Raw genomic sequence first — 57,671 nt, forward strand, 5'->3', positions numbered from 1 at the left:
GCCGCCCGGCGATCGTGCCGTCGATGATCTCGTCCCCGATCTCGATCGACAGTCCGCCGATCGTGCCCGGGTCGATCTCGATGTTCAGGTGTACTTCGTGCCCGTACGCGGCGGCGAGTACCGCGGCGAGCCGCGTCCGCTGCCGCGCCGACAGCTCGGTCGGCGTCCGCACCAGTGCGACGAGCCGCTGCCGGCGCTGGGCGACGAGCTTGCCGTACTCGGCGAGCCCGCCCTCCAGGCTACGTCCTCTCGGACGGAGCACCAGCTCGGTGATCAGCGTCAGCGTCGCCGGCGTGACCTTGCCCTCCAGCAGCGCTGTGACCACGCCGAGCTTGCGGTCGTCCGGCAGGCCCGGACCGGCGAGGGCGCCGCGCAGCGCGACCTCCCGCTCGACGACCCGGGAGAACCGGAACAGCTCGTCCTCCAGGTCGTCGATCCTCCGGTCGGCCTCGGCGCGGGCGGCCTCGGCGGTGACCGCGAGGGTCTCCACCGCGTCCGACAGCTCCGACGGCTTCGACCAGCGCAGCCGGACGACATCGGCGACCAGCCCGAGAGCGGCCGGCGACACCTTGCCCTCCAGCAGGATCTGGACGAGCTGCGCCTTGTCGGCACCGTCGCGCGCCGGGTCGGACACCGCCCGCCGCAGGCCGTGCTCGCGGTCGATCAGGTGCAGCACCGCGAACAGGTCGCCGCCGAGCGCGGCCAGGTCGGCGGAGGAGATGACGGCCTCCAGCCGCTCCTTGGCCTCGGCCAGCGACGCCCTGCTCACCGCTCCGGTGATGGTCATGATGTGATCTGCTCCTGCGTGCGAGCCCGGCTCTCCAGCTCCTCGAGGAACCGGTCGACGACCCGGCTCTGCCGCGCGCTGTCCTCAAGGGACTCGCCCACGACGCGTCCGGCGAGGTCGACCGACATGGCGCCGATCTCGGCGCGCAGCGACTGCAGCGCCTGCTGCCGCTCGGCCTCGATCTGCTTCTTGGCGTCCTCGACGATCTTGCGTGCCTCCGCCTGGGCCTTCTCCTTGGCCTCGGCGATGATCTGCGCGCCCTGCTCCTCGGCCTTGCGTCGCTCGTTGGACGCCTCGACCGCGGCCGCCTTCTGCTGGGACTTGTACTGATCGAGGACCTGCTGGGCCTCTTTCTGCGCCTGCTCCGCCCGCTCGAGACCGCCCTCGATCGCCTGGGTCCGCTCCTCCAGCGTCTTCTGCAGACGCGGGACGAGGATGCGACCCAGAACGACCATGACGACGAGGAACGAGAAGATGCCGACGACCAGCTCGTACGGGTGCGGGACGAGAGGGTTGTTCTCCTCCGCCGCAAGGACGGAAGCTGCTGTGATCATTTTTGCAGCCCTTCCTCAGTTGGAACCCGTGGTCAGATGCCCTGGAAGATGAAGGGCGCGACCAGGCCGATGAGGGCGAGCGCCTCGGTGAGGACAAATCCCAGCAGCATGTTGGTGCGGATCACGCCGGTCAGTTCGGGCTGGCGCGCGATGGCGTTCACGCCCTGACCGAAGATGATGCCGATGCCGATACCGGGGCCGATGGCCGCGAGGCCGTACCCGATCGAGGTGACGTTACCGTCGAGGGCGGCGAGCACTTCTCCCGTCATGGGGTTTCATTCCTTTTCTGTCGGCCGGCGGACGCTCCGCCGGTCTGGGCGAACGAGGTCGTTCAGTAGGGGCCCGGCGCCGGGGCGGCGCCCACCCCGGGCTTAGTGGTCGGCTTCCAGGCCGCTCTGGATGTACATCGCGGCGAGCATGGCGAACAGGAACGCCTGCAGGAACTGGATCAGCAGCTCGAGCGCGGTCAGCAGGATCGTGACGATCACGCCCACGATGCCGACGCCGAAGCCGAGCGCGGTGGGCTTCTCGAACAGGAACCAGAAGCCGACGAGGCTGAAGAAGGCCAGGATCGTGTGGCCGGCGAACATGTTGGCGAAGAGCCGCACCGCGTGGGTGAAGGGGGCCAGGATGAACGTCGAGAGGTACTCGATCGGCACCAGCAGGAAGTAGACCGGCAGCGGCAGGCCCTTGGGGATCATGTTCGTGAAGTACTTCACGGGGCCCTGGTGCTTGAAGCCCAGGTACACCTTGACGACGTAGACGAACACCGCCAGGACGATCGGGAACGCGATGTGCGACGCGACCGGGAACTGGATGATCGGGATGACCGCGAAGATGTTCCAGAACCAGATCAGGAAGAACAGCGACATCAGCATCGGCATCCACCGGTCGGTGTTCTTGCCGAGGAACGGGCGGGCGATCTCGTCCCGCACGAACATGTAGCCGATCTCGCCGATGTTCTGCATGCCGCGCGGCACGAGCTTCGGCTTGGCGAACGCCGTCCAGAAGAACCCGCAGGTCACCAGGGCGCCGACGACCGCGAAGACGACGGGCTTGGTGAGCCACTCGGGGCCGCCGGCGAACAGGGGCGGAAAGTCGAACAGCTCAGGGCCCGGGGCTTTGAACTCATCTCCCCCGGAGGCGAGAACCGTCAGCGCGTTCACGCGGCGTTCCCTTCATCAATGTGGTGATGTTTCACGAAGGCTTCCTCGGCGGCTTCCTCGGCGGCGGGGCCGCTCAGGAGGAGTGGCGACCGTACTTCACGTAGACCAGGTAGACGGCGAGCCCGGCACCGATGACCAGGCCGATGGGGGTCAGCCAGGTCTGGTGCGTCCATGTGGACAGCAGCCACCCGATGCCGCCCCAGATGATCATCCCGGAGAGAAGGTAGCTGGGCACGGACCAGGCGACGTCGGCGAATTCTCGCTGGCCGTCTTCCGGCCGGCGTTTCTGCTCGCTCATCGCGCTCCGGACGATAGCAGGCCACCCATGCGGTGGTCATATTGGAGTAGTCCGTTGGGGCAGGCACCGTCCGCGGGGCCCGCATCACGGGCTCCGGTCGGGGACGTTCTCGGGCTCGTCAATGTAGGGCCTCCGCTGCAGGACGACGCGGAATTCGGCGGCGATCCAGAGCAGCGCGAGGCCGATGACCGTCCAGCCGAAGACCGTGGTGTTCCAGATGGAGACGCTGCCCATCACCGTGACCAGCACCATCACCGCGAGGATCTTCACCGCGTAGCTGGCCAGCGCGGCCAGCATCATGGTCTGCGCGGAGTACTTGGCGGCCCACGAGACCACCAGCGCGCTGATCGAGAAGAAGGCGATCACCACGACGGAGGCCAGTGCCGCCGCCAGGGCGCCCTTGGCGCCGGCGGCCAGCAGGCCGATCACGACGGCGCCCGCCCCGGCGACCGAGGTCGGGATCACGGCGCCGCGCAGCATCCGGGCGTCGGAGGTGTGCATGAAGGCTCCGGCTGGTCACGGTCAGTGGTCGTCTGTTGTTCGTGAAAGGTATCACAAGCGTCCGGTATGTCCACAATTACCCTAGAGGTAATGCGGTTCGGGGAACCGGGAGGCTACCTCCGGTCACGCTCGCACCTGGACTTTAGCCCAGCTCAGGGGTTGCTTTCGCCGCATCGCGACACTACGTGAAGGAGCCGCGTCGCCCTCGGCGGACGGCTCAGACCCGCATCGAGGGGCGCTGCGCGGGGTGGTCGCCGGTGCCCGGGTCGGCGGCGGGTTTCCCGCGGCGCGGCTTGCGGAGTATCAGCACGACGCCGGCCGTCGCGACCAGCAGCGTGATCCCGAGGGTGATCCACGCCGCGTCGAAGAGCGCCAGCCCGACCAGGCCGGAGGCCAGCAGCCCGACCCAGAAGTACATGATCAGCACGGCGCGGCGGGTGGAGTGGCCGAGTTGCAGCAGCCGGTGGTGCAGGTGCTGCTTGTCCGGCGAGAACGGCGACCGGCCCTGGCTGGTGCGCCGCAGCACCGCGAGCAGCATGTCCATGAACGGGACCGCGGCCACCGCCGGGATCAGCAGCACCGGGACGAAGAACGGGAACAGCCCGTTGGCGAGGATGGCCGGGTCGAACTGCCCGGTCAGCATGATCGTGGACGCGCTGAGCAGCAGCCCGATCAGCATCGAGCCGGTGTCGCCCATGAAGATCTTCGCGGGGCTGAAGTTGTGCGGCAGGAAGCCCGCGCACATCCCGAACAGGACGGCGGCGATGAGCGTCGCGCCGGTCAGCGTGGTCAGGCCGTTCGTCCGCGACAGCAGGTAGGCGTAGGAGAACAGCGCGAGCGCGGCGATCCCGACGACGCCCGCGGCGAGGCCGTCCAGGCCGTCGATGAAGTTCACCGCGTTGATCGTGGCGACCACGACGAGGACGGTCAGCGGCACCCCGTAGGCGGGCGGCAGCGACAGCGACTCGCCGGTCGGCAGCGGGATCACGTAGATCTGGATGCCCTGCATGATGAAGATCCCGGCGGCCGCGACCTGCCCGGCGAACTTGGTGAGCGCGTCCACCTCCCAGCGGTCGTCGGCGATGCCGATCAGCACGATCAGCCCGCCCGACAGCAGCAGCGCCTTCGCGACGCTGATGTCGCCGTCGTCCAGGACCTTGCGCATCTCCGGCAGCCCCGTCGCGACCACCAGCGCCGCCACCATCCCGCCGAACATCGCGAGGCCGCCCAGCCGGGGCGTCGGGATCACGTGGACGTCGCGGTCGCGCGGGACGGCCTGCGCCCCGAACCAGACGGCGAACCGCCGCACCGACGGGGTCAGCAGATAGGCGACGAGGGCGGCGACGAGCATCGTGAGCAGGTACTCCCGCACTCCGCTGCGCCTCCCCTCGCCGATCGCCGTTGGCGTGTTACCCCGTCCGGCGCGCGTTACCGCTCGGGCGTCTTCCCGTTGGACGGCCGGCCGGGACGATCTGTTCGCGTCGCGACCGACCAACTGTAGACCCACCCGGCCACCGTCCGCTCCCGATCAGGCCGTCCGGTTCATGCGGGGGGACGGCCCCCGCGCATCCCCGGAACGGAGGGAGCCCGGTACGCGCACATGATCCCGGCACCGACGATCAGCAGCGCAAGGCCGGCGAGGCACCGGTCGCCCAGCGAGAACGCCCATACCCCGCGGGCCGCGACCTCGTCCCCCGCGTCCGCGACGATCAGCAGCAGGCCGGCCGCGGCCAGGCCGACGCCGGCCCGCCGCCGCGGGACGGGGCGCCGCACGATCAGCGCCACGGCGCCGAGGGCCATCGCCAGGGCGGCGGTGCCCGGCCAGCCGCCCGTCCAGCGCGGCGGGACGTAGCGCGGCGGAGCGACCGCGACCGCGTGCTTGGGCAGCCGCACCCGGATCTTCATGCCCTCGTGCGGGGCGAGCATCGTCTGTATGAAGTCCACGGCGTAGGGGCCGTCGCGGTCGCGCAGGCACCGGGTCGTCGCGCCCGGGGCGCCCGCGCGGCAGGTCACGTGCCGCAGCGGGACCGGCGCCTCCACCCGCACCGCCGCGTTCCCGATCGGGACGCGCCAGGACGTCCCGATCGCGTCCCACACCAGCTCGTCGTGGCCGGCGCGCGGGGTGAACGCCCGCCCCACCTCGTACTCGATCACGTACGCCTGGCGCCCGCGGACCTCGCGGTGCCGGTCGCCGACGCTGATCCGCACGTCGTGCAGGAACCGCGTCATCCGGGCCCGGGACGGCGCGCCGGTGGACGAGCTGGTGCGCACGTTCCGCACGTCGTAGACCCGGTCGCCGACGCGGAACGGCACGTGCCGGACGATCCCGTGCTCGCCGGTCTGGTCGAAGTCGTAGGTGATCGTCTCCCGGACGTACAGCACGCCGTCCGCGCCGAGGGTCAGCACGACGTCGTAGGTCGCGATGCTCTCGCCCACGGCCGGGCCGGCCGGCGGGACGGCCCCGGAGACGCCGGGGGCGGGCTCGGCGGCGCGGGCGGGGGCGGGGGCGGGGGCGGGCAGCATGAGCACGAGGGTCAGCAGCAGGAGGCCCGCGAAGATCGCGGGCCCCCGGACACGGCCACGCACGTCAGGCATGGTTCCACTAGTTGCCATGATCGTGTCGGCGTAACGTCCCCGATGCCGCGCGAACCGCTTCCCGGACCATTGGACGCGTCCGGCCCCCGATCGGTTCGCCGGACCACGAACATCGTCCGGCCCTGGTCAGCCTGTAAGCCCGCCATAAAGGTGACCATGCGGACACTGCTAAGTTATCGGCTGCTAACCCCCCGAAACACGAGCCTGGAGGGACCTATGCGGCGACTCGCTGCAGTAGCCCTGGCCGCCGGCACCGTGATGGCCGGCATGGCCGTCGCGGGCGCCCCCGCCGAGGCGGCGGCCGCCACGAGCTGGAAGCCCTACAACTCCTACAGCTACATCAACGCGTGGGGCACCTACACCCGCAGCGGCGGGAAGACCTACGTGAAGGGCTACCTGCAGGACACCAAGAAGAACGGCTGGACCGCCTGCGTGCGGTTCCTGTTCACCGAGGGCAGTAAGCAGTACTGGTCTCGCTTCAAGATCGTCGGCGTGACGTCCGGCGGCACGAAGTACAACTACGACGGCAAGGCCACCGTCAAGATCAGCGTGAGCTCCAGCTACAGCAGCCACCTGTGGGTGCAGGAGTGCGGCCGGAGCAAGAAGACCGGCAAGTACTACTACGGCAAGGGCAAGAAGCTCTTCTGAGCCCGTAGTCTCGCCTGTCGTCACAGGCCCCGTCCGGCCCGGCGGGGCCTTCGCGCTGTCTCCGCCTTCGTGCTGTCTCCGCCCTCGTGCTGTCTCCGCCCTCGTGCGTGCGGAACCGGCGCAGCACCGAGTGCGCCGGCGGCTGGAGCCGGCCACGCGAGCGGGGCCGGGCGTTCTCTCGGGAGCGGCGCCCGGCCTCCGCCGCGCCTCAGCCCTCCTGGTCGTTCTTGGTCAGGGACGGCTTGGCGGCGGGCTCGGCGGCTTCTGCGGGGGCCTCAGCGGGCGCTTCCTGCGCTTCCTCGGGCTCGCCCTTGGTGAGGGAGGGCTTGGCCGGCTCGGGGTCGGAGACGGCCTCTGCGGGCTCGTCCGGTTGGTCCTCGTCGGCGAGTTCGTCCTCGTCGGTGAGGAGGACCCCCACCACGGCGCGGATCTTGTCCAGCGAGATGGCGCCGACGCGCAGGACGCGCGGGACGGGCCCCGTCAGGTCCAGGATGGTGGACGGGTCGGCGTGCCCCGACACGCCGCCGTCCAGGTAGACCGAGACGGCGTCGCCGAGCATCTTCTCGGCCTCGTCGGCGTTCCGCGCCGCCGGCTGCCCGCTCAGGTTCGCGCTGCTCACCGCCAGCGGACCGGTCTCCTTGAGGACCTCCACCGCCAGCTCGTGCATCGGCATCCGGACGGCGACGGTCCCCTTGGTCTCGCCGAGGTCCCACATCAGGTTCGGGTTCGCGCGGCACACCAGCGTCAGCGCGCCCGGCCAGAACTCGTCGATGAGGTCCTGCCCGTAGGTGCCGAGGTCGTCCACCAGCGCCGTCGCGGCCCGCACCGACCCGACCAGGACCGGCGGGGGCATCTCCCGGCCCCGCCCCTTCGCCTCCAGCAGCGCCGTCACGGCGGGCGCCACGAACGCGTCCGCGCCCACCCCGTACACGGTGTCCGTCGGCAGGACGATCAGCTCGCCGCGCCGCACGGCCGACACGGCCTCGGCGATCCCGCGAGTACGCTCCATCGGCTCAGAGCAGTCATAACGTCGGCTCACGGTCGCCCGTCTTCCCATCTGCGCGGCGCTCATCGGAACAGCACCGACCAGGATAGCGGCGTATCACTCTGGGGGGACGCCCCCAGACCCCCGCATGACGTCAGTCGGCCGCCAGGCGGGCGGTCACGAACCGGTCGCGGTTGGTCAGGTCGCGGCGGTTGCGGACGTCGCGCCAGCCGTTCTCCTCGGCGAAGATCCAGTAGACGCCGTTGCCCTGCAGGTCGCTGTGCTCGACGGCCACGTAGCCGCCGGGACGCAGGAGGCGCCGGGCGGTGCGCTCGACGACGCGGATCGCGTCCAGGCCGTCCTCGCCGCCGCCCCACAGCGCGTCGGCCGGGTCGTGGTCGCGGACGTCCGGCGGGACGTACTCCCACTCGCTCATCGGGATGTACGGCGGGTTGCTGACGACCAGGTCGACGGTGCCGTTCAGTTCGGGGAGGGCGGTGGCGAAGTCGTCCAGGTGCAGGCGGACGCGGCCCCGCTCGTCCAGTTCCTCGATGTTGCGGGTCGCGTGCACGAAGGCCGTCGGGTCCTTCTCGACGGCGTGGACGCGGGCGCGGGGGGCTTCCAGGGCGATGGAGAGGGAGATCGCGGCGGAGCCGGTGCCGAGGTCGACGACGAGGGGGTCGCGGACGTCCATGTCCCGCAGGGTCTCCAGCGCCCAGCCGGCCATCACCTCGGTCTCGGGACGCGGCACGAAGACGCCGGGACCGACCTTCAGCTCCAGGTACCGGAAGTACGCGCGGCCGGTGATGTGCTGCAGGGGCTCCCCCGCCTCGCGCCGGGCGACGTACTCCCAGAAGCGGGCGTCGAACGCGCTGTCGGGGACGCTGTGCAGCTCCGAGCGGCGCACCTGGTGCACGGCCGCCGCCAGCTCCTCGGCGTCGGCGCGGGGCGAGGCGGCGCCCGCGTCGGCGAGGCGGGCGGTGGCCCTGGCGATCTCGTCGAGCAGCAGGTTCATGGTCCTGCCCTCCGCGGGGGGACGACCCCTCGCGCTCCCCGGGTTCGCTGCGCTCATGATCCTTGGGCTTCGGCCAGGCGGCGTTCCATGTCGGCGTCGACGAGCGCCTGGGTGACGTTGTGGAGGTCCCCGTCCAGCACCTGGTCGAGGTTGTAGGCCTTGTATCCGACGCGGTGGTCGGAGATCCGGTTCTCCGGATAGTTGTAGGTGCGCACCCGCTCGGAGCGGTCCACGGTGCGGACCTGGCTCTTGCGCTCGGCGGACGCGGCCGCGTCCGCCTCCTCCTGCGCCATCGCCAGCAGCCGCGACCGCAGGATGCGCAGCGCCTGCTCCTTGTTCTGCAGCTGGCTCTTCTCGTTCTGGCAGGAGACGACGACACCGGTCGGCTGGTGGGTGATGCGGACCGCGGAGTCGGTCGTGTTGACGCTCTGCCCGCCCGGCCCCGACGAGCGGTACACGTCGATGCGCAGGTCGTTCGGGTCGATCTGGACGTCGACGTCCTCGGCCTCGGGCGTGACGAGCACGCCGACCGCGCTGGTGTGGATGCGTCCCTGCGACTCGGTCGCGGGCACCCGCTGCACGCGGTGCACGCCGCCCTCGAACTTCAGCCGCGTCCAGACGCCCTCTCCCGTGCCGCCCTTGGCCTTCACGGCGACGGTGACGTCCTTGTACCCGCCGAGGTCGGACGGGTGCGCGTCGATGACCTCGGTCTTCCAGCCGATGCGCTCGGCGTACCGCAGGTACATGCGCAGCAGGTCGCCGGCGAACAGCGCGGACTCCTCGCCGCCCTCCCCCGCCTTCACCTGGAGGATGACGTCCTTGGAGTCGCTCGGGTCGCGCGGGACGAGCAGGCGGCGGAGCCGCTCCTCGAGTTCCCCGCGGCGCGCGGCGAGGTCGTCGGCCTCGGCGGCGAACGCCGCGTCCTCACGGGCCAGATCGCGGGCCGCGGCCAGGTCGCCCTCGGTGGAGGCCAGCTCGCGGTGCGTCTCGACGATGGGCCGCAGCTCCGCGTAGCGCTTGCCGAGCTTGCGCGCGAGGGCCTGGTCGGCATGGACGGACGGGTCGGCGAGCCGTTCCTCGATGCCCGCGTACTCACTGATCAGATCGTCGAGATTCACGCTGTTCCTGACCCGTCCCGGCCCGGAGACGGCCTCCGGTTCGCCGACTTCGAAAGGCCCGGGGACTGTGTTCTTCTCATCCGGCCTGTCCGTGGAGCCCCGGCGACGCCGGGCCTCCGAGGATGAAAGTGTTCAGCGTCCCCGGGCCGTTCCTGCTCTGTGTGCGGCGCTCGTCCTACTTGCCGGCCTTCTTCTTGCCGAAGCGCTGCTCGAAGCGCGCCACCCGGCCACCGGTGTCGAGGATCTTCTGCTTGCCCGTGTAGAACGGGTGGCAGTTCGAGCAGACGTCCGCGTGGATCACACCGTTCTCGGCGGTGCTGCGGGTCTCGAACGTGTTGCCGCACGTACACGTCACGGTCGTGACGACGTAGTTCGGGTGGATGTCGGGCTTCATGGGTTCTCCTCGCCTCAGGCGGTCGCCGGGCGCCCTCCGCATCGCATGGCGATGCCATGGGAGATGTGGGGGCGTGAACCGGTACCGCAGCGGTTGCACCTCAAGTGTGCCAGATACCTGAACGTGGCGAGGTCACCGGGCATTCCCGATCTTGGACGGCGGCGCCCGCCGTCACCCGCCGGCGCGCCCCAGGTAGGCCAGCACGGCCATCACCCTGCGGTGCCCGCCCTGCGCGGGCTGCAAATCCAGCTTCATGAAGATGTTCGAGATGTGCTTCTCCACGGCGCCCTCGGTGACCACGAGGTCCGCCGCGATCGCGCCGTTCGAGCGTCCCTGCGCCATCAGCCCGAGCACCTCGCGCTCGCGCGGCGTCAGCGACTCCAGCGGGTCGCCGCCGCGGCGCCGGCCGAGCAGCTGGCCGATCACCTCCGGGTCGATGACGGTCCCGCCGGCCGCGATGCGGCGGACCGCGTCGATGAACTCGGCCACGTCCGCCACCCGCTCCTTCAGCAGGTAGCCGACGCCCTCGGCGCCACCGCCGATCAGATCCGTCGCGTACCGCTCCTCGACGTACTGCGACAGGACGAGGATCGGCGTGCCCGGCCTGCGCTCCCTGACCGCGAGCGCCGCGCGGAGCCCCTCGTCGGTGAACGACGGCGGCATCCGGACGTCCACGATGGCGAGGTCGGGGGCGTGCTCCTCGACGATGCCGAGCAGCCCCGGCCCGTCCCCCACGGTGGCCGCCGTCTCGATCCCGGCGTCGCCGAGCAGCCGGACGAGCCCTTCGCGCAACAGCACCGAATCCTCGGCGATCACAACCCGCATCCCGCCATTATGCGGCGGGCAGGGGGACGTGCTCACCAGGTGCAGGGGAGGTCCGCGCGGACGATGGTGGGGCCGCCGGGCGGGCTGTCCACGATGAGCATGCCGTCGATCGTCGCGGCCCGGTCGGCGAGGCCGGAGAGGCCGCCGCCGGGCCGGGCGGCCGCGCCGCCCACCCCGTTGTCGATCACCTCGACGACCACCCAGCGGTCCTCGCGGGCCACCCGGACGGACACCTCGGTCGCGCGGGCGTACTTCGCGACGTTCGCCAGCGACTCGGCCACGATGAAGTAGGCGATGCTCTCCACCGCCGCCGGCGGGCGCTCCGGCAGGTCGACGTCCACCTCGACGGGCACGGGGGCGCGTCCGGCGAGGCCCGACAGCGCCGGGTCCAGCCCGCGGTCGGTGAGGATCGCCGGGTAGATCCCGCGGGCCAGGTCGCGCAGCTCGGAGATCGCCTCCTTCGTGCCGGCGTGGGCCTGCTCGATCAGCGCCCGCGCGCCCTCCGGGTCCGCGTCGAGCTTGGCGCGGGCGCGTCCGATGTCCATCGCCACGGCCAGCAGCCGCTGCTGCGCGCCGTCGTGCAGGTCGCGCTCGATGCGGCGCCGCTCGAACTCGGCGGCGTCGACTCCGCGGGCGCGGCTGGCCCGCAGGTGCTCGGTGCGCCTGCGCAGCTCGACGTTCTCGGCCTGCGCGGGGCTCGGGCCGAGCAGCAGCGCGGCGAGCACGGTGTGGCCGATCGCCATCGCCCGCGTCACGTACATCGCGATGGCGAGGAACACCGCGCCGAGGGCCATCACCGGGACGGCCTCCAGCGGGTCGCCCGCCCAGTACGAGACGAACCAGAAGTTGATCTCGGCGCCGCCGTTCACCGCGACGACCACCGGCAGGAACAGCGTCATGACCGTCGCCCCCCAGACCGCCGCCGAGACGACGAACTCGACCAGCGTCACCGGGAACAGGACGGCGAGGTAGGCGAGGTCCTTCCAGGTGGCCGCGTCCGCCGCCATGGTCCTGAGCCTGGCCAGCGGGTTGCTGCTCTCGGGCGGCCGCTTGTAGGGGCTCGGGATGCGGACGCCGAACGCCGCCCGGACGAGCTGCCGCTCCAGCGTCGCCCCGAACCGCCACGCGATCATCAGCAGCGCCAGCAGCGGCACCCCCACCCAGACGATCAGCAGCGCGACGGACAGCGGCAGGCCGATGGCGAGCGTGCCGAGCCAGCCGAGCCCGAAGGCCAGGCTGACGGCCAGGTACAGCGCGGAACGCCAGGTCACCGACGACCGCGCCATCGCGAGCGGCGCCCACGAGCCGGTCAGGACGGACGGCGCGTCCCCGCCGCCGCGCGTCGCCGCGGCCCACCGCGTCGCGGCCCGTCCCACGGCGCCGCCACTGCCGGATTCTCTGGTCAGCTCGCCCACATCGTCCTCCGTGCCCCATTCCAACCTACGGGTCCAAGCGTGCCGGGCGGAGGACGCGGCCACCATGACGCGGGCCGCCGGATCGCAGGTGGGGCTAACCCCACCATCCGGCCGGCCGCCGCCACAGCGAACGCCCCCGCCCGGTCGTCCGGGCGGGGGCGTCAGTGCCGTGCTTCAGTGAGCCGTGCTTCAGTGAGCCGTGCGTCAGCGGTCGTCGGAGACCGTGGTCTTCTGCACCTGGAGCAGGAACTCGGCGTTGGACTTGGTCTCCTTCATCTTCTCGATGAGGAGCTCCAGCGCCTGCTGGGTGTCCAGTGCGTGCAGCACCCGGCGCAGCTGCCAGACGACCCGCAGCTCCTCCGGAGCCATGAGGATCTCCTCCTTGCGGGTGGACGACTGGTCGACGTCCACCGCCGGGAAGATCCGCTTGTCGGCCAGGCTCCGGTTGAGCTTCAGCTCCATGTTGCCGGTGCCCTTGAACTCCTCGAAGATGACCTCGTCCATGCGGGACCCGGTCTCCACCAGCGCGGTGGCGAGGATCGTCAGCGAGCCGCCGTTCTCGATGTTGCGCGCGGCGCCGAAGAACCGCTTCGGCGGGTACAGCGCGGTCGAGTCGACACCACCGGACAGGATGCGCCCGGACGCCGGCGCCGCCAGGTTGTAGGCCCGGCCCAGGCGGGTGATCGAGTCGAGCAGCACGACGACGTCGTGGCCCAGCTCGACGAGCCGCTTGGCCCGCTCGATCGCCAGCTCGGCGACCGTGGTGTGGTCCTCGGCGGGACGGTCGAAGGTCGAGTGGATGACCTCGCCCTTCACCGTCCGCTGCATGTCGGTGACCTCTTCCGGACGCTCGTCCACGAGGACGACCATCAGGTGGCACTCCGGGTTGTTCTTGGTGATCGCGTTGGCGATCGCCTGGAGCACCATCGTCTTGCCGGCCTTCGGCGGCGACACGATCAGGCCGCGCTGGCCCTTGCCGATCGGCGACACGAGGTCGATGATCCGCGTGGTCAGGATGCCGGGGTCGGACTCCAGCCGCAGCCGCTCCTGCGGGTACAGCGGGGTCAGCTTGCTGAAATCGACGCGGCCCTTGGCCTGCTCCGGCTCCATCCCGTTGACGGTGTCGAGGCGGACCAGCGCGTTGAACTTCTCGCGCCGCTCGCCCTCGCGGGCCTGCCGGACGGCGCCGGTGATGACGTCGCCCTTGCGGAGGCCGTTCTTGCGGACCTGCGCCAGCGACACGTACACATCGTTCGGGCCGGGCAGGTAGCCGGTCGTCCGGACGAAGGCGTAGTTGTCGAGGATGTCGAGGATGCCCGCGACCGGGATGAGGACGTCGTCCTCGGTGACCACCGGCTCCTCGTAGCGCTCGCGCCCGCCGCGGCCCCGGTTGCGCTCGCGGAACCGGCGCCCGCGCCGGCCCCGGCCGCTGCCGTCGTCATCGTCGTGCTGGCCGCCGCCGCCCTGGTTCTGGCCGCCGCGCTGCCGGCCGCCGCCGCCCTGGTCGCCCCGGTCGCCGCGGTCGCCCCGGTCGCCGCGCTCACCGCGGTCGCCCCGGTCGCGGCCCTCGCCGCGCTCCCGGCCGCCGCGCTGCCGCTGGCGTCCGCCGCCCTCACGGCCCTCGCGGCCGTCGCGGCCCTGCTCCCGGCCGCCGTCGCGGCCGCCCTGGGACTCGCCGTCCTCGCCGTTCTGGTCACGGCCCTGGTCACGGCCCTGGTCGCGGCCCTGCCGCTCGCCGCGTCCCTCGCCGGCCCCCCGGTCCTGCCTGTCGCCGCGCTGACGGCCGCCCTGCCGGTCCGCCCGCTCGGCCCTCTCCGGCCGGTCGGTCTGCTCCGCCTTCTCGGCCTGCTTGTCGGCCGGCTTCTCGGCGGTCTTCTCGGCCGCGCCCTGCTCGGCGGCCGGCGCGGCGGCCGCGCCGGCGGTGACCTGGTCGTCGGCGGCCTCGCGCTTGGCGGCCGTGGTGCGGGTCCGCCGGGGGCGCTCGGTCTTCGGCGGGGCAGCGGCTCCCTGCTCGCCCCCCGCCGAGCCCTGCTCCTGGCCGCCGCCCTGCTTCTCCTGGATGGCGGCGATGAGCTGGCTCTTGCGCATCCCGGTCACGCCGGTGATGCCGAGGCTGGACGCGAGCGCCTTGAGTTCGGGCAGCACCATGGCCGAGAGGCCGGTGCCCGCCCGGCGGCGCCGGGGGGTGGCGGGCTCCGCGCCGGCCTGCGCGGCGTCGGCGGGTCCCGTGCTGGGTGCGTCCGTAAGGAGTTCGCTGGATTCGCTCACTAAGGGTCCTTCCCAGGGAGCGGGCGTTGGCCGGCGTTCGGCCAGTCGACCCGGTGGTGCGGCCCGGCGGGGGCGCCGGGACGGGCTCCGCTGATCACGATGGAACCGGGATCTGCGTGTTCTGGGCACAGCCAGATGGTGGACGGGACGTTCCGCTCGTGCGTGTCCCCGGTACCGCCACGTCCGAAGTTGTGTCGCTGGAATGCCTGACAACGGGATGTCACGGTGTCGGGGAGCCTGGTACGCGGGACCGACACGACCGGAGGGTCGAACAGGCGACGCGCGGCTGACGAGCACGCTGCCCCGAACGGGGCATCTGGTGCGGCATTCAGCCTAACATCACCAGGGCACACTGCTATTCCCCAGAGGTCGATGTCTTCGCATTTTACCTGGCGAGGTCGGGCCGGGGCCGGCACCGGCCGGAGCGCCGAGCGGGCCCCGCCCACGGTGCCGCGATCAAGCCCGGACCTCGGGTTCTCCGGTCATGACGCGTGCGCCGCGGGTCGCGACGTCCAACGGGTGTATGTGCCACCCTTTACCCACTTCGGGGACTACTGAATCAACTCGTGATGCGTTTGTGAAGGCCAGGACGGTCGGGCCCGCCCCGGAAATCACCGCCGGCACGCCCGCGTCCCGCAGCGTCTTGACGAGCGCGGCGGACTCGGGCATGGCGGGCGCGCGGTAGTCCTGGTGGAGCCGGTCCTCGGTGGCGTCCAGCAGGACGTCCTCGGGCAGCCCCGCGGTGAGCGCCGCGATGAGCAGCGCCGCGCGCCCGGCGTTGGCGGCGGCGTCCGCGTGCGGGACGGTCCCGGGCAGCAGCCCGCGGGCCCGCTCGGTCGCCAGCCGGTGCTCGGGGACCACCGCGACGACCTGGGTGACCTGCGATTCCAGCCGCACGAGACGCGGACCGCCGGGCGTCGTCCAGGCGACGGTCAGGCCGCCCGCGAGACACGGCGCGACGTTGTCGGGATGGCCCTCGATCTCGGTGGCCAGGCACAGCGCGGCCGCGTCGTCGAGCAGCTTCCCGGCGGGGTGCAGCGCGCGGGCCGCGACGATCGCGGCGACGATCGCGGCGGACGACGAGCCGAGCCCGCGGCTGTGCGGGATCCGGTTGCGGCAGCGCAGCCGGATCCCCGGCGGCCGGGCGGGGCCGGATCCGGCCAGGTCATCGAGGAGGTCGAAGGTGCGGCGCAGCACCTTCACGATCAGGTGCCGCTCGCCCCGGTCGGCGACCTCGGGGCCCTCGCCGTCCACCTCGATGGCCACCCCGCCGGACGTCCCGCCGGTCACCTCGACTTCGACGTCGTCGTACAGGGTCAGCGCGAGGCCGAGCGAGTCGAAGCCAGGGCCCAGGTTGGCGCTCGTCGCGGGGGTCCGCACCAGCACCGGGCCTTCGGTCCAGCCCACGCTTACGTGAGGCCGAGTTCGGCGGCGGCGGAGTGCGCGTCCACCTTGATGGTGGTCGGCGCGGGGGCGCCGGAGATGGCCCAGTCGGGGTCCTTCAGGCCGTTGCCCGTGACCGTGCAGACGACCTTGGAGCCGCGCTGGACGACACCCTGCTCATGCGCCTGCAGCAGGCCCGCGACGCTCGCCGCGGAGGCGGGCTCCACGAAGACGCCCTCCTCGCGGGCGAGGAGGCGGTAGGCGGCGAGGATCTGCCGGTCGGTGACGGAGTCGATCGCGCCGCCCGACTCGTCCCGCGCGGCGACGGCCAGGTCCCAGGAGGCGGGGTTGCCGATCCGGATCGCGGTCGCGATCGTCTGCGGCTTCAGGACGGGCTCGCCCTTCACGAACGGCGCCGCGCCGCTGGCCTGGAAGCCGAGCATGCGCGGGGTCTTCGACGCCTCCTCACCGGCGGCGTACTCCTTGTAGCCCATCCAGTAGGCGGAGATGTTGCCGGCGTTGCCGACGGGCAGGCAGTGGACGTCGGGGGCGTCGCCGAGCGCGTCCACGATCTCGAACGCCGCCGTCTTCTGCCCCAGCAGCCGGTACTTGTTGACCGAGTTGACGAGCGCCACCGGGTAGTCGACCGACAGTTTCTGCGCCAGTTCGAGGCAGTCGTCGAAGTTGCCGTCGACCTGCAGCAGCCGCGCGCCGTGCACCAGCGCCTGCGCCAGCTTGCCCATCGCGATCTTGCCGGCCGGGACGAGGACCGCGCAGGTCATCCCGGCCCGCACCGCGTAGGCGGCGGCGGACGCCGAGGTGTTGCCTGTCGAGGCGCAGATCACCGCCTTCGCGCCGTCCTCGGCGGCCTTGCTGATCGCCATCGTCATGCCGCGGTCCTTGAACGAACCGGTCGGGTTGGCCCCCTCGACCTTGAGGTACACCTCGCAGCCGGTCAGCTGGGACAGCCGTGGGGCGGGCAGCAGCGGGGTGCCGCCCTCCAGCAGCGTGACGACCGGTGTCTTGTCCGTCACCGGAAGCCGGTCGCGGTACTCCTCGATGAGGCCACGCCACACGCGGGCGTTCGGGTTCACGTCGGTCTCCTGGTATGACCTGGGATGTTGCCCGGAGTGTACCGGGGCCGGCCCGGGCGCTCCGAGCCCCGGTCCGGCCGGCTCACTCGTCGCCCTCGACGCGCATCACGCTCGTCACAGCCCGCACGATCTCCAGCCCGCGCAGGCCCTCCATCGTCGCGGTCAGCGCCGCGTCCGGGGCCCGGTGCGTCACGACGACGAGCTGCGCCTCCTCGCCCAGCCCGACCTGCCGGACGGCCTGGATCGACACCCCGTGCCTGGCGAACTCCTCGGCGACCGTGGCCAGCACACCGGCCTCGTCCGTCACGTCCACCTGGATGTAGTAGCGCGTGACCGTCTCGCCCATCGGCAGGACGGGAAGCTTCGCGTACGTGACCTCGACCGGGCCCGGTGTACCGCCGGCCACGTTCCGAGCCACCGCGACCAGGTCGCCGAGGATGGCGGACGCCGTCGGAGCGCCCCCCGCACCCGCGCCGTAGAACATGAGCGAGCCCGCGGACTCGGCCTCCACGAACACCGCGTTGTAGGCCTCGCGGACACTCGCCAGTGGGTGCGACCTCGGAATCATCGCCGGATACACGCGAACGGACACGCCGCGGCCGTTCCGTCCGTCCGCCGAAGGGATGCGCTCGCAGATGGCCAGGAGCTTGACGACGCAGTCCATCCCCTTGGCGCCGGCCACGTCCGCGGCACTCACCTCGGTGATGCCCTCACGATGGACGTCCGCGGCCGTGACGGGCGTGTGGAAGGCGAGCTGCGCGAGGATCGCCGCCTTCGCCGCCGCGTCGAAACCCTCCACATCGGCCGTCGGATCGGCCTCCGCGTAGCCGAGCGACTGCGCCTCCTCCAGCGCGTCGTTGAAACCGGCGCCGTGCGTGTCCATCTGGTCGAGGATGTAGTTCGTGGTGCCGTTCACGATGCCGAGCACCCGGTGCACGTGGTCGCCGACCAGCGAGTCCCGCAGGGGCCGCAGCAGCGGGATCGCGCCCGCGACGGACGCCTCGTAGTAGAGGTCGGCGCCGTACTCCCGCGCCGCCGCGAACAGCGTCGCGCCGTCCTCGGCCAGCAGCGCCTTGTTCGCCGTGATGACCGACTTGCCGGACTTCATCGCCTCCAGCATCAGCGTCCGCGCCGGTTCGATGCCGCCGATGACCTCGATGACGATGTCGACGTCGTCCCTGGTCACCAGGGCCTGCGCGTCCGTCGTCAGCAGCTCCTTCGGAACCCCCGAGCGGACCCGGTCCGGCCGCCGGACGGCGATCCCCGCCAGCTCCAGCGGCGTCCCGACGCGCGCGGCCAGGTCGTCCGCCTGCTCGATCAGCAGCCGGACGACCTCCGTGCCGACCACGCCGCATCCGAGCAGCGCCACGCGCAGTCCGCGTTTCACGCTTCGACCTCCGCATCGAGCCGCAGCATGTCCTCCGCGCCCTCCCGGCGGACGATCACGCGCGACCTGCCGTCCCTCACCGCCACCACGGCGGGCTTCGGGACGTGGTTGTAGTTGCTGGCCATCGACCGACAGTACGCACCGGTCGCCGCCACCGCCACCAGGTCCCCCGCCGCAAGATCTTCGGGGAACCACAGGTCCCGCACCACAATGTCGCCGCTTTCGCAGTGCTTCCCGACAAGCCTACTGAGCATGGGTGATGCGTCGGACGACCTGCTCGCGAGCACGCCGGTGTACTCGGCGCCGTACAGCGCGGTGCGCAGGTTGTCGCTCATGCCGCCGTCCACGGAGACATAGGTGCGCAGGCCCTCGACGTCCTTGACCGTCCCGACCTCGTACAGCGTGACGCCGCCCGGGCCGATGATCGCCCGTCCCGGCTCCACGGTCAGCCGCGGCATCGCCAGGTCGTACGCCTTGCACTCGCGGGCCACGATGTCCCTGAGCCCGTCCGCGATGGACTTGGGGTCGTGCGGCTCCTCGCCCGGCACGTAGGCGATCCCGTAACCGCCGCCCAGGTCGAGCTCCGGAAGCTCGACGCCGTGCTCGTTCCGGATCGCCACCAGCAGCTCCGCGAGCCGGTGCGCGGCGACCTCGAACCCGTCCACGTCGAAGATCTGCGACCCGATGTGACTGTGCAGCCCGACCAGTTCGAGCTGCTGCAGATCCAGAACCCTGCGCACCGCCTCCAGCGCGGCACCGGAACTCCGCGAGAACCCGAACTTCTGGTCGTCATGAGCGGTCGCGATGAACTCGTGGGTGTGCGCCTCCACCCCCGTGGTGACGCGCACCATCACCTTGGCCCGGACACCCTTCTCCTGGGCGAGATACGCCACCCGGGCGATCTCCTCGAACGAATCCAGCACGATCCGCCCTACCCCGACCTCAAGGGCCTGCTCCAGCTCCCAGGACGCCTTGTTGCTCCCGTGCAACGTGATGCGCTCCGTGGGGAACCCCGCCGCCAAAGCAACCGCGAGCTCACCCCCGCTGCACACGTCCAGCCCGAGCCCCTCCTCGTTGAGCCACCTGGCGACGGCCGTACACAGGAAGGCCTTGCCCGCGTAGTGGACGTCCCCGTCATGGAACGCCGTCACATACTCCCTGGCCCGGCTCCGGACGTCCTCCTCGTCATAGACGTACAGAGGCGTCCCGTACTCCTTGGCCAGATCCCTGACATCGACGCCGCCGACCGTCAGGACGCCGTCCTCCCGCCGGGCGCCGCGCGGCCACACGGCCGGCTCCAGGGCGTTCAGATCCTCCGCCGGCCCCACGGGATGGTCCTCGGGAAGGACGTCGGCGTGCCGCGGCCCAGCAGGGTGTACTCGACTCATATCCGCTCTCTAGGGGTCTCACCGATCATGTTCAGCCCGTTGCCGAGGACGGTCTCCACCGCCCGCGCCAGCCCCACCCGCCCCGGAAGGGGCTCCTCATCGCCCTTCGGGACCGCGGGACACCTCTCGTGCACGTCGTGGTACGCCTCGGCCACTCTCTCCAAACAGAACATCAGCGGCCTGGCATCCCGTTCCCGCTCCGCCTGCCCGGCCCGCCCCGGCACGTCCCCCAGCGCCCACACGAGCTCGGCCTCCAGCTCCCCCGCCCTGAGCACCCCGCCCCCGACCCCGAGCTCACGCGCCCACCGCCCCACCCAGCAGGCCCGCGCATAGGCATAACGGACGGAGAACCCGGGATTCGCGAACGTCCGGGGCCACTCGTCCCACGCCTTCGCCGGCACCCTCGCGACCCCGTAGCGAGGATCGGCGAGAATCCCGTCCACCATCTCCCCGGCCCCGAGCACGACCCGGACGAACCCGGGCCCGCTGACCACACCCCCGGCCCGCCGCGCGACCACCTCGGGATCAACCCCCAGCCGCAGCGCCACCGGACTCTCGAAGACCCCGCGCCCCCGCCCGAAGACGACAACGCTCTCCGGCACCGCGACGTCGATCTCCCCCTCGGCCACGGCGTCCCGCACCGCGCGCACAAGAGCGTCGCCCACACCGGCTGGAGTCACCCTGGTGAGACTATCCGACCACTATTTGGACACGGCAGCGAGTTTCCGCACCGTCTGGATGAGCTGATTCGGATCGAACGGCTTGGTCACGTAGGCGTCGACACCGATCTCATGCCCCCGCCGCACATCGTGCTCCTGCGCCCGCGCAGTGATCAACACGACCCGGATGTGCGCGGTCCCCGGGTCCTCCCGCAGCTTCACCGCGGTGACCCACCCGTCCAGCCTGGGCATCATCACATCCAGCGTGATCACGTCCGGCCGGGCCTCGCCCACCTTCTCCAGGCAGTCCTGACCGTCCACCGCGGTCGACACCTCGAACCCCTCCAGTTGCAGGTTCACGGCGATGAGCTGGCGGATCACCTCGTCATCATCGACGACCAGCACGCGTCCCAGTGGCTCGGTCACGGCCTCGAAGTTAGCCCACTCCCACCCTCCGGCGCACGGCGAAATACCAGGTGCGCGTCACCCCACCAACCCTGGTAACCTTCTACCGCGCCACACAAGGACGCAAGGGCCCCCTTAGCTCAGGGGATAGAGCAACGGCCTCCGGAGCCGTGTGCGCAGGTTCGAATCCTGCAGGGGGCACCTTCCAAGGACCGGCCGGTTCCGTGCTTGACCTGCGGAAACCGGCTTTCGTCGTTCATGGGCCAGGCGACATCACCCAGGCAACTCATTGGTATTCCGGCTGTCCGGCGTCCGTGCGTCACGTCGGCGCAATCGTGAAGTGCGGGCGAGGCCGACGGTGCGGGCTGTGGTGTGCGAGCACGACCGCCCGCATCCGGCGGTGCGTTAGAGGATTCGGCTTGGTCGGAGCCGTCCGGAGGACATCGACGCCGGCTTGCGGTTGGGCTCGGCTTGCCCGCGCGGGCCATCACCGAGACCCGTACTCCGTCCGGCCTTCTCACCGGGGACGGCGGGAGCGGTGCGCGACGTGCTCAGCACGGCGAGCCATCCGGGTTGATGATCACGGTGTCGGCGGCGCCGCACGTGCAGCCCGATCCCCCGCCCGCGGTGGTCTTGCGGGATTTTGACGAGTTCGGTTCGGGACGGTGCAAGTTCGCGCATTGAATGGTTCCCTGGGGGCGGGTGATGGTTTTGGCGGACGTTCTTGGGCTTTTTGTTTGCGGGGCTGGCGGTGGCGTCTTGAGGCGTGGTTTGCTGGGGTGTACGTGGTTTAGATGGCGGTGTGGTTACGATCCGGGCAACGGCGGGGATCGAATGTGTTCCGGTAGGGGGTGGGACGGCCGCCGGCCAGGGGTGGTACGGGCGGGGTAACATCGTTCGCACAACTAATTGTTTTTTAAACTACACGCACTTTCGGACGCTTTGCGGCAATTCGGCGGCAGGTCAGTGGCGGTATCTCACTGACCGGAGCCGGATAGTGACGAATTGCTCGTTGACGCCTGCTTGTGCGCAGTGTAATGCTCTTCCTCGCCTGCGCCCCGAGGGAGCCTTTTCCAGTTGTCCCCGGGGAGCGGTGACGGCAGGATTCTGGGGAAGGGGCGCGCCCTCATCTGGTCGAGCGGCGTCGCTGGAGAGGGTTGCTCGTGGGGTGCCAACGCGGCGTTGTGGTCATCGAGCCGGTGGAGAGAGCGGAACGCTCCAGTGCGCGACGCGCTGACGAGCGGGCGTGGGGGACGGCCGGCGCGCGAGGGCCCTGAGGCCGGCGGTCCGGGCGCGGACGCCCGGGGTATCGATGGTCGCGGCCGGAGCCGGCGCGACGTCATTCAATGGCACACCCTTTTTCCTTCGAGCTCCCCGAAGGGGACGGCATGACGCGGGACCTGAACAGGAAGATCCGGATAGTGCTCGTCGACGACCATCGGCTGTTCCGGGAGGGCGTCCGCGAAATCCTGTCGGCGACGGGCGACCTCGAGGTCCTGGCCGAGGGCGGGTCCTGCGCGGAGGCCGTGGAACTCGCGGCCGAGCACCGGCCCGACATCCTGCTGCTGGACGTTCACATGCCGGGCATGAGCCCGGTCATGACGGTCCGGCGGGTCGCCGAGGTGGCGCCGGCGACCCGGATCGTCGTGCTGTCGACACGCTCGGACAACGACCTGATGCTCAACCTGGTCGCGGCGGGGGCGGCCGGCTACCTGTCGAAGAACATCGGCGGTTACGAGTTGTGCTCCGACCTCCGATCGCTGGCTGCGGACGGCATGATGTTCGCCGCGCGGGTGCAGCGGAACATCGGCGGGGACGACGCCGTGCGATCCGCGGTGGCATTGACCGATCGGGAGATCGAGGTTCTGCGGCTGGTGAGCAAGGCGATGAGCAATTCGCAGATCGCCATGAACCTATGTGTCAGCGAAGCGACGGTCAAGCGGCATCTGACCAACGCCTTCACCAAGCTGAAGGCGCGGTCGCGGCTCGACGCGGTGAACCGGGCCATTGTGCTCGGCATGCTCGAAGGGCCCGGGAACTGGCCGTTCCTGAGTTGATCTGACGTCATCGCACGGTCTTCTTGCCGAAAACCGATTTTGCCCACAGATATCCGAAGACCGTGATTCCGGCGCACCAGACCACGGAGATCCAGCCGTGACTGCCGACCGGGGTGTCCATCATGAGGCCGCGCAGCGCGTCGATGATGTGCGTCATCGGCTGGTTCTCTGTGAACGTCCGCAGCCAGCCCGGCATCGTGTCGGTCGGTGCGAAGGCGCCGCTGAGGAACGGCAGCATCGAGATGAGCGACGCGACGCTCGCGGCCGACGACGTGTTCTGCGCGGCGAGTCCGATCGCGGTCGCGAGCCAGGAGACGGTGAACAGCAGCAGCACCACGAGGCCGGCCGCCTCCAGCAGGCTCGCCGCGCCGCCGGCGGGGCGGAAGCCCATGCCCAGACCGGCGAGGACGACCACGGCGATGCCGACCGCGGTGCGGAGGGTGTTGCCGGCGACGTGCCCGATGAGGATCGAGCCGCGGGAGATGGAAAGGGTCCGGAATCGGTCGATGATGCCCTCGTTCATGTCGCTGCTCACGGCGACCGCGGTGGCACTGGCCGAATATCCGGCGCCCATCATGATGATTCCGGGGATCAGGTAGTCGATGTACTTGATGTCGCCGGTGTTGAGCGCGCCGCCGATCCCGTAGTTCAGCAGCAGCAGGATTATGAGCGGGAGCATGATCGACATGAGCAGGGTCGACGGGTTGCGCATCGTGTGCTTGAGCACCCGGCGGGTCATCGTCGTCGAATCGGACACCGCGAAGGCGAGGGCGCTCATCACATGGCCGCTTTCTGCGCGTCGGGCTCACCGGCGGGTTCGCCGGCGCCCCGATCGGTGACGGCGAAGAAGACGTCGTCGAGATCCGGGGAATGGATGGAGAGGTGGTCGACTTCGACGGACCGGTCGCCGAACCGGTCCAGCAGTTCCTTGAGCGACGCGACACTGCCGTCGCTGGGCACGTCCACCGAGAACATGTCGCGATCGCACGGCAGGTCGCCGAGGACGCGGAGCGCGGCGTCCAGGCTCCCGGCGTCGGCGAACGTCAGCGTCACGTGGCCGCCCGGCACCAGCTTCTTCAGCTCCTGCGGCGTGCCCTCCGCGACCAGCCTCCCGCCGTCCAGCATCGCGATCCGGTGCGCGAGCCGGTCGGCCTCCTCCAGCATCTGGGTGGTCAGGAAGATCGTGGTCCCGTCGTCCACCAGCTCCTGGACGATCTGCCACATCGTGCGCCGGCTGCGCGGGTCGAGGCCGGTCGTCGGCTCGTCGAGGAAGATGATCGCCGGCCGCCCCATCAGGCTCATCGCCAGGTCGAGCCGCCGCTTCATCCCGCCCGAGTAGTTCGCGGCGGCCTTGCCGGCGGCGTCGGCGAGGTCGAACCGCTCCAGCAGCGCGGTCGTTCTCGCCCGCCCCTCCTGCCTGCCCAGATGCGCGAGATCCGCCATCAGGAGCAGGTTCTCCTCGCCGGTGAGCAGCTTGTCGACGGCGGAGAACTGGCCGGTCACGCCGATCGCCGCGCGCACGGCGCGCGGTTCCTTCACCACGTCGTGGCCCGCGACGCGCACGCGGCCGGCGTCGGCGCCGATGAGAGTGGTCAATATCTGCACGGTCGTCGTCTTGCCGGCTCCGTTGGGCCCGAGCAATGAGAAGACGGTGCCGGCCGGAACCTCGAAATCGATACCGTCGAGCACCGTCTGCTTGCCGAACGACTTTCTGAGCCCGGCTACCTCGATCGCGTTGCCCGATGACGCGATGGCCATTTAGCGGTCCTCACCTTCTCATGCGGTGCGGAGGAAATCAGTGAAGGCGCAGACGGTACCACGGCCGAATTCGGGTGACACCAGAGCTTTATGAGAGTTGCGGCCACCGGGTGACGCCCCGTGGAATGCTGCATAAGCTGAGCGTACGCACCGCTCCGGCACGTCACTACGACCGGCCGGGTTAGGGACCGTCGGGATCGGGATTATGGCATGTCACTAAGTCCGGCAGTATCGGCCGGCCCTGCCGAGAAGGCCGCATGCGGATATTCCGCAGCCGACCGAGCGCGCCGCCGGCGGACCATTCCGGCATTGAAGCGCGCTACCTGCGGATGGATACTGGGCGTGCGGCGATGATCACTCTGTGCCGTTTCGAAACCGACCGGCGGCCGATCGCGGTGAAGTGAGCGCGACCGCGCCGGTATACGACGAAAGTCGTATCCCCGTATACAACTCACCGCTCAATCGTTGCTGAGACGCCCCGGTGGTATCGCGGACCGCAGTGGTCCCTGTTTTACTCATCGTGGCCGAGGCGGGCAGGGACCAAGACCAGCTCGCCTTAGGGCTCCGGGATGTTCCACGAGAACAGGGGGCTGCATTGAGCATTACATCCGTCAGTTCGTTTCCGGAGGACGGGGCCACCGGGAGGGCGATCCTTCGAGAGGTGCGCGACAGCGACACCGTCGAGGTCCTCATCGCCGAACTCCTGCCGGCGAACTCACCGCGGCTCGCGCAAGTCGACGAGCATATTCAGGTGCTGTCGGAAGCCGATACCGAACTCCCGCCTATTCTGGTGCATCGTAACACTCTGCGAGTGATCGACGGCATGCACCGGCTCCGCGCGGCGCAGCGCCGCGGCGCCACGTCCATCTACGTCCGGTATTTCGACGGCGACGAGCGCGAAGCCTTCGTGATGTCGGTCCGGCTCAACAGCGCGCACGGGCTGCCGCTGACGCTCGCCGACCGGAAGAACGCGGCACTGCGCATCATCAATTACCACCCGGAATGGTCCGACCGTGCGATCGCCGCGCTGGTCGGCATCTCCGACAAGACGGTCGGCGCCATCCGGCGCCGGGAGGGCGACAACCTCCCGCAGCCCGCCGCCCGCATCGGCCGCGACAACGAGACCTACCCGCTCAGCTCGATGCAGGGGCGGCTGCGCGCCAGCGAGTTGTTCCGGCAGAACCCGAACGCCACCACCCGCGAGGTCGCGCGGCTCGCGCAGATCTCCGCGACCACCGCCAAGGACGTCCGGAACAGGCTGCTGCGCGGCGAGGACCCCGTTCCGCCGAAGCAGCGGGAGAACAGGGGCGCCGCCGCCGGCGAGGCGCCCGTCCGGACCGGGGGGCCGGCACGGCGGCCGCCGACGATCGCGCTCAGCCGGCTGCGCACCGACCCCTCACTGCGCTTCTCCGAGTCGGGCCGCACGCTCCTGCGCTGGCTCGAGGCCCTCGGCAGCGACCCGGACGAATGGGTCTCGATCGCCGACAGCGTGCCCAGCCATTGCGCGCCGGCGGTGGCCGAGATGGCGCGGCAGCGCTCCGAGGACTGGCGCAGTTTCGCCCTGGCCCTGGACCGGCGCGTTCAGGCGACCTCGTGATCCGGCGCATTACGCCGGTAATCTGAGCTCACCGAACTCATATTCCGATAACGGGAGACGCTATGAGCACAAACCCATTCGACGACGAGTCCGGCAGGTTCTTCGTGCTCGTCAACGAAGAAGAGCAGTACTCGCTGTGGCCGGCCTTCGCCGAGGTCCCGGACGGCTGGCGGATCGTTTTCGGCGAGGACGGCCGCGCGGAATGCCTGGACTATGTCGAGAGGACATGGACCGACATGCGCCCCAAAAGCCTCCGGCTGGCCATGGCGGCGGAAGGCGAGAACGGCACCCCCTGAAAAGGGCGGCGAAAAGGCCTGGTCCGCTCGACGATCAAGCGAACCAGGCCTTCGGTGTTCTCAGCGGTCCACCCAGCCGTGGGACTGCGCCAGCACCACCACCCGCTCCCGCACGTCGAGAATCTGCGCTCCCGACAGGGACGGGACGGCATGGAGCAGCGCCTCCGTCAGCTCGCGCTCGAACTCTCTCGCCGAGAGCACGTCGCACAGGTCGTCGCCGTCCGACGGCTCCGTCCGGAGCTGGCGCGCGTCCTGCCGCGCCGGGGCGGCGTCCCGCGACACCACCGTGACCCTGGACGCCTTCGGCCCCCGGTCACCCTCGTCCATGACGAACTCCACGACCTGCCCCGGGAACATCAGGCTCTTGTCCACGAGCAGGTCGTTGACGTGGACGAAGACGTCCTCGCCACCGGATTCGGGTGCCACGAACCCGTACCCCTTGATCCGGTCGAACGATACGACCGATCCTCTAGTCACCACAGACCACCCACATCCACCCAGCAAGTCGAGCGTATACGCGTCCTCTCGAAATGTAGCGGCTCCTACCGCTCGGACGCCCGCACCCTCCGCAGCCAGCCGTGCCGGTCCGGCAGCCGTCCGGCCTGCACGCCGGAGAGCGCGTCGAAGAGCCGGCCCGTCACCTCGCCCGGCGACCCGTCGCCGACCGTCCAGCCGCCCTCCTCGGATCTCACCTCGCCGACGGCGGTGATGCGGGCGGCCGTGCCGCACGCGAACACCTCGCTGATCTCCCCGGATTCGCATCCGGCGCGCCAGCCGTCGAGGCTCACCGCCTCCTCCGCGGCCGGGACGCCGAGCGCGGGCGCGAGGCGCAGGATCGAGTCCCGGGTCACGCCGGGCAGCAGGCTGCCGTTCAGCGGCGGCGTCACCACACGCGCGTCCGGCCCGGCGCCGTGGACGAAGAACAGATTCATTCCGCCCATCTCCTCGACCCAGCGGCGTTCCACCGGGTCGAGCCAGACGACCTGGTCGCAGCCCCGCTCCCTGGCCGCCTCCTGGGCCATGAGCGAACCGGCGTAGTTGCCGGCGCACTTGGCGGATCCGGTGCCGCCGGGCGCGGCGCGCGAGAACTCCTCGGTGACCCAGACGGTGACCGGACGCTGCCCGGACCCGAAGTAGCCCTCGGTGAGGAAGGCCATGAGCAGGAAGCGGTACTCGCGCGCGGGACGCAGGGCCAGCGTGCGCTCGGTCGCGAAGATGATCGGACGCAGGTACATGCTGACGCCCGGGTCGTCGGGGAGTGCCCGCTGGTCCGCGCCGACGAGCGCGTCCACCGCCGCCAGGAAGTCGGCCTCGGGCAGCTCCGGCATCATGAGCCTGCGGGCGGACGCGCGCAGCCGGGCGGCGTGCGCCTCCGGCCGGAAGACGGCGACGCCGCCGGGCACGCGGTGCGCCTTCAGGCCCTCGAAGACGACCTGCCCGTAGTGCAGGCCGATCATGGCCGGGTCCAGGACGAGCGGCGCGTGCGGCTGCAGCGACATGCCGTGCCAGCCGCGGTCGGCGGTCCATTCCAGCGAGACCATGTGGTCGGTGAACGCCGTGCCGAACGCGAACGATCCGGGGCCCGTCTCCGCGCGTGGGGAATCAGAACTCGTGAGCATTTCAGACCTCCCGCTTCCGGCTACACCAGCGGCGTGAAGAAATAGGTGTCCCGCCGGGCGATCCGCGCGCCGCCGAAGACGAAGAAGTCGGCGAAGCGGAGGTCGACCTCGGTGCCGTCCTTCAGGACGCCCGCGAAGGCGCCGGTGACCGCGATCTGGGAGCCGTGCGCCACGACCCGGTCCAGCGTGTGGCGGCCGCGGTCGATGACGCGTCCGCCGCCGTAGAACACGGCCAGGTCGGCGCGTCCGCGCATGACGGGGTGGCCGGGACGGCTGTAGACGGCGTCGTCGGCGAACAGGTCGAGCAGCCCGTCGACGTCGCCGGCGTCGACCAGCCGGTAGTACTCGCGGACGGCCGCTTCTTCCAGGTCGGTTTCCTGGGGCTGGTTCAGCATGGGCGGATTTCCTATCTCGGAGGTCGATGGAAAATGGGCGTCGAAAATGCCGATCCTCCGCAACCCATTTCGCGAATTGCCGCCTGACGACGTCACTACATCAGGGCTCGCCGACGTCCGTCAATCGGCGGCCGGGCCGGATCCGCGCGGCGCCGAGTTCGGCCGCCAGAAAGGTTCGGCTCCGTATTCCGAGCTTGCGGTAGACGCGGGTGAGGTGCTGCTCGACGGTGCTGACCGTGATGCGCAGGTCGCCGCTGATCTCCTGGTTCGTCAGGCCGAGCGCGGCGAGTTCCGCGACGCGCATCTCGGCCTCACTGATCGATTCCGCGCCGCCGGCCCGCTCAGCCCGCTCGCCGGCCTCGGCCCCGGTCTCGCGCCGCCCGGACCGCTCCAGCATCCGGGCGGTCCGGCGCGCCTCCCACCGGTCGCCGCTCTCGGCGAACTTCCCGGCGGCCCGCCCGAGGCCCGTCCCCAGGCCGGCGGGCTCCCCGGCGAGCGCGAGCACCCGCAGGGACAGTCCGCGGGTGTAGGCGTCGGTCTCGGCCGCCAGGTCCAGCTGCCGGACGGCGAGGTCCCGCGCGGCGCCGAGGTCGCCGAGTTCGAGGTGCGCGGCGGCCAGGTCCGCGCGCCACGGGGCGATGACCGGCAGGTCGGCGCCCCGGGCGGCGAGCATCCGCCGGCACTCCTGGAAGTCGCCGACCGCCGCGAGGAGCTGCCCGGTGGCCAGGTGGTACTGGCCGCGCGCCCGGACGTACCGGATGCCGGCGACCGTCCCGTACATCCCCTCCGGGACGTGCCGGGCAAGGACGGCGGCGGCGCGGTCGTACGCGCCCTCCGCCGTGTACGCGAGGAGCAGCGTGCCGAGCGGGTCGCAGATCGCCGGCCCCCAGTCCTGGTCCGGCAGCAGGCTCAGCGCCTCCCGGGCCAGGTCGGCCGCGTGGCCGGGGTCGCCCGCGCGCATGGCGGCTCCGGACCACATGCCGGTGAGCGCCGCCTGCCAGGTCGCCGCGCCGCGCCGGGCGGCCTCGGCCCGCAGGGAGCACCACCAGGTCTCGGCCTCGTCGGTCCGGCCGGCGTAGACGAGCGCGAGGAGCGCGGTCAGCAGCGCTTCGAGGGTGTCGTCCGCGAGCCGGCAGCCGCTGAGGATCCGCTCGGCCGCGGCCGTGGACGCCTCGTTCCCGGACTGGCGCCAGATGCGCGACAGCTCCGTCGCGGTGGACCGCCAGGGGTCGTCCTCCTGGACGGGGCCGGGCAGCGCGGGGCCGGCGGGTCCGAACCACCACTCGTAGGCGAGCCGGAGCCCGGTCCCGGTGCGGGCGCCGCCCTGGCCGGCCGCGGCCTGCCACGCGTCCCGGCAGGCCGCCTCGTCCCCCTGCCAGATTGCCCTGCGCGCGATGGCGGCGGCGTCGGCCGCCGGCGCCGGGCCCTCCGGCGGCAGTTCCAGGAGCGCGTCGAGATAGAACCCGCCGGCGGACGGGCTCACGCGCCAGGTGCTCCGGGCCAGCGATCGCAGGATCGGCCGCCGGTCGCCGTCCGTGGCCGCCGAGGCGAGCGCCAGGTCGAGGCACTGCCTGCCGAAATCGGCCGCGTCGCCCGCGGTGGCCTGCTCCGCGGCCCGCAGCAGCGCCGCCACCGCCCAGCGCCCCGCCCCGGAGCCGGCGGCGAGCAGGTGCGCGGCCACCTCCCGCGGCGGCGCCGCCCGCTGCGCCTTCAACTCGGCCGCCCGCCGGTGGGCCGCCGCCCGCGTCTCCGGCGCGAGCCCGCCGAGGACGGCCGCCTCGACGGCGGCGTGCCGGAACCGGCCGCCGGCCAGCAGCCCGGAGCCGGTCAGCGCCTCGGCCGCCGCCTCGGCGGCGCCGGGCGGGATCCGCGCCAGGCCGGCGATGACCGGGGGCGAGGACCCCGGGCCGAAGACGGCGATCGCGCCGGCCGCCTCGCGCAGCGGCGGGTCCCAGCGGTCCAGGTAGGAGAGCACGGCCGCGGCGAACGCCCCGGCGGGCGCCGGCGCGCCGATGGCGCCGCTGCCGAGGTAGTCCTCGATCAGGGCGTCGACCAGCATGGGAATGCCTGCGCTGAGCGCGTGGACCCGGGCCGCCAGGGGGTCGCCGACGCGCTCGCCGAGCCGGTCGCGGAGCCGGTCGCGCACGGCGGCCCCGGACAGCGGCGCCAGCCGGACGTGGTGGTGCGCGTGCCGGGTGAACGGCAGGTCCCGGCCCGCCGCGCCCGGACGTTCGCGGACGCTGACGACGATCGTCAGCCGTGCCGAGCGGAGCCTGCGCTGGAGGTGCTGGAGCAGCAGCACCGAGGCGCGGTCCGCGAGATGGACGTCGTCGACGGCGATGACCACCGGCTGTTCGCGGGCCGGCCTCAGCAGCACCTGGGCGAGCCGCCGGACCAGGTGCGCGGCGGCCGGCGGCACCTCGGCGGCGGAGTGCGCGCAGAGCGCCGCGCCGTGGAAGGCCTCGATGACGCGCCCGGCCTCCTCCGCCGCGGCCTGGGGCAGCCCCGGCCCGCTGACCAGCTGGTCGATGACGCCGAAGGCGAGTTCCCGCTCGTCCGCCGCGCCGGTGGCGCTCAGCGCGCACACGCCGTCCCGGGCGGCGGCGTCGAGGAGGCCGCCGAGCAGCACGGTCTTCCCGCACGCGACGCCGCCGCTGACGAGGACCAGCCGCCCCTCCCCCGCGCGGTCGTCCGCGAGGCGCTCGCGCAGGGACGCGAGCGCCTCGTCCGGCCCCAGCTCGGCCACCGGTCCGCCGGTTCCGCCGGTCAGGCCGACGCCGCCGGTGCGAAGGAGAAGCGCGCCGGGGCCATGTCGAGAGCGGCGACGGCGCGGAAGAGCTCCTCGTTCAGCGATTTGATGCGCACCTGGTCGGGGACGGCCGAGTCCCGTTCCCGCATGATGGACTGGGAGATGCCCAGAATCGGCACGAGTTCGTCCACGCCGAGCCCCTTTCCCTCCAGATAGGGCAGCGCCCAGAAGTCGAAGTCGTACAGCGGAAGCCACACCGACTCGGTGACCTTCTCGAACATGACGTCGCACCAGTTCGCGGCTTCGCGCGCGGTCATCGTCTTATGCGACCAGTCGTACGCCGCGCCCTTGATATCCCACAGTTCCCTGTTCTTGTAGACCGGGGCGCGCGTATTTCCCCACCACGGCTGCGCCCGCCAGAAGGTCGGCGCGGTCTCGTTGAGGAAGTCGATCGTGTTCTGCATCGTCCGGTCGTTCTCCCCGGGAAAGCCGACGATGATGGACGCGAACGTGGTGATGCCGCGTTCCTTGAGCCGGGCGACGCCGGTGCGGTACTGGTCGTCCTGCGCCAGCTTGTTCATGTTGGCGAGGATGCTCGGGTCGCCGGACTCGATGCCGAGGAAGACGCCGCGGCAGCCGCTCTGCTGGGCGAGGTCGAAGGTCTCCTCGTCGCGGGCGTTCGAGCAGCGGAAGTAGGAGTACCAGTTGAGGCCGAGGTCCTCCTCGATCATCATCTTGCACAGTTCCTTGAACCGCTTGGGCGGGACGTTGAAGGTGTCGTCCACGAACACGAGGGTCTTGACGCCGAGTTCGGCCAGCGACCTCAGCTCGTGCCGCACCGTCTCCACGGAGGCCGTGGTCAGGGCGCCCGCGCGCATGGGGTAGTCGCAGAAGCTGCACTTGAACGCGCAGCTGCGCGCGGTGCGGGTCTGGGCCGTGACGCCGATCTGCTCCCGGCTGAAACCGGACCAGTCGATCGCGCAGGCGTCGAGGTCGTTGGCCTCGGGGGTGCGCGGGCCGGCGGTCCAGGTGCCGCCGTCCGCGCAGGTCACGAGGTTCGGGATGGACGCGAGCGGGCGGCCGGCGGCGAGCGCCCGGCACAGTTCGGCGAGCGCGGCCTCCCCCTGGGACTCCACGATGTAGCTGTCGGCGCCCATGCCGTGGAGCAGGTCCTGGGCCATCCCGGTGACGCCGTCCGCGCACAGGTTGTCGATCAGCGGGCCGCCGACGACGATGTGCGAGTCCGGCGAGTACCGCCGGACGAAGTCGACGACGGGCAGCACGGGCATGATGTTGACGTAGAACGTCGTCGTCACGGCCACGACGCGCGGGCCGCGGGCCAGCAGTTCGGCGAGCCGTTCCTGCTCGGCGCTGAACAGCGAGATCGCCTCGGCGGTCAGGCCGGCCCCGCGGAGGAAACTGCTGAGATAGAGGCCGGCGAGGTTGTGCACCTCGCCCACATGGTAACGGTCGTCGCGTCCGGTCGCCTTGTTCCGCAGGGCGCTCAGCCCGTCCATCCAGGACATCGGGAGGCCGTCGACCTCCAGATACTCTTTGCTGTAAATCTGCAGGGTCGGCGACCCCGCGCCGCTGCCCTCGCACATCGCGCGATAGTCCTGGAAATCTCCCTCGTTATACCCGATGACCACGCAGTCGAGCGGTGCATTCATGAATTCTTCCCTCGTCATATCGGGTCTCGTCATATCGGGCGGGACCAGCGCAAGATCAGACTAAGGGCTCCGGCCCGGCCTGATAAGAGCCGCTACTCGACCGCGTTTTCGCCGAGCGCGGCGCGCACGAGTTCGTCCACGCTCATTCCCATGACCGTTTCCGTCACTTCCCCGCCGCCGTTCACCTCCCCGCCGCCGTTCACCTCCCCCGCGCCGTTCTCCGGGCCGGGCGGCGCGGGGACGTCCGCCACCCCGAGTTCCCCGGCCAGCAGCCCGGCCAGCGCGCGCGGGTTCGGATGGTCGAACATCAGCGTCGCGGGAAGGCGCAGGCCGGTGGCGGACTGGAGGCCGTTGCGCAGTTCTACGGCGGCCAGCGAGTCCAGTCCCATCTCGCTGAATCCGCGGTCCGCGTCGATGTCCCGGACGTCGCCGTGCCGCACGGCCGCCGCGTGCGAGCGGACCAGGTCGATCAGCACGTCCATGCCCGCCTCGGCGGACAGGTCCGCCAGCCGCCGCCGGAGCGCCGCGCCGGCGGGCCCTCGCGGGGCGGCGCCCGCGGCCGCCGCCGTGCCGCGCCGGGCGGGCGCCGTCCGGACCGCCAGGCCCCGGAGCACCGGCGGGAGCAGCCCGGCGTCCCGGCCGGCCAGCCGCGCGGCGTCGATCCGCATCGGCACCAGGGCGGCCTGGTCGAGCGCGACCGCCTCGTCGAACATGGCCAGCCCCTCGGCCGCGGAGAAAGGCGGGAGTCCGAGCGCCGCCATGGACCGCTCGTCGCGTTCCGCGTCGGCCTCACCTCGTCCGGGATGGGCGCCGAGCCGGGTCCGGACCGTCCACAGTCCGAAGGACAGCGACGACGCGGGACGGCCCTCGGCGCGGCGCCGCGCCGCGAGGGCGTCCAGGAAGCGGTTCGCGGCGGCGTAGTTGGCCTGCCCGGCGCCGACCGCGAGCCCGGACACGGACGAGAACAGCACGAACGCCGTCAGGTCCAGGTCCCTGGTCAGCACGTGCAGGTTCCACGCGCCGTCGATCTTCGGCCGGACGACCCGGTCCAGCCGCTCGCCGTCGAGGTCGGCGAGGGTCGCGTTGTCCATCACGCCCGCCGCGTGCACCACGGCGCGCAGCGGACGGCCGGCGGGGACCGCCGCCAGCACGGCCGCCAGCTCGTCCCGGTCGGCGACGTCGCAGGCGGCGACCTCGACCTCGGCTCCGAGGCCGGTCAGCGTCCCGACGAGGCCGGCCGCGTCCGGGGCGGCGGCTCCGGTGCGGCTGACGAGCAGCAGGTGCCGGACGCCGTGCGCCGACACCAGGTGCCGCGCCACGAGGGCGCCGAGCCCGCCGGTGCCGCCGGTGACGAGCACCGTCCCGCCGCGGTCCCAGGGCGCCGGCCGCTCCGGGTCCGAGCCGGGCACCGGCGCCAGGCGCGGCACCCGGATCTCGGCGCCGCGCACGGACATCTCGGCCTCACCGGTGGCGAGGACGGCCGGCGGGAGCCCGCCGTCCAGCAGGTCGACCAGGACGAAGCGGCCGGGGTGCTCGGCCTGCGCCGCGCGGACCAGGCCCCACACCGCCGCCTGGCCGGGGTCCACCGCGCCGGGGTCCACCGCGCCGGCGTCCACGGCCGCGCGCGTGACGATCACCAGCCGGGACCGCGCGAACCGGTCGTCCGCCAGCCAGTCGCGCAGCAGCGCCAGCACCGAGTGGAGCAGCGCGCTCGCCGCCGCCGGGACCCGGTCCTCCGCGGCCGGGGCCCGGTCCTCTGCGGCGGCCCGGGCCGCGGCGGGGCACTCGAAGAGCACGACCTCGGGCACCGGCGCCCCGGCGGCCAGTCCGCGCAGGTCGTCGAAGGCCGCCGCCCCGGGGAGGCCGAGCCCCGCGCCGCGTCCCAGCACGGCCCAGCCCCCGGTGTCCGGCGCGGCCGCCGTGCCGAGCGGCAGCGAGTCCCAGCCGAGCCGGAACATCGTCTCCCGCATGCGGGTCCCGGTCGCGGCCGCCGCGGCGGCCGCCACCCGGTCGGGGGTGACGGCCCGGACCACCAGGGACTCCACGGTGGCCACGGGGCGCCCGCCGGTGTCGGCCAGCTCCAGCCGCACCGCGTCCGAGCCGTCCGCCGCCCCCGTCCCGGCCCAGTTGATCCGCACCCGGAGGCGGGTCGCACCGCCGGTGTGCACGCCGACCCCGGTCCAGGCGAAGGGCAGCATCGTCGCGCCGACGTCCTGCGGCCTGCGGCCGCCGAGGAAGTCGGTGGCGCTGAGGGCGGCGTCCAGGAGCGCGGGGTGCAGGCGGTAGCCGGCGGCGTCGCCGGCCGCCTCGTCCGGAAGCGCGACCTCCGCGAAGACCTCCGGGCCCCGGCGCCAGAGGGCGCGCAGCCCGCGGAACATCGGGCCGTAGTGGTAGCCCTGCCCCGTCAGGTAGTCGTAGACGCCGGTGATGTCGACCTCGTCGGCGCCTTCGGGCGGCCATGCGGCGTCCGGGGCCGCGGGCGCGGGAGGCGGGAGTTCGGCGGGGGCGAGGACGCCGGTGACGTGCCGCGTCCACGGGACGTCCGACCCGGCGCCCTCCATGCGCGAGTACACGGCGAACGAGCGGCGGCCGGACTCGCCGGCGCCGCCGACGACGGCCTGGATCGCGGTCGCGCCGTCCGCCGGCACCGGCATCACGGCCTCGATCGTCAGCTCCTCGACGACCGGGCAGCCCGCCTCTTCGCCGGACCGCACCGCGAGCTCCACGTAGCCGGTGCCCGGGAACATCACGGTGCCGAGCACGTCGTGGTCGGCCAGCCACGGCTGGGCCGCGTGCGACAGCCGGCCGGTCAGGGTCACTCCCCCGGTCTCGGGCGCGGCGACGACCGCGCTCAGCAGCCGGTGCGCGGCGTCGTCCTGGCCGTGCGCCGCCGCGCCCGCGGCGACCGGCTCCGGGTCGAACCAGTACCGCTGCGCCTCGAACGCGTAGGCGGGCAGCTCGACGCGGCGCGCGCCCGTCCCGTCCAGGACGGCCCGCCAGTCGACCCGGCCGCCGTCGGTGTGGAGCAGCGCGAGGCTCTCGGCCAGCGTGCCGGCCTCGTCGGCGCCCTTGCGGGCCGCCGGCACCGCGAGCGCGGGCCGCCCGTCGAGGACGGCCGCCGCCAGCGGGGCGAGCACCGCGTCCGGCCCGATCTCCAGGTACCGGACGGCTCCCTGATCGGCCATGGTCCGCACGGCGGCGGCGAAGCGGACGGGTTCGCGGACCTGCCGGACCCAGTAGTCGGGCGAGGCGAGCTCACCGGGGGCGGCGAGCCGGCCGGTGACGGCCGACACGACCGGCAGCCCGGGTTCGGCGAAGTCGATGCCGGCGGCGACGGCGCGGAACTCGTCCAGCATCGGTTCCATGAGCGGCGAGTGGAAGGCGTGCGAGACGTTCAGCCGGGACGCCTTCGGGAACCGGGACGCCACGGCCAGGACTTCGGCCTCCGCACCCGAGATGACCGTGGCCTCGGGGCCGTTCACCGCGGCGACGGCGACCCCGGCGGTGAGGTGGGGGCGCACCTCCTCCTCGGCGGCGCGTATCGCGGCCATCGCCCCGCCCGGCGGCAGCGCCTGCATGAGGCGGCCGCGCGCGGCGACCAGGCGGCACGCGCCGGGCAAGGGCAGCACGCCGGCGACGTACGCCGCGGCCAGTTCGCCGATGGAGTGGCCCGCGACCATCGCCGGCCGGACGCCCCACGACTCCAAGAGGCGGAACAGCGCGACCTCGTACGCGAACAGCGCGCACTGCGTGAAGCCGGTCCGGTCGAGTTCGGCGGAGTCCGCGGCGCCGATCACGTCGCGCAGCGGGCGCGGGAGCAGCGGGTCGAGGAGGTCGCAGACCTCGTCGAAGGCGGCGGCGAACACGGGGTGGGCGGCGGCGAGGGCGCGGCCCATGCCGGGACGCTGGCAGCCCTGGCCGGAGAAGAGGAAGCCGGTGAGCCCGTCGGTGTCGGCGGCCCGGCTCCGGACCGGCGCGCCCGGACCGGGGTCCTCGCCCGCCGCGAGCGCGGACAGGGCGCGCAGCGCCTCGTCCCGGCCGGCGGCGCGGATCGCGACCCGGTGCTTGAGCGCCGCCCGCGTCGTGGCCAGCGAGTATCCGACGTCGAGCAGGCGCAGCGACGGGTCGGCGGCGAGGCGGTCGCGCAGCCGCCCGGCCTGCGCCGCGAGCCGCCGCTCGGACGCCGCGGACAGCAGCAGCGGGACGGTGCCCGGCCCGGCCGCCGGACGCGGCGCGGGCGCGGGCGGCGCGGGCGCGGGCGGCGGGGTCTCCGCGGGCGCCTCCTCGATGATCACGTGGCAGTTGGTGCCGCTGAGCCCGAACGAGGAGATCCCGGCCCGGCGCGGCCCGGCGGCGTCCCAGGGGCGCGCCTCCGCCAGGAGCCGGACGTCGCCGGCGCTCCAGTCGACCTCCCGGCTGGGCTCGCCGGCGTGCAGCGTCATCGGCAGCCGGCGGTGCCGCAGCGCCATCACCATCTTGATGACGCCGCTGACCCCGGCCGCCGCCTGCGCGTGCCCGATGTTCGACTTGACCGAGCCCAGCCAGAGCGGCCGTCCCGGTTCGCGGTCCCGCCCGTACACCTCGATCAGGGCCTGCGCCTCGATCGGGTCGCCGAGCCGGGTGCCGGTGCCGTGGCCCTCGACCGCGTCCACGTCGCGCGGGGACAGCTCCGCCGCCCGCAGCGCGGCCCGGATCACCCGCTGCTGGGACGGTCCGTTGGGCGCGGTCAGCCCGTTCGAGGCGCCGTCCTGGTTGACCGCCGAACCGCGCACGACGGCGAGGACCCGGTGGCCGTTGCGCCGCGCGTCCGACAGCCGCTCCAGGACGAGCAGCCCGACGCCCTCGGACCACGCGGTGCCGTCGGCGGCGGACGAGAAGGCGCGGCACCGGCCGTCCGGCGACAGCCCCCGCTGCCGGCTGAAGTCGACGAAGATGTCGGGGGTCGGCATCACGGTGACGCCGCCGGCGAGCGCGAGCGCCGTCTCGCCCTGGCGCAGCGACTGCGCGGCCGTGTGCAGGGCGACCAGCGACGACGAGCAGGCCGTGTCCACGGTGACGGCGGGGCCCTCCAGGCCGAGGCAGTACGCGACCCGGCCGGACGCGATGCTCCCCGCGCTCCCGTTGCCGAGGTATCCGGCGAGGTCGTCCGGCGCGGTGCCGGGGCGGCGGCCGTACTCGCCGTACATGATCCCGGCGTACACGCCGGTCCGGCTGCCGCGCAGCGAGTGCGGGTCGATGCCGGCGTCCTCGAACGCCTCCCACGCGGTCTCCAGGAGCAGGCGCTGCTGCGGGTCCATGGCGACGGCCTCGCGCGGCATGATGCCGAAGAACTCGGGGTCGAAGTCGGCGGCGTCGTGCAGGAACCCGCCCTGCCGCACGTAGGTGCGGCCTGGGACGCCCGGCTCCGGATCGTAGATCAGCTCGGTGTTCCAGCCGCGGTCCGCCGGGAACCCGGTGATCGCCTCGCGGCCCTCGGCGACGAGCCGCCACAGGTCCCCGGCGCTCCGCACGCCGCCCGGGAAGCGGCAGCCGATCCCGACGACGGCGATCGGCTCGGCCGCTGCGGCGGGACGTGCCGCAGCGGCCGGGGCGGCGGCCGGGCGGCCGGACGCGGCGAGGCGCTCGTCGAGGAAGGCGGCGATGGCGCGGACGCTCGGGTGGTCGAAGACGAGGGTCGCGGGCAGCCGGGTACCGGTCGCCGAGCCGAGCGCGTTGCGCAGCTCGACCGCCGCCAGGGAGTCCACGCCGAGGTCGCGGAGGGGGCGGTCCGGGTCGATCGCGTCCCCGCCGGTGTGGCCGAGGACCGACGCCAGCGTGCCGCGCACCTCGTCCAGCAGTGCGCGCCGGCGCTCCAGGGCGGTCATGGCCGCCGCATACCGGCCGGCTCCGGAAGGCCGCCGGGACGCCGGGTGGCGGGCGGGCGCCAGGCCGCGGAGCACGGGCGGGAGCGCGTCCCCCCGCGCCGCGAGGGCGCGGCGGTCGGTCCGCAGGACGGTCACGGCCGCGTCGCCGACCCGGAGCGCGGCGTCGAAGAGCGCGAGGGCGTCGTCCGGGTCGAGCGCAGGCAGCCCGAGCCGCGCCATCCGGTTCAGGTCGGCGTCCGCGAGCGGCCCGCCGAGGCCGGTGTCCACGGCCCACATGCCGTAGCCGAGCGCCAGGGCGGGCAGGCCCTCCGCCCGGCGGCGGGCCGCGAGGGCGTCGAGGAAGACGTTGGCGGCGGCGTAGCCGCCCTGCCCGGCGGCGAGCGCCGTACCGCCCGCGGAGGACAGCAGCACGAACGCCTTGAGGTCCAGATCGCGGGTCAGCTCGTGCAGGTGCCAGGCGCCGGCGGCCTTCGGGCGCAGCACCGCCGCGAGGCGCTCCGCGGTGAGCTCGGCCAGCACGCCGCCGCCGGCGACGCCCGCCGCGTGGACCACGGCGGTGAGCGGCCGGTCCGCGGGGATCGCGGCGAGCACGGCTTCGAGTGCCGCGCGGTCGGAGACGTCGCAGGAGGTGATGACCGCGTCGGCGCCGAGCGCGGCGAGGTCCGCCCGCAGCTCCGCCGCTCCCGGCGTGCCGGGGCCGCGGCGGCCGGCCAGCACGAGGCGCCGGACGCCGTGGCGCCGGACGAGGTGCCGGGCGAGCAGAGCGCCGAGACCGCCGGCGCCGCCGGTGATCAGGACGGTGCCGCTCCACGGGCCCGGCTGATCGTCCGCCGCCGGGCGCGCCGGGCCCGCCGGTACGGGCGCGAGCCTGGGGACGAGCACGGCGCCGTCCCGGATCGCGACTTCCGGCTCGCCGAGCGCCAGCACCGAGGGATCGAACGCGGCGCCCTCGTCCAGGTCGACGAGCACGATCCGGCCGGGGTGCTCGGCCTGCGCCGCGCGGACGAGACCCCACACGGGCGCCTGGACGACGTCGGCCGTGTCGCCGGGCCGGGCCGCGACGCCGCGCACGGTCTGGACGACGAGCACCGGCCCGTCCTCGGTCCCGCCGGCCAGCCACGCCCGCACTTCGGCCAGGACGCGGGCGGCGACGGCCTCGGCGGCGTCCGGGACGGAGGCGTCGCCTGGCTCGGCGGCGTCGCCGGGCTCGGCGGTGACGGCCAGCAGCTCGTGCGCCGGCACGCCTCCCCCGGCGGCTCCGGCCGGGACCCAGTCCAGGCGGAGCAGCGAGCCACCGGTGCCGCCGCCCGCTGTGAGCCGGCCGGGGCGCACGGCCCGGCTCGCCAGCGAGCGGACCCGCAGCACCGGCCGGCCGTCCAGGTCGGTGGCGGAGATCTCCGTCTCCTCCTCGCCGCGCAGCCTGCGCAGCCGCACCCGCAGCGCGCCGCTTCCCGCCGCCTTCAGCTCGACTCCGCTCCACGAGAACGGCAGCAGGGTCGCGCCGCCCTCACCGTCGCCCTCACCGTCGCCCTCACCGTCGCCCTCACCGTCACCGTCGCCCTCACCGTCACCGTCGCCGTCACCGTCACTGCCGCCGTCGTCGCCGCCGGCCAGCAGGTCGGCGTGCATCGCGGCGTCGAGGAGCGCGGGGTGCAGGAGGTACGAGCGCGCTTCGGCGGCGGCCTCGGCGGGCAGCGCGACCTCCGCGAAGACGTCGTCGCCGGCGCGCCAGGCGCGGCGCAGCCCCTGGAACGCGGGGCCGTACCCGTAGCCCCGCGCGGCGAGGCGCTCGTAGGCGTCGTCGACCGGCAGTTCGGCGGCGTCCGGCGGCGGCCACGCGGCCGGCATCCCGGACGTCTCCCCGTCCGCGTCGTCCGCGGTGAGGACGCCCGCCGCGTGCCGGGTCCAGGGCTCCTCCCCGGCCCCCTCGGGACGCGTGTGGATCTGGATCGGCCGCGACCCGCCGTCCGAGGCGGCGCCGACGCTCACGCGCAGCACCACCGCGCTCCCGGAGCAGGGCAGCGGCCGTTCCAGCGTCAGCTCCTCGATCCGGCCGCAGCCGACGTGCTCGCCGGCGCGAAGCGCGATCTCGACGAAGCCGGTGCCGGGGAGCAGGACGCCGCCGAGCACCTCGTGGTCGGCGATCCAGCCGGGGGCGCGGGCGGACAGCCGGCCGGTGAAGACCACGGCGTCCGTGTCCGGCCCGGCGATCGCGGCGGACAGCATCGGATGGCCGATCGCGTCCTGGCCGGCCGCGCCGGCGCCGTTCCCGGCCGGCGCCGCGTCGAGCCAGTAGCGGCGGCGCTGGAACGCCTGCGTCGGCAGCGGGACGTGGCGGCGCGGCCCGCCGCCGAAGAACGCCTTCCAGTCGACGGTTCCGCCGCGCGCGTGCACGTGGCCGAGGCCCGTGACGATCGTTTCCTCCTCGTCGCGCCCGCGGCGCATCGCGGGGACGAACGCCATGCCGTCCTCGCCCGCGCATTCCGTGCCGAGCGCGGTCAGCACGGAGTCGGGCCCGAGTTCCAGCGCCGTGGCGACTCCCCGTTCCGCCAGGGTCGCGACCCCGTCGGCGAACCGGACCGGTTCGCGCACCTGCCGCACCCAGTGACCGGGCCGGCAGAGCCCCGCCTCGTCCGCCACCTCGCCGGTCACGGACGAGACGATGGGGATATCGGGGGCCGCGTAGGTGAGGCCGCCCGCGACCTCGGCGAACGGCTCCAGCATCGGCTCCATCAGCGGCGAGTGGAACGCATGGCTGACCCTGAGCCCGGTCACGCCGCGGCCCTCGGCGGCCAGGTCCGCGGCGATCCGCCGGACCTCGTCCGCCGCGCCGGAGATCACGGTCGCCGCCGGGCCGTTGACCGCGGCGATGCCGACGCCTCCGCTGAGCCGCGGCGCCACATCGGCCTCGGCGGCCCGGATCGCGGCCATCGCGCCGCCCGCCGGCAGGTCCTGCATGAGGCGTCCGCGCGCGGCCACCAGCCGCGCCGCGTCCGCGAGCGACCACACCCCGGCCGCGTACGCCGCGGTGAGCTCGCCGATCGAGTGGCCGAGCAGGACGGCGGGGCGCAGCCCCCAGGAGCGCATCAGCCGGAACAGCGCGGCGCCGACGGCGAACAGCGCGGGCTGGGCGAACTCGGTCCGGTCGAGCAGCGCCGCGTCGTCGCCCCACATGACGTCGCGCAGGGGGCGGTCCAGTTCGGCGTCGAACGCGGCCAGCACCTCGTCGAAGGCGTCCGCGAAGGCGGGGAAGGCGGCGTGCGCCCCGCGTCCCATGCCGGGCCGCTGCGCGCCCTGCCCGGTGAACAGGAACGCCGGCCTGCCCGGACGTGCCGTGCCGGTGAGCGTCAGCGCCGCCAGGCCGCCGACCAGGTCGCGCCGGGTCGAGCCGATGACGACGGCGCGGTGTTCGAGGGCCGCGCGGCCGGTGGCGAGGGCTGCCCCGATGTCGGCGAGGTCGTCCTCGGCGGCCGACTCGGCGAACCGGCGCAGCCGGCCGGCCTGCGCGCGCAGGCCGGCGGCGGACCGCCCCGACACGAGCCACGGCGTGATCGTGCCGTGCGGGCGCGCGGCGGGTCGGGCCGGTCCGGCGGGGTCCGGCCGGGGCGCCTCCTCCAGGATCACGTGGGCGTTCGTGCCGCTGATCCCGAACGAGGAGACCGCGGCCCGGCGCGGGCCGCCGCGCTCGGGCCAGGGCATCGCGCCGGTGAGCAGCTCGACCGCGCCGTCCGACCAGTCGACCTGCGCGGAGCCCTCGGCGGCGTGCAGCGACTTCGGCAGCACCCCGTGCCGCATCGCCAGCACGGTCTTGATGACCCCGGCCGCTCCGGCCGCCGCCTGCGTGTGCCCGATGTTCGACTTGACCGAGCCGAGCCGGAGCGGGTCGCCCGGCTCCCGGTCCCGGCCGTAGGTCGCCATCAGCGCCTGCACCTCGATCGGGTCGCCGAGCCGGGTGCCGGTGCCGTGGCCCTCGACGGCGTCGACGTCGCGCGGGGTCAGGCCCGCCGCCCGCAGCGCGGCCCGGATCACCCGCTGCTGGGACGGCCCGTTGGGCGCCGTCAGCCCGTTGGACGCGCCGTCCTGGTTGACCGCCGAACCGCGCACGACGGCGAGGACTGGGTGGCCGTTGCGCCGCGCGTCCGACAACCGCTCCACCAGGACGAGCCCCGCCCCCTCGCCCCAGCCGGTGCCGTCGGCGCCCGCGCCGAACGACTTGCAGCGTCCGTCCGGCGCCTGCCCGCCCTGCCGGGTCATGTCGACGAACGTGTCGGCCGTCGCCATCACGGTGACGCCGCCGGCGAGGGCCAGCGAGCACTCGCCGTTCCGCAGCGCCTGGACCGCCAGGTGCAGGGCGACCAGGGACGACGAGCAGGCGGTGTCGACGGTGAGGGCGGGTCCCTCCAGGCCGAGGGTGTAGGCGACCCGGCCGGACACGACGCTCGCCAGCCCGCCGTTGCCGAGGTGGCCCGCGATCTCCTCGGGCACCGGGCCGAGCCGCGTCCCCCAGTCGTGGTACATCACCCCGGCGTAGACGCCGGTGTCGCTGCCGCGCAGCGAGTGCGGATCGATGCCCGCGCGTTCGAGGGCCTCCCACGCGACCTCCAGCAGCAGCCGCTGCTGCGGGTCCATCGCCCGCGCCTCGCGCGGGCTGATGCCGAAGAAGTCCGCGTCGAAGTCCGCGGCGTCGTAGAGGAACCCGCCCTCGCGGGTGACGCTGGTTCCGGCGCGGCCGCCGGGGTCGTAGAGGTCGTCGGGCCAGCCGCGGTCGGCGGGGAACGGGCCGACGGCGTCCGTCCCGTCCGCCACCAGCCGCCAGAGGTCCTCGGGGGACGCCACGGACCCCGGATAGCGGCAGGCCATGCCGATGACGGCGATCGGCTCGCCCGGCGCGGCGACCCGTGCCGGCGGGCGCGCGGGGGCGGGCTCCGGCCGCTCGGCGGCGAGCTCGCCGAGGGTCTCCCCCAAGTGCCGGGCCAGCGCGGCGGGCGTCGGGAAGTCGAAGGTCAGCGTGGCGGGCAGGGACAGCCCGGTCGCCGCCGTCAGCCGGTTGCGGAGTTCCACGGCGGACAGCGAGTCGAAGCCGAGGTCGCCGAAGGCGCGGCCGGCGCCGACCGCCTCGGCGCCGTCGTGGCCGAGGACGGCCGCCGCGTGCAGGCGCACGAGGCCGAGCAGCCGGTCGGCGCGCTCCTCCGCGGGGAGCGCGGCGAGCGCCGCGGCGGGCGATCCGCGTTCCGGCGGCGCGCCGGCGCGGGCCGGGCGCGGGGACGGGCCGGCGACGTTCCGCAGCAGCGCGGGCACCCCGTCCGGCCGGTCGCGGAGCGCCCCCGTGTCGACGCGCACCGGGACGGCCGCCGCCGGGGCGCCGAGGAGGGCGATGTCGAGCAGTTCGAGGTTCTCGCCGGGGTCGAGCGGGGCGAGGCCGGACCGGACGATACGGGCCGTCGCGGCGGCGTCGAGCCCCGCGCCCATGCCGGTGCCGGCCCACAGCCCCCAGGCGAGCGAGACGGCCGGGAGGCCGAGGGACCTCCGGTGCGCGGCGAGCCCGTCCAGGTAGCCGTTCGCGGCGGCGTAGCCGGCCTGCCCCGGCGCGTCGAAGAGCGCGGCGGTCGAGGAGAACAGCACGAACGCGGCCAGTTCGGTGCCGCGGGTCAGCTCGTGCAGGTGCCAGGCGCCGTCGGCCTTGGGACGGAGGACCGTGTCCAGGCGCCGCGCGGTGAGGTCGCCGATGAGGCAGTCGTCGATGACGCCGGCCGCGTGGAACACCCCCGTCAGCGGCCGGTCCGCGGGGATCGCCGCCAGCAGCGCGGCCACCTGCGCCGCGTCGGCCACGTCGCAGGACGCGATCGTCGCCTCCGCGCCGAGTCCGGCGAGGTCCGCCCGCAGCGCCTCCGCCGCCGGGGCCGCCGGGTCGCCGCGGCCCGCCAGCAGCAGGTTCCGGACGCCGTGGACGGCCGCGAGGTGCCGCGCGACGTGCGCGCCGACACCGCCGGTCCCGCCGGTGATCAGGACGGTGCCGGCCGGGTCGAGGGGCGGCGCGCCGCCGCCGGGTCCGGCCGGGGCGAGCCGGGGCACCAGCACGCGGCCGGAGCGGACGGCCACCTCGGGCTCGCCGGCCGCGACCGCCGCCGCGAGGAGGCGCCCGGCGTCCGGCGATCCGTCGAGGTCGGCCAGCACGAGCCGGCCGGGGTGCTCCGCCTGCGCGGACCGGACCATGGCCCACGCCGCGGCCAGGGCCGGGTCGGGGACCTCGTCCTCGCCGGCCGCCACCGCGCCGCGCATCGCGACCACGACCGGGCCGGCCGCGGCGGGGTCGCCGAGCCGGTCCTGGACGGCTTCCAGCACGGCCCCGGTGACCGCTCGCACGGCGTCCGGGCCCGCTCCCCCGGCCGGCTCGGCCGCCGCCACGACGGTCTCCGGCAGGAGGGTCTCCGGCTCCCGGTCGGCGGGCTCCACCGCGAGCGCCGACCAGCCCACGCGGTACAGGGGGCCGCGCCCGGCGGCCCGCGCCGCGCGGAGCCCCGCCTCGGACACCGGCCGGACGAGGTAGGACGAGATGGCCGCCACCGGCGCGCCGGCCGGGTCGTAGAGGGAGATCGAGGCCCGGTCGCCGGCGTCGGCGGCGATGTGCACGCGCACCGCCGTGGCCCCGGACGCGACCGCTTCGACGCCGCTCCACGCGAACGGCAGCCGGATCCGGTCGTCGGGCGGCGGCCCCCAGGCGAGGTCCGTCGCGTGCAGCGCGGCGTCGAGCAGGGCCGGGTGCAGCCCGAAGCCCGGCGCGTCCACTCCCTCGGGCAGCGCGACCTCGGCGAACACGTCGGCGCCGCGCCGCCACACCGCGCGCAGCCCCCGGAAGGCCGGGCCGTACCGGTAGCCCTGCTCCGCGAGGTCCCGGTAGAGGTCCGGGACGTCGACGGGGGACGCGTCCGGCGGCGGCCATGGCGCCGGTCCCGGGTCGAGCGGGCCGGCCGGGGACGCGGCGAGGGTTCCGCTCGCGTGCCGCGTCCACGGCGGCGGGGCCGGCCCGTCGCCGGTCCGCGAGTACAGCTCGACGGCGCGGCGGCCCCGCCCGTCGAGCGGCCCGACGCGGACCTGGAGCGTGACGGAACCGGTCGCGGGGATCGGCAGCGGGGCCTCCATGGCGAGGTCCTCCACCACGGTGCAGCCCGTCTCCGCGCCGGCCCGCAGGGCGAGGTCGAGGTAGGCGGTGCCGGGCAGCAGGACCGCTCCGTCGATCACGTGGTCGCCCAGCCAGGGATGCGCGGCGAGCGAGACCCGGCCGGTGAGGACCGTCTCGTCCGATCCGGCCGTGCGGATCGCCGCGCCGAGCAGCGGGTGCGCGACCGCCGTCTGGCCGAGGGACGCCGCGTCCGCGCCGGCCCGGACTGGCGCGAGCCAGAAGCGGCGGCGCTGGAACGGGTACGGCGGCAGCGCGGCATGGCGCGCGCCCCGGCCGGCGAAGTAGGCGGGCCAGTCCGCGCCGGCTCCCCTGGCGACGGCGGTCGCGACGGCGTCCGCCACGGTCCGCTGCTCGTCCCGGCCGCGGCGCAGCAGGGGGACGAAGGCGAGCGGCGCGGCGTCGTCCACGCACTCGGGGCCCATCGCCGACAGGACGGCGTCGGGGCCGGCCTCCAGGAAGGTGGTGACGCCCCGGCCCACGAGGCTCCGGACGGCGTCGCGGAACCGCACGGGCTCACTGACGTGCCGCACCCAGTAGTCCGGCGCCGACAGCTCCGAGTCGGCCGCGGGACGCCCGGTCACCGTGGAGACGACCGGGATCCGCGCCGGCCGGAAGTCGACGACCTTGGCGGTGCGGCGGAACTCCGCCAGCATCGGCGCCATCAGCGGCGAGTGGAACGCGTGCGAGACCCGCAGCGCCCTGACGCGCCGGCCGAGGCCGGCGAAGTGCGCCGCGATCCGCGCGGTCTCGGCCTCGGCGCCGGACACGACCACGGCGCGGTCGCCGTTGACGGCGGCGATGCCGGCGAGGTCGCCGAGCAGGGGCAGGACCTCCTCCTCGGCCGCCTCGATCGCCGACATCGCGCCACCCGCCGGGAGTTCGCTCATGAGCCGCCCGCGCGCGGCGACCAGCAGCGCCGCGTCGGGCAGCGACAGGACGCCGGCGATGTGGGCGGCGGCGAACTCGCCGACCGAGTGGCCCGCGACGGCGTCCGGCCGCAGCCCCCAGGACTCCAGCAGCCGGCAGAGCGCGACCTCGACCGCGAACAGCGCCGCCTGGGCGTGGTCGGTGCGGTCGAGCAGCGCGGCGGCGCGCGAGCCGGGCGCGGCGAACAGGACGTCCCGCAGCGGCGTGTCGAGCTGGAGGCCGAGGTGGTCCGCCGCCTCGTCGAACGCGGCGGCGTACACGGGGTACCGCTCGTACAGCTCGCGTCCGGCCTCCGCGCGCTGGCTGCCCTGGCCGGTGAACAGGAACGCCAGCGCACCGGACGCGGCCGTGCCGGTGACGACGCCGGGGGCGGGCTCGCCGGCGGCGACGGCGCCGAGGCCGCGCGCCAGCTCCGCGCGGTCCGCCGCGACCACGACGGCGCGGTCGTCGAGGACGGCGCGCGTGGTGGCCAGGGAGAACGCGAGGTCGAGGGGTTCGGCGTCGAGCCGCGCCAGCTGCGCCGCGCGGGCGCGCAGCGCCGGGCCGCCGCGCGCCGTGACGACCACCGGGACGGGCTCGGCGCCCGCGGGGGGCGGCGGGGCGTCCTCGGCCGGCTCGTCCCGACCGGGGGCCTCCTCCAGGATGACGTGCGCGTTCGTGCCGCTGATCCCGAACGACGACACCCCGGCCCGCCGCGGACGCCCGCCGCGCGGCCACGGCACCGGCTCGGTCAGCAGGCGCACCGACCCGGCGGACCAGTCGACGTGCGGCGTGGGCGCGTCGATGTGCAGCGAGCGCGGCAGCCCGGCGTGCCGCATCGCCATGATCATCTTGATGGCGCCGGCGACGCCCGCCGCGGCCTGGGCGTGCCCGAGGTTCGACTTGACCGAGCCGAGCCACAGCGGCGCGCCGGCCGCCCGGTCCCGCCCGTACTCGGCGAGGATCGCGCGGGCCTCGATCGGGTCGCCCAGCCGGGTGCCGGTGCCGTGGCCCTCCACCGCGTCCACGTCGGCGGGGGCCAGGCCGGCGTCGGCGAGCGCCTGCCGGATCAGCCGCCGCTGCGCGGGCCCGCTCGGCGCGGTCAGCCCGTTGGAGGCGCCGTCCTGGTTCACCGCGGTGCCGCGCACCAGCGCGAGGACGCGGTGCCCGCGCCGCCGCGCGTCGGCGAGCCGCTCCACCACCAGCAGGCCGGCGCCCTCGGCGAAGCCGGTGCCGTCCGCCGCCGCCGCGAACGCCTTGACCCGGCCGTCGGCGGCCAGCCCGCGCTGCCGGCTGAACGCCGTGAACGTCGCCGGGCTGCCCATGACCGCGACGCCGCCGGCGAGGGCGAGCGAGCACTCCCCCCGGCGCAGCGCGTTCACCGCCAGGTGCAGCGCGACGAGCGAGCCGGAGCAGGCGGTGTCGACCGTGACGGCCGGCCCCGCCAGCCCCAGCAGGTAGGCGACGCGGCCGGTGATGACGCTCGGCGCGTTGCCCGTCATCAGGTAGCCGTCCAGGCCCTCCGGGGCGTCCTGGACGCGCGTCCCGTACTCGTGGCCTTCGGCGCCGACGTAGACGCCGGTGTCGCTGCCGCCGAGCGACAGCGGGTCGATGCCCGCGTCCTCTAGGGCGTGCCACGCGGTCTCCAGGACGAGCCGCTGCTGCGGGTCCATGGCGCGGGCCTCGCGCGGGCTGATGCCGAAGAACTCCGCGTCGAACAGGGTCGCGGTGTCCAGGAACCCGCCGCGGTCGGCGTAGCTCGTCCCGGTGCGGTCCGGGTCGGGGTCGAAGTACCCGTCCAGGGCCCAGCCGCGGTCGGCCGGGAACGGGCCGAGGACCTCGCGGCCCGCGTCGACGAGCCTCCAGAGGTCCGCCGGCCCGGACACGCCGCCGGGGAAGCGGCAGCCGATCCCGACGACCGCGATCGGGTCGCCGGGGTCGCCGCCCGGTCCGGCCGGGTCCGGGCGCCGCGCGGGCGGCGGGGCGAGGCCCAGCAGCTCGGCCCGCAGGTACTCGGCCAGCAGCGCCGGCGTCGGGTGGTCGAAGGCGGCGGTCGGCGGGATCGGCAGCCCGGTGGCCGCGCCGAGCCGCTCCTGGAGGTCGACCAGCGCGAGCGAGTCGAGCCCGGCGTCCCGGAACGACTCGCCGGGCCCCGGCTCCCCGGCGTCGTCCTGCGGCCTGCTCCGGCGCAGCGCGGCGAGGCCCGCCGCGCGGACCAGGCCGGTCAGCACCCGCCGCTGCTCCGGCACGGTCAGCCCCGCCAGTCCGGGCGGGATCGCGGGCGGCTCGGACTCGCTCATCGGCATGCTCCGCTTCCGGTTCGGTCGGTCATAGCGGCGAACGGTGGTGCACCAGCCGCGAGGCCGAGACGACGGCGCCGTCCCGGACGGTCACCTCGGCGGGCGCGGGCCGCCCGAGGAACGTCAGCAGGCTGGCCGTCGGCCCGTACGCCCCGGCGTTGGGGATCGCCACCAGGTCGCCGGGTCCGAGGGCGGGCAGCTCGATCTCCCGGCCGAGCACGTCGCCCGGCGTGCACAGCGGGCCGGTGAGGGTGGCGCGCGCCGCCGGGCGCCCGGCCGGCCCGGCCGGCGCGACCGCCACCGGCAGCAGCCGGCCGAGCCCCGACATGCCGCCGAAGACGTTGATGCCCGCGTCGGTGACCACGAACGTGCGGCCGCGGCTCACCTTGACGTTGGTGACGGTCGCCAGCAGCGTGCCGCAGCCGCCGGCCAGGTACCGGCCGCTCTCGCACGCGACGCGCGGGGAACCGGCCCGCCAGCCGGGGAACTCGGCGTCCAGCGCGGCCGCCAGCTCGCCGCGCAGCCGGGGGTAGCGCGGGCGCGGGCCCGGGACGCCGTACGGGGCGCTGAACCCGCCGCCGATGTCGAGCCGGCGCGGCGGCAGCTCGAACTTGCGGCTCAGCGCGGCGGCGGTGGCGAGGGTGTGCCGGAACTCGGCGATGAGGTTGTCCTCGTCGGAGCTGTTGCTCAGCGGGAAGAAGTGCATTCCGGTGATGTCCACCGCGCCGAGGGCGCCGGGCCGGCGGAGCTCGTCGAGCGCCTCGCCGAGCACCTCCGCGTCGAAGCCGAACTGGGACGGGGTGCCCGTCATCCGGATGGCGGTCGCCGCGCTCGCGCTCTCCGCGTTGATCCGCAGCAGCGCCTCGACGCGGACGCCGTGCCGGGACGCCACGGCGTCGAGCCGCCGCACGTCGGTGACGGAGTCGGTGGAGAACAGCCGGACGCCGAGCCCGACGGCCTCGTCGAGCTCGCGTTCCGTCTTGCCCGGCCCGGTGTACAGGCAGTCGGCGCCGGTCAGCCCGGCGTCGAGGACGGCGGCGAGCTCCCCGGTGGAACTGATCTCCGCGCCGCAGCCCCGTCCTCCGGCCCCCGCCCCCAGGGCGCGGACGACGTCGGGGTGCGGGTTCGCCTTCAGCGCGTAGTACAGGTCGACGTCCTCGGGCAGCGACGCGAACAGGCCGGATCTCGCTTCGGCGACGTCGTCCAGGTCGTAGACGTAGAGCGGGGTCCCGTACCGTGCGGTGAGCCGGGCGTGCGGCACTTCGTCACGGGCTCGCGGCATGCGTCCTCACTTCAGGTCGTGGCCGGGCATCAGCATGTCGATCAGGGCCTCGGCGTCCATCGCGTCGATCGCGTCGTCGTCGGGGATCCCGGCGGACGCGTCACCGGACGAGTCACCGGAAGGGGGCCGGTCCTCGTCCGGCTCCGGGACGGCCTCCGGCAGCAGCAGCCGGAGCAGGTGCCCGGCCAGCTCGGACGCGGTGGGGTAGTCGAAGGCCAGCGTGGACGGGAGGCGCAGCCCGGTGGCGGCCGCCAGCCGGTTGCGCAGCTCGACGCTGGTCAGCGAGTCGAAGCCGGAGTCCTTGAACGGCCGGTCGAGCGCGAACGCCGCGGGCGAGCCGTGCCCGAGGACCGCCGCCGCGCTCGCCTGGACGAGGTCGGCGAGCACCCGCGACGCGTCCCGGGCGGCGAGTCCGGTCAGCCGCTCCGCGAAGCCGGCGCGGGCGTCCCGCGCGGGCTCGGGCGGGGCCGCCCGGCGCGGGCCGGCGAGGGCGGCGAGCATCGGCGGCAGGCCCGCGCCCTGCTCCCGGAGCGCCGCGGTGTCGACCCGGACCGGCACGAGCGCCGGGCCTCCGGCGGCGTGCGCGGCGTCGAACAGCGCCAGCCCCTCCTGCGGGGAGAGGCCGAGCAGCCCGGAGGCCGCCATGCGGCCGGTGTCGGCCGCCGTCAGCCGCTCCGCCATCCCCTGCCCGGCCCACGGCCCCCAGGCCAGCGACTGCCCCGGCAGGCCGAGGCCCCGGCGGTGGGACGCCAGCCCGTCGAGGAAGGCGTTGGCGCACGCGTAGTTCGCCTGGCCCGCCGAGCCGAGCGTCCCGGCCACGGAGGAGAAGAGCACGAACATGCCGAGGTCGAGATCCCGTGTGCGCTCGTGCAGGTTCCACGCCGCGTCCGCCTTCGGGCGCAGGACGGCGTCCATCCGCTCCGGGGTCATCGACCCGATCACCCCGTCGTCGGTCACGCCGGCGCAGTGCACGACTCCGGCGAGCCTCTGCCCTGCCGGGATCGAGGCCAGCAGCGCGGCGAGCCCGGCCGGGGAGGCGACGTCGCAGGCGGCCGGCCGGACGCCGGCGCCGAGCGCGGACAGTTCGGCGGCGAGGTCCGCCGCTCCCGGCGCGTCCGCGCCCCTGCGGCTCGCCAGGATCAGGTTGCGCGCCCCGTGCGCGGTCACCAGGTGCCGGGCGACGAACGCGCCGAGCGCCCCCGTCCCGCCGGTGACGAGGACCGTGTCGTCCGGGCCGAACATGTGGGGGCTGCGCGGTGCGACCGGAGCGGAGGCGCGCGCGAGCCGCGGGACGAGGAACCGGCCGCCCCGGACGGCGACCTGCGGTTCGCCCGTCGCGAGCGCCCCGGCGACCGGCCCCGCCAGGTCGGACGCACCGTCGGCGTCGATGTCGGCGTCGGCGTCGGCGTCGACGAGGACGAAGCAGCCGGGGCTCTCCAGTTCCGCCGAGCGCACGAGGCCCCACAGCGCGGCCCCGGCGAGATCGGCCACGGCCTCGCCGGGGACCGCCGCCACCGCGCCGCGCGTCACCACCGCGACGCGGGACCCGTCCGGCCACTCGTCCCCGAGCCGGGTCCGCAGCAGGCCCAGGACGGCATGCGCCGTCTCCCGGACCGCGGCGGGCACGTCGGCCGCCGCGTCGTGCAGGCAGGGAACGACGATGACGTCGGGTGCCTGCGCGCCGCCCGGGACGGAACCGATGGCGTCCGTGCCGGCGAAGGCCATGGCCGGCGGCGCGGAGGTCGCGGGCGCCGCCGGCACCCAGGAGAGTTCCAGCAGGTTCTCGCCGGTGCCGATGGCCTGCGGCGGCGCCGGCCGCGCCACCAGCGACTCGGCGGAGAAGACCGGCGCGCCGGTCATGTCGGCGCACGCGACCGCCGCCGTGCCGTCCTCCCGCCGGCTCACCTGGACCCGCAGCGCGGTCGCGCCCCGCGCGTGGAGCAGCGTGCCGCTCCAGGAGAACGGGATCAGGGGAGCGTCGGCGGCGGCGTCACCGGAGGCGTCACTGTCCAAGAGGGCCGGCGCGTGCAGGGCGGCGTCGAGCAGAGCGGGGTGGACGCCGTATCCGGCGGCGTCGACACCGCTCGGCAGGACGGCTTCGGCGAACACGTCGTCGCCCAGGCGCCACGCGGCCGTCAGGCCCTGGAAGACGGGGCCGTAGCCGAGTCCGCGATCGGCCAGGCCGGCGTACGCGTCCGAGACGTCGATGGCCTCGGCGCCGGGCGGGGGCCACTGCTCCGGCACGGGAAAGGCCGTCTCGCCGCCCGGCCCCTGCTCCAGGGCCCCTTCCGCATGGCTGGTCCACGCGCCGCCGGCCGCGGCGCTGGAGAACAGTTCGAGGGTGCGCCGCCCGGTGCCGGGGTCGGGGGCGCCGACGTGGACCTGGACGGTGGTCGGACGGTCCTGGGCGACGGTGAGCGGCGTGTGGACGGTGAACTCTTCGAGATACGGAGTCCCGGTGCGTTCGGCGGCGTGCAGGGCGAGTTCCAGGAGCGCGGTGCCGGGGAGGAGCGGGGCTCCGTTGACGGTGTGCTGGGTAAGCCACGGCGTGCTGTGCGGGGCGAGCGTCCCGGTGAGCAGGAGCGTGCCGTCGGTGGCGAGGGTGGTGGCGGCCGGCAGGAGCGGATGCCCGGTCGGTTCCAGGCCGGTCGTGCGGGTGGTCGCCGGCGGGGTGAGCCAGTAGCGGGTGCGCTGGAAGGCGTAGGTCGGCAGGTCGACGCCGGAGTCCCCGGTGCTGGGCACGGTGCGGGCCCAGTCGACGGCGGCGCCGGTGACGTGGAGCCGGGCCAGGGCCTCCGCCAGGGCCGCGTCCTCGTCCCGGTCCGGGCGGAGCGCCGGGATCGCGGCGACCTCGCTGCCGAGGGTGTGGCCGGTCAGGGTGGTGAGGGTGTGGTCGGGTCCGACCTCCAGGAGGGCGGTCGCGCGGTGCGTCCCGGTGAGCGTCGCCAGCGCGGCGGGGAAGTCGACGGGCCGGCGGGCGTGGCGCGTCCAGTGCCCTGGGTCGGCGAGCCGCTCGGCGGTGAGGGTCAGCCCGGTGAGGGTCGACACGACGGGGACGCCCGGGGTGCGCCAGTTCACCGCCGCGGCGGCCTCCGCCAGGCCGGGCAGGGCCGGGTCCATCAGCCGGGAGTGGAACGCGTGGGACACCGGCAGCATCGACGTCCGCACACCGTTCGCGGCGAAGTGGGCCACGGCCCCGCGCACGGCGTCGGCGTCGCCGGAGATGGTGGTGTGGACGGGTGAGTTGACCGCAGCGATGTCGGCCCCCGGGAAGCCGGGGCCGTCGTCGCCGGCGAGCACCGCCGCGACGGCCCGGTGGCCGGCGGAGACCGAGGCCATCGCCCCGCCGGGCGGCAGGGCCTGCATGGCGGCGGCGCGGGCCGCGACCAGCCGGGCGGCGTCCGCCAGGTCGAGGGCGCCCGCGATGTGGGCGGCGGAGATCTCGCCGATCGAGTGCCCGGCCACCGCGACCGGGGCGACGCCGAAGGACGCCAGGAGCCGGGCCAGGGCGGTGTGCAGGGCGAACAGCGCGGGCTGCGTGCAGGCGGTCTCGTCCAGGCCGTCGCCGGAGGCGACGACGTCCGCGAGCGGGCGCGGGAGCAGCCCGTCGAACGCGGCGCACGCCTCGCCGTACGCGGCCGCGAACACGGGGTGCGCCGCGGCGAGCCGCGCCCCCATCGCGGGACGCTGCGAGCCCTGGCCGGAGAACACCAGCGCCACCCGGGCCGCCGAGGCGCGTCCGGACACCGCGCCGGCCGCGGTCCGGCCCTCGGCCAGCGCGTCCAGGCCCGCGAGGATCTCCTCGGCGGACCGCCCGGACACCACGGCCCGGTGCTCGAACACCGACCGCGACACCGCCAGCGCCCGCGCCACGGACGCCGGCGGCAGGCTCGGGCGGTCCCGCACGAACTCCGCCAGCGCCCCGGCCTGGCCCGCCAGACCCGCCTCCGACCGCGCCGACACCGGCCAGGAGACCAGTCCCGGTCCCGCCGCCGGCTCGGGGACGGCGCCCGCGCCCTCCGCCGGCGGCTCTTCGACGATCACGTGCGCGTTGGTGCCGCTGAGCCCGAACGACGACACCGCGGCCCGGCGCGGGCGCCCGCCGCGCGGCCACGGCACCTCCTCCGTCAGCAGCCGGACCCCGCCGGCCGCCCAGTCCACCTCGGGCGACGGCTCGCCGGCGTGCAGCGTCCGCGGCAGGGTCCCGTGCCGCAGCGCCTGCACCAGCTTGATCACTCCGGCGACCCCGGCCGCGGCCTGCGCGTGCCCGATGTTCGACTTCACCGAGCCGAGCCACAGCGGCCGCTCCGCGTCCCGGTCCCGGCCGTAGGCGGCCAGCAGCGCCCGCGCCTCGATGGGGTCGCCGAGCCGCGTCCCCGTCCCGTGCGCCTCGACCGCGTCCACGTCCTCCGGCGCCAGCCGCGCGTCGGCCAGCGCCGCCGCGATGACGCGCTGCTGCGCCGGGCCGTTCGGCACCGTGAAGCCGCTGGACGCGCCGTCCTGGTTCACCGCAGAGCCGCGGACCACCGCCAGGACTCGGCGTCCCGCGCGCACCGCGTCGGAGAGCCGCTCCAGCACCAGGACCCCGGCGCCCTCCGCGCAGCCGACGCCGTCGGCCGCCGCCGAGAACGACTTGCAGCGCCCGTCGGACGACAGCCCCCGCTGCTCGCTGAAGTACACGAACATGTCCGGCTCGGTCATCACGGTCACGCCGCCGGCCAGCGCCAGCGAGCAGTCGCCCCGGCGCAGCGCGTGCGCCGCCAGGTGCAGCGCCACCAGCGAGGACGAGCAGGCGGTGTCGACCGAGACCGCGGGCCCCTCCAGTCCCAGCGTGTAGGCGACCCGCCCGGAGACGAGGCTGCCGTCGCTGCTGCCGGCCCCGTAGTCGTGGTACATCACGCCGGCGTACACGCCGGCGGTGGTGCCGCGCAGCGCCGCCGGCACGATCCGCGCGTGCTCCAGCGCCTCCCAGGACGTCTCCAGCAGCAGCCGCTGCTGCGGGTCCATCCGCAGGGCCTCCCGGGGCGAGATCCCGAAGAAGTCCGCGTCGAAGCCGGCCGCGTCGTAGAGGAAGCCGCCCTCGCAGGAGTACGTGGTCCCCGGCACGCCCGGCACCGGCGAGTACAGCGCGTCCCGGTCCCAGCCGCGGTCGCCGGGGAACGGCCCGATGGCGTCCGCGCCGGACGCGACGAGGTCCCACAGCCCGTCCGGCGACGCCACGCCGCCCGGGTACCGGCAGGCCATCCCGGTGATCGCGATGGGTTCCGCGCTCGCCGCGGCCAGGCGCTCGTTCTCGCGGCGCAGCAGCTCGTTGTCCAGGACGGAGCGGCGCAGCGCCTCGACGAGCTGCTCGGTGGGGGCGGTCTCACTCATTCGTTCGTCATCCTCACCAGGGCGGAGGGGGTGTCCGGCCGCGCCAGGGCCGCCCCGTCGAACGTCCGCTGGACGTGGGAGAGCGCGTCCATGAGGCCGGCGGCCGTCAGCGCGGCGCCGTCCCGGCGGGGCTCGACGACGCCGGCCAGGGGCAGCGAGCCGAGGTCGGCCCAGCGGAGCCGCCCATCGCCGTCCAGCCGGCTCCGGGCGCGGCCCGCGTTGTCGGGGTGCAGGCAGAACGGGACGTCGAGCAGGCCGCGCCGGAACGCCGCCACCAGCGCGTCGCCGATGCCGGACGCGCAGTTGAGGACGGCGTCGATCAGGGCCAGCGCCTCCCGGTAGGTCTCCCCGCCGGCGGGCCCGGCCGGGGCCGCCGGGAGCTCGCGGCGCGCCGAGGCGGCGACGGCGGCCGCGAGTTCGAGGGCCTCGACGTTCTCCGCGACCGTCGGGATCCGCCGCGACTCGGCGACCGTCTTGACGATGAGCCGCTCGCTGCCCGTGGCGACCGCCAGCCGGGCGGCGCGGGCCAGCAGCTCCCGGGCGCCGGCCCGGCTCCGCGGGTACAGCCCCATGTAGGTGTAGACGACGACGTGCCAGTCGGTCTCGGGGAGCAGCTCGCCGCACAGCCGGCGCAGCGCCCGGACGGCCTCCTCGTCCTGCGCCGCGTTCGTCTGCTGCGCGTAGCTGACGGAGATGGACCGCAGCCCCAGGGCGCGGAAGAACATCGCCTCCAGGACGCTGACGGCGACCAGCAGCCCCGGCGGGCACAGCTGCCCCATCAGGCAGCCGCCGAACGTCTCCAGGTGGGGTTCGCGCCCCGTCTCCCGCACGGCCGCGAGCCTCTTGCACGACTCCGTCCACTGGCGGACGGACGCGGCGAGCGGCGTCCGGCCGTAGGGCAGGCAGTACGAGACCGGGCCGCCCTCGGTGGCGTCCAGCCCGGCCCGGATCATCCCGCGGAAGATCTCCAGCGGTTCGGCGGAGCCGTGCCGGACCTGGACCGGGAAGTCGTCGCCGGCGAGCCCGCCGACCATCGCCCGGGTCGTGGCGGCGTCGTGGCTGAGCAGCGGGTAGCCGTTGAGGGCGTCCCCGTCGCGCAGCGCCCGGCCGGCCGACTCCACGTCCCCGAGACGGGTGTAGCTGTCGAGCGTGACGGTCCCGGCCGTCACGGCGCGGGCCCGCTTCACCGCCGCCAGGCCGGCCCGCATGAGCGCGGGGTCGCCGAAGCCCATGCGCGGCTGCACGACCAGTTCGCCCGCCGCGCGCCGGTTCCGCACGAACCCGCCGAAGCTCACGCCGAGACCGCCGCGAGGGAGGCGACCAGGCTCCGGAACGACTCGGTGCCGCCGGCGTCGTCGTAGACGGCGTCGTACCCGGCGGCGAGCAGGTCCGCCGCGCGCCCGGCGCGGCCGGCGGCGGACACCCCGAGCTTCCCGCCGATCACGATCGGCACGCGGTCGAGTTCCGGGCGGGCGCGCAGCCGGGCGACGGCCCGCAGGCCGTCGCGGTGCCCGTGCCCGTTGACGCTGCTGAGCACGACCATCGCGGGGCGCCGCGCGCAGCACTCGGCGACCAGCAGGTCGTCGGGGACGCACGGGCCCAGGTTCGCCACGGTGAACCCGAACTCCTCGATCAGCAGCTGGATGTAGACGAGGTTCCAGGTGTGGGCGTCGGAGGCCAGGCCGCTGACCACGATGGCGGGGGACGTCCCCGCGCGGTCCGGGCGGGCGCCGGGGCGGA

General features: G+C 74.1%; 38 protein-coding genes and 1 tRNA gene (2 of these 39 only partly in view). 6 read left to right on the forward strand and 33 right to left on the reverse strand.

The window, feature by feature from the left end:
• The 8 genes from AL2_RS30480 to AL2_RS30515 form a co-directional block, all read right to left on the reverse strand.
• On the reverse strand, positions 1-787 hold the 5' portion of the coding sequence (locus AL2_RS30480; RefSeq protein WP_067639745.1) for a F0F1 ATP synthase subunit delta. The gene continues 35 nt to the left of window position 1, outside the view; 787 of the gene's 822 nt are visible here — the first part of the coding sequence; the start codon lies at positions 785-787; its stop codon lies beyond the left edge, outside the window.
• Positions 784-1,341, reverse strand: a complete 558-nt coding sequence (locus tag AL2_RS30485) for a F0F1 ATP synthase subunit B (protein WP_174550895.1) — start codon at positions 1,339-1,341, stop codon at positions 784-786. The genes AL2_RS30480 and AL2_RS30485 overlap by 4 nt, the downstream gene beginning before the upstream one ends.
• Before the next feature lie 32 nt (positions 1,342-1,373).
• Positions 1,374-1,598: an ATP synthase F0 subunit C gene (gene atpE, locus AL2_RS30490; protein ID WP_245667041.1), complete on the reverse strand. Its 225-nt coding sequence runs from the start codon at positions 1,596-1,598 to the stop codon at positions 1,374-1,376.
• Between the two features lie 114 nt (positions 1,599-1,712).
• Positions 1,713-2,507 carry a F0F1 ATP synthase subunit A gene (gene atpB / locus AL2_RS30495; RefSeq protein WP_067639747.1) on the reverse strand — a complete coding sequence of 265 codons (795 nt, stop codon included), beginning with the start codon at positions 2,505-2,507 and terminating at the stop codon, positions 1,713-1,715.
• A gap of 73 nt (positions 2,508-2,580) precedes the next feature.
• A complete protein-coding gene (locus tag AL2_RS30500; RefSeq protein WP_067639748.1) occupies positions 2,581-2,805 on the reverse strand; it encodes an AtpZ/AtpI family protein in 225 nt (74 codons plus the stop codon).
• Positions 2,806-2,889: 84 nt separating this feature from the next.
• On the reverse strand, positions 2,890-3,306 hold the full coding sequence (locus tag AL2_RS30505) for a Cg1360 family ATP-synthase-associated protein (protein WP_067639751.1): 417 nt from the start codon (positions 3,304-3,306) through the stop codon (positions 2,890-2,892).
• A 217-nt stretch (positions 3,307-3,523) separates the two neighbouring features.
• On the reverse strand, positions 3,524-4,678 hold the full coding sequence (locus tag AL2_RS30510) for an MraY family glycosyltransferase (protein ID WP_067639753.1): 1,155 nt from the start codon (positions 4,676-4,678) through the stop codon (positions 3,524-3,526).
• Between the two features lie 170 nt (positions 4,679-4,848).
• Positions 4,849-5,892 (reverse strand): DUF2207 domain-containing protein, encoded by a 1,044-nt coding sequence (locus tag AL2_RS30515; protein WP_168444736.1) that lies wholly within the window; start codon positions 5,890-5,892, stop codon positions 4,849-4,851.
• Between the two features lie 225 nt (positions 5,893-6,117).
• On the opposite strand from AL2_RS30515, the gene AL2_RS30520 reads away from it, so the two are divergent.
• Positions 6,118-6,549 carry a hypothetical protein gene (locus AL2_RS30520; RefSeq protein WP_067639757.1) on the forward strand — a complete coding sequence of 144 codons (432 nt, stop codon included), beginning with the start codon at positions 6,118-6,120 and terminating at the stop codon, positions 6,547-6,549.
• Positions 6,550-6,757: 208 nt separating this feature from the next.
• Here AL2_RS30520 and AL2_RS30525 read toward each other — a convergent pair whose 3' ends face one another.
• The 13 genes from AL2_RS30525 to AL2_RS30585 form a co-directional block, all read right to left on the reverse strand.
• Complete coding sequence (locus tag AL2_RS30525) at positions 6,758-7,558, reverse strand: L-threonylcarbamoyladenylate synthase (RefSeq protein WP_210748444.1); 801 nt, start codon at positions 7,556-7,558, stop codon at positions 6,758-6,760.
• 130 nt (positions 7,559-7,688) lie between these two features.
• Entirely contained in the window at positions 7,689-8,549 is an 861-nt protein-coding gene (gene prmC, locus AL2_RS30530; RefSeq protein WP_067639761.1) for a peptide chain release factor N(5)-glutamine methyltransferase, read from the reverse strand.
• A gap of 53 nt (positions 8,550-8,602) precedes the next feature.
• A complete protein-coding gene (gene prfA, locus AL2_RS30535; protein ID WP_067639763.1) occupies positions 8,603-9,667 on the reverse strand; it encodes a peptide chain release factor 1 in 1,065 nt (354 codons plus the stop codon).
• 175 nt (positions 9,668-9,842) lie between these two features.
• Positions 9,843-10,061, reverse strand: coding sequence for a 50S ribosomal protein L31 (gene rpmE, locus AL2_RS30540; RefSeq protein WP_021598595.1), 219 nt, complete (start codon positions 10,059-10,061; stop codon positions 9,843-9,845).
• Positions 10,062-10,232: 171 nt separating this feature from the next.
• Positions 10,233-10,886, reverse strand: coding sequence for a response regulator transcription factor (locus AL2_RS30545; RefSeq protein ID WP_067639765.1), 654 nt, complete (start codon positions 10,884-10,886; stop codon positions 10,233-10,235).
• Between the two features lie 32 nt (positions 10,887-10,918).
• On the reverse strand, positions 10,919-12,301 hold the full coding sequence (locus tag AL2_RS30550) for a sensor histidine kinase (protein WP_245667042.1): 1,383 nt from the start codon (positions 12,299-12,301) through the stop codon (positions 10,919-10,921).
• Positions 12,302-12,505: 204 nt separating this feature from the next.
• Positions 12,506-14,569, reverse strand: a complete 2,064-nt coding sequence (gene rho, locus AL2_RS30555) for a transcription termination factor Rho (RefSeq protein ID WP_067639767.1) — start codon at positions 14,567-14,569, stop codon at positions 12,506-12,508.
• Positions 14,570-15,025: 456 nt separating this feature from the next.
• A complete protein-coding gene (gene thrB, locus AL2_RS30560; RefSeq protein ID WP_067639769.1) occupies positions 15,026-15,976 on the reverse strand; it encodes a homoserine kinase in 951 nt (316 codons plus the stop codon).
• Positions 15,977-15,978: 2 nt separating this feature from the next.
• Positions 15,979-17,046: a threonine synthase gene (gene thrC, locus AL2_RS30565; protein ID WP_067639771.1), complete on the reverse strand. Its 1,068-nt coding sequence runs from the start codon at positions 17,044-17,046 to the stop codon at positions 15,979-15,981.
• A gap of 82 nt (positions 17,047-17,128) precedes the next feature.
• The gene (locus tag AL2_RS30570) at positions 17,129-18,415 is read right to left on the reverse strand and encodes a homoserine dehydrogenase (protein WP_083947056.1); all 1,287 of its coding nucleotides are present in this window, start codon (positions 18,413-18,415) and stop codon (positions 17,129-17,131) included.
• Positions 18,416-18,429: 14 nt separating this feature from the next.
• On the reverse strand, positions 18,430-19,821 hold the full coding sequence (lysA, locus tag AL2_RS30575) for a diaminopimelate decarboxylase (protein WP_067639774.1): 1,392 nt from the start codon (positions 19,819-19,821) through the stop codon (positions 18,430-18,432).
• Positions 19,818-20,486 (reverse strand): DALR anticodon-binding domain-containing protein, encoded by a 669-nt coding sequence (locus AL2_RS30580; RefSeq protein ID WP_067639779.1) that lies wholly within the window; start codon positions 20,484-20,486, stop codon positions 19,818-19,820. Before AL2_RS30580 ends, lysA begins: the two co-directional genes overlap by 4 nt.
• A gap of 36 nt (positions 20,487-20,522) precedes the next feature.
• Positions 20,523-20,885 carry a response regulator transcription factor gene (locus AL2_RS30585; protein WP_067639836.1) on the reverse strand — a complete coding sequence of 121 codons (363 nt, stop codon included), beginning with the start codon at positions 20,883-20,885 and terminating at the stop codon, positions 20,523-20,525.
• Between the two features lie 129 nt (positions 20,886-21,014).
• Between AL2_RS30585 and AL2_RS30590 the strand changes: the two genes are divergently transcribed.
• Both AL2_RS30590 and AL2_RS30595 read left to right on the forward strand, forming a co-directional pair.
• A tRNA-Arg gene (locus AL2_RS30590) sits at positions 21,015-21,086 on the forward strand.
• Positions 21,087-22,273: 1,187 nt separating this feature from the next.
• Positions 22,274-22,942 carry a response regulator gene (locus AL2_RS30595; protein ID WP_067639780.1) on the forward strand — a complete coding sequence of 223 codons (669 nt, stop codon included), beginning with the start codon at positions 22,274-22,276 and terminating at the stop codon, positions 22,940-22,942.
• A gap of 7 nt (positions 22,943-22,949) precedes the next feature.
• Here the strand turns inward: AL2_RS30595 and AL2_RS30600 are convergent, their stop codons facing one another.
• Both AL2_RS30600 and AL2_RS30605 read right to left on the reverse strand, forming a co-directional pair.
• The gene (locus tag AL2_RS30600; RefSeq protein WP_067639781.1) at positions 22,950-23,720 is read right to left on the reverse strand and encodes an ABC transporter permease; all 771 of its coding nucleotides are present in this window, start codon (positions 23,718-23,720) and stop codon (positions 22,950-22,952) included.
• On the reverse strand, positions 23,720-24,700 hold the full coding sequence (locus tag AL2_RS30605) for an ATP-binding cassette domain-containing protein (RefSeq protein WP_067639782.1): 981 nt from the start codon (positions 24,698-24,700) through the stop codon (positions 23,720-23,722). Before AL2_RS30605 ends, AL2_RS30600 begins: the two co-directional genes overlap by 1 nt.
• Positions 24,701-24,957: 257 nt before the next feature.
• Here AL2_RS30605 and AL2_RS37765 point away from each other — a divergent pair, with 257 nt between their 5' ends.
• The 3 genes from AL2_RS37765 to AL2_RS30615 all read left to right on the forward strand — a co-directional run bounded on the left by AL2_RS37765 (position 24,958) and on the right by AL2_RS30615 (position 26,593).
• Positions 24,958-25,104 carry a hypothetical protein gene (locus tag AL2_RS37765; protein WP_157438458.1) on the forward strand — a complete coding sequence of 49 codons (147 nt, stop codon included), beginning with the start codon at positions 24,958-24,960 and terminating at the stop codon, positions 25,102-25,104.
• A gap of 257 nt (positions 25,105-25,361) precedes the next feature.
• On the forward strand, positions 25,362-26,297 hold the full coding sequence (locus AL2_RS30610; protein WP_210748724.1) for a ParB/RepB/Spo0J family partition protein: 936 nt from the start codon (positions 25,362-25,364) through the stop codon (positions 26,295-26,297).
• Positions 26,298-26,359: 62 nt separating this feature from the next.
• Positions 26,360-26,593: an MbtH family protein gene (locus AL2_RS30615; RefSeq protein ID WP_067639783.1), complete on the forward strand. Its 234-nt coding sequence runs from the start codon at positions 26,360-26,362 to the stop codon at positions 26,591-26,593.
• 60 nt (positions 26,594-26,653) lie between these two features.
• On the opposite strand, the gene AL2_RS30620 is transcribed toward AL2_RS30615, so the two are convergent.
• The 10 genes from AL2_RS30620 to AL2_RS30665 all read right to left on the reverse strand — a co-directional run.
• On the reverse strand, positions 26,654-27,070 hold the full coding sequence (locus AL2_RS30620) for a cold-shock protein (protein WP_067639839.1): 417 nt from the start codon (positions 27,068-27,070) through the stop codon (positions 26,654-26,656).
• A 65-nt stretch (positions 27,071-27,135) separates the two neighbouring features.
• Positions 27,136-28,212 (reverse strand): branched-chain amino acid aminotransferase, encoded by a 1,077-nt coding sequence (locus tag AL2_RS30625; protein ID WP_067639787.1) that lies wholly within the window; start codon positions 28,210-28,212, stop codon positions 27,136-27,138.
• 20 nt (positions 28,213-28,232) lie between these two features.
• Positions 28,233-28,607 (reverse strand): nuclear transport factor 2 family protein, encoded by a 375-nt coding sequence (locus AL2_RS30630; protein ID WP_067639789.1) that lies wholly within the window; start codon positions 28,605-28,607, stop codon positions 28,233-28,235.
• Positions 28,608-28,707: 100 nt separating this feature from the next.
• The gene (locus tag AL2_RS30635; protein WP_067639791.1) at positions 28,708-31,353 is read right to left on the reverse strand and encodes an AAA family ATPase; all 2,646 of its coding nucleotides are present in this window, start codon (positions 31,351-31,353) and stop codon (positions 28,708-28,710) included.
• A 20-nt stretch (positions 31,354-31,373) separates the two neighbouring features.
• A complete protein-coding gene (locus AL2_RS30640) occupies positions 31,374-33,026 on the reverse strand; it encodes a PhpK family radical SAM P-methyltransferase (protein WP_067639793.1) in 1,653 nt (550 codons plus the stop codon).
• Between the two features lie 92 nt (positions 33,027-33,118).
• Complete coding sequence (locus AL2_RS39505) at positions 33,119-49,276, reverse strand: type I polyketide synthase (RefSeq protein ID WP_245667043.1); 16,158 nt, start codon at positions 49,274-49,276, stop codon at positions 33,119-33,121.
• Positions 49,277-49,304: 28 nt separating this feature from the next.
• A complete protein-coding gene (locus AL2_RS30650; RefSeq protein WP_067639797.1) occupies positions 49,305-50,558 on the reverse strand; it encodes a type III PLP-dependent enzyme domain-containing protein in 1,254 nt (417 codons plus the stop codon).
• Positions 50,559-50,564: 6 nt separating this feature from the next.
• Entirely contained in the window at positions 50,565-55,931 is a 5,367-nt protein-coding gene (locus AL2_RS30655) for a type I polyketide synthase (protein ID WP_067639799.1), read from the reverse strand.
• Positions 55,928-57,226: a methylaspartate mutase gene (locus AL2_RS30660; RefSeq protein ID WP_067639801.1), complete on the reverse strand. Its 1,299-nt coding sequence runs from the start codon at positions 57,224-57,226 to the stop codon at positions 55,928-55,930. The genes AL2_RS30655 and AL2_RS30660 overlap by 4 nt, the downstream gene beginning before the upstream one ends.
• On the reverse strand, positions 57,223-57,671 hold the 3' portion of the coding sequence (locus tag AL2_RS30665) for a cobalamin B12-binding domain-containing protein (RefSeq protein WP_083947052.1). The gene runs 40 nt beyond the window's last position; only the last 449 of its 489 coding nucleotides appear in the window; its start codon lies beyond the right edge, outside the window; the stop codon is at positions 57,223-57,225. The genes AL2_RS30660 and AL2_RS30665 overlap by 4 nt, the downstream gene beginning before the upstream one ends.

Source organism: Actinomadura latina NBRC 106108 (assembly GCF_001552195.1).
In the GTDB taxonomy this organism is placed as follows: Bacteria; Actinomycetota; Actinomycetes; order Streptosporangiales; family Streptosporangiaceae; genus Spirillospora; species Spirillospora latina.

Coding starts and splice junctions, on each gene's coding strand:
- AL2_RS30485 (WP_174550895.1), bottom strand. CDS start 1,341: ATGATCACAGCAGCTTCCGTCCTTGCGGCGGAGGAGAACAACCCTCTC.
- AL2_RS30500 (WP_067639748.1), bottom strand. CDS start 2,805: ATGAGCGAGCAGAAACGCCGGCCGGAAGACGGCCAGCGAGAATTCGCC.
- AL2_RS30505 (WP_067639751.1), bottom strand. CDS start 3,306: ATGCACACCTCCGACGCCCGGATGCTGCGCGGCGCCGTGATCCCGACC.
- AL2_RS30520 (WP_067639757.1), top strand. CDS start 6,118: ATGCGGCGACTCGCTGCAGTAGCCCTGGCCGCCGGCACCGTGATGGCC.
- AL2_RS30525 (WP_210748444.1), bottom strand. CDS start 7,558: ATGGAGCGTACTCGCGGGATCGCCGAGGCCGTGTCGGCCGTGCGGCGC.
- prmC (WP_067639761.1), bottom strand. CDS start 8,549: ATGAACCTGCTGCTCGACGAGATCGCCAGGGCCACCGCCCGCCTCGCC.
- rpmE (WP_021598595.1), bottom strand. CDS start 10,061: ATGAAGCCCGACATCCACCCGAACTACGTCGTCACGACCGTGACGTGT.
- AL2_RS30545 (WP_067639765.1), bottom strand. CDS start 10,886: ATGCGGGTTGTGATCGCCGAGGATTCGGTGCTGTTGCGCGAAGGGCTC.
- lysA (WP_067639774.1), bottom strand. CDS start 19,821: ATGAGTCGAGTACACCCTGCTGGGCCGCGGCACGCCGACGTCCTTCCC.
- AL2_RS30595 (WP_067639780.1), top strand. CDS start 22,274: ATGACGCGGGACCTGAACAGGAAGATCCGGATAGTGCTCGTCGACGAC.
- AL2_RS30600 (WP_067639781.1), bottom strand. CDS start 23,720: ATGAGCGCCCTCGCCTTCGCGGTGTCCGATTCGACGACGATGACCCGC.
- AL2_RS30605 (WP_067639782.1), bottom strand. CDS start 24,700: ATGGCCATCGCGTCATCGGGCAACGCGATCGAGGTAGCCGGGCTCAGA.
- AL2_RS37765 (WP_157438458.1), top strand. CDS start 24,958: ATGCGGATATTCCGCAGCCGACCGAGCGCGCCGCCGGCGGACCATTCC.
- AL2_RS30615 (WP_067639783.1), top strand. CDS start 26,360: ATGAGCACAAACCCATTCGACGACGAGTCCGGCAGGTTCTTCGTGCTC.
- AL2_RS30625 (WP_067639787.1), bottom strand. CDS start 28,212: ATGCTCACGAGTTCTGATTCCCCACGCGCGGAGACGGGCCCCGGATCG.
- AL2_RS30630 (WP_067639789.1), bottom strand. CDS start 28,607: ATGCTGAACCAGCCCCAGGAAACCGACCTGGAAGAAGCGGCCGTCCGC.
- AL2_RS30640 (WP_067639793.1), bottom strand. CDS start 33,026: ATGAATGCACCGCTCGACTGCGTGGTCATCGGGTATAACGAGGGAGAT.
- AL2_RS39505 (WP_245667043.1), bottom strand. CDS start 49,276: ATGAGCGAGTCCGAGCCGCCCGCGATCCCGCCCGGACTGGCGGGGCTG.
- AL2_RS30650 (WP_067639797.1), bottom strand. CDS start 50,558: ATGCCGCGAGCCCGTGACGAAGTGCCGCACGCCCGGCTCACCGCACGG.
- AL2_RS30655 (WP_067639799.1), bottom strand. CDS start 55,931: ATGAGTGAGACCGCCCCCACCGAGCAGCTCGTCGAGGCGCTGCGCCGC.